51 protein-coding genes and 1 riboswitch (2 of these 52 only partly in view) are annotated in these 57,671 nt (G+C 62.0%); of the genes, 30 read left to right on the top strand and 21 right to left on the bottom strand.

The genetic code is table 11. From position 1 onward, the window contains the following. Positions 1-537, bottom strand: partial view of a chromate resistance protein ChrB domain-containing protein gene (locus tag GR183_RS10115; protein ID WP_160775456.1) — the 5' portion only. 273 nt of this gene lie to the left of the window's left edge; 537 of the gene's 810 nt are visible here — the first part of the coding sequence; it begins with the start codon at positions 535-537; its stop codon lies beyond the left edge, outside the window. 210 nt (positions 538-747) lie between these two features. On the opposite strand from GR183_RS10115, the gene GR183_RS10110 reads away from it, so the two are divergent. The 4 genes from GR183_RS10110 to GR183_RS10095 all read left to right on the top strand — a co-directional run bounded on the left by GR183_RS10110 (position 748) and on the right by GR183_RS10095 (position 4,394). Next, the gene (locus tag GR183_RS10110) at positions 748-1,260 is read left to right on the top strand and encodes a c-type cytochrome (protein WP_160775455.1); all 513 of its coding nucleotides are present in this window, start codon (positions 748-750) and stop codon (positions 1,258-1,260) included. 104 nt (positions 1,261-1,364) lie between these two features. Beyond that, a complete protein-coding gene (locus tag GR183_RS10105; protein ID WP_160775454.1) occupies positions 1,365-2,279 on the top strand; it encodes a DMT family transporter in 915 nt (304 codons plus the stop codon). A gap of 94 nt (positions 2,280-2,373) precedes the next feature. Next, entirely contained in the window at positions 2,374-3,387 is a 1,014-nt protein-coding gene (locus tag GR183_RS10100) for a LacI family DNA-binding transcriptional regulator (RefSeq protein ID WP_160775453.1), read from the top strand. Positions 3,388-3,431: 44 nt separating this feature from the next. Further along, positions 3,432-4,394: a 2-hydroxyacid dehydrogenase gene (locus tag GR183_RS10095; RefSeq protein WP_160775452.1), complete on the top strand. Its 963-nt coding sequence runs from the start codon at positions 3,432-3,434 to the stop codon at positions 4,392-4,394. A 34-nt stretch (positions 4,395-4,428) separates the two neighbouring features. Here the strand turns inward: GR183_RS10095 and serA are convergent, their stop codons facing one another. Together serA and GR183_RS10085 are read right to left on the bottom strand one after the other, a co-directional pair. Further along, the gene (gene serA / locus GR183_RS10090; protein WP_160775451.1) at positions 4,429-5,673 is read right to left on the bottom strand and encodes a phosphoglycerate dehydrogenase; all 1,245 of its coding nucleotides are present in this window, start codon (positions 5,671-5,673) and stop codon (positions 4,429-4,431) included. 138 nt (positions 5,674-5,811) lie between these two features. Further along, positions 5,812-6,177 (bottom strand): ArsC family reductase, encoded by a 366-nt coding sequence (locus GR183_RS10085; RefSeq protein ID WP_160775450.1) that lies wholly within the window; start codon positions 6,175-6,177, stop codon positions 5,812-5,814. Between the two features lie 152 nt (positions 6,178-6,329). On the opposite strand from GR183_RS10085, the gene GR183_RS10080 reads away from it, so the two are divergent. The 10 genes from GR183_RS10080 to GR183_RS10035 all read left to right on the top strand — a co-directional run bounded on the left by GR183_RS10080 (position 6,330) and on the right by GR183_RS10035 (position 18,572). Next, complete coding sequence (locus GR183_RS10080) at positions 6,330-8,066, top strand: adenylate/guanylate cyclase domain-containing protein (protein ID WP_160775449.1); 1,737 nt, start codon at positions 6,330-6,332, stop codon at positions 8,064-8,066. 101 nt (positions 8,067-8,167) lie between these two features. Beyond that, on the top strand, positions 8,168-9,328 hold the full coding sequence (argE, locus tag GR183_RS10075) for an acetylornithine deacetylase (protein WP_244313663.1): 1,161 nt from the start codon (positions 8,168-8,170) through the stop codon (positions 9,326-9,328). A 166-nt stretch (positions 9,329-9,494) separates the two neighbouring features. After that, complete coding sequence (locus tag GR183_RS10070; protein WP_160775447.1) at positions 9,495-11,078, top strand: ABC transporter substrate-binding protein; 1,584 nt, start codon at positions 9,495-9,497, stop codon at positions 11,076-11,078. A gap of 81 nt (positions 11,079-11,159) precedes the next feature. Beyond that, on the top strand, positions 11,160-12,137 hold the full coding sequence (locus GR183_RS10065; RefSeq protein ID WP_160775446.1) for an ABC transporter permease: 978 nt from the start codon (positions 11,160-11,162) through the stop codon (positions 12,135-12,137). Positions 12,138-12,149: 12 nt separating this feature from the next. Continuing rightward, complete coding sequence (locus GR183_RS10060; protein ID WP_160775445.1) at positions 12,150-13,094, top strand: ABC transporter permease; 945 nt, start codon at positions 12,150-12,152, stop codon at positions 13,092-13,094. Between the two features lie 9 nt (positions 13,095-13,103). Beyond that, positions 13,104-14,108, top strand: a complete 1,005-nt coding sequence (locus GR183_RS10055; protein ID WP_160775444.1) for an ABC transporter ATP-binding protein — start codon at positions 13,104-13,106, stop codon at positions 14,106-14,108. Further along, complete coding sequence (locus tag GR183_RS10050) at positions 14,108-15,118, top strand: ABC transporter ATP-binding protein (protein ID WP_160775443.1); 1,011 nt, start codon at positions 14,108-14,110, stop codon at positions 15,116-15,118. Before GR183_RS10055 ends, GR183_RS10050 begins: the two co-directional genes overlap by 1 nt. Positions 15,119-15,397: 279 nt before the next feature. Further along, entirely contained in the window at positions 15,398-16,399 is a 1,002-nt protein-coding gene (locus tag GR183_RS10045) for a DctP family TRAP transporter solute-binding subunit (protein ID WP_160775442.1), read from the top strand. Positions 16,400-16,524: 125 nt separating this feature from the next. Beyond that, positions 16,525-17,160 (top strand): TRAP transporter small permease, encoded by a 636-nt coding sequence (locus tag GR183_RS10040; protein ID WP_160775441.1) that lies wholly within the window; start codon positions 16,525-16,527, stop codon positions 17,158-17,160. 8 nt (positions 17,161-17,168) lie between these two features. Further along, positions 17,169-18,572 carry a TRAP transporter large permease gene (locus tag GR183_RS10035; RefSeq protein ID WP_160775440.1) on the top strand — a complete coding sequence of 468 codons (1,404 nt, stop codon included), beginning with the start codon at positions 17,169-17,171 and terminating at the stop codon, positions 18,570-18,572. 61 nt (positions 18,573-18,633) lie between these two features. Here GR183_RS10035 and GR183_RS10030 read toward each other — a convergent pair whose 3' ends face one another. Then, a complete protein-coding gene (locus GR183_RS10030) occupies positions 18,634-19,740 on the bottom strand; it encodes a citrate synthase/methylcitrate synthase (protein WP_160775439.1) in 1,107 nt (368 codons plus the stop codon). 83 nt (positions 19,741-19,823) lie between these two features. Between GR183_RS10030 and GR183_RS10025 the strand changes: the two genes are divergently transcribed. From GR183_RS10025 to GR183_RS09980, 10 genes are all read left to right on the top strand, one after another. Next, the gene (locus GR183_RS10025) at positions 19,824-20,999 is read left to right on the top strand and encodes a citrate/2-methylcitrate synthase (RefSeq protein WP_160775438.1); all 1,176 of its coding nucleotides are present in this window, start codon (positions 19,824-19,826) and stop codon (positions 20,997-20,999) included. Positions 21,000-21,136: 137 nt separating this feature from the next. After that, the gene (locus GR183_RS10020) at positions 21,137-23,371 is read left to right on the top strand and encodes a heavy metal translocating P-type ATPase (RefSeq protein WP_160775437.1); all 2,235 of its coding nucleotides are present in this window, start codon (positions 21,137-21,139) and stop codon (positions 23,369-23,371) included. Between the two features lie 146 nt (positions 23,372-23,517). Next, positions 23,518-25,317 carry an IlvD/Edd family dehydratase gene (locus GR183_RS10015; protein WP_160775436.1) on the top strand — a complete coding sequence of 600 codons (1,800 nt, stop codon included), beginning with the start codon at positions 23,518-23,520 and terminating at the stop codon, positions 25,315-25,317. A 116-nt stretch (positions 25,318-25,433) separates the two neighbouring features. Next, positions 25,434-27,047, top strand: coding sequence for a GMC family oxidoreductase (locus GR183_RS10010; RefSeq protein WP_160775435.1), 1,614 nt, complete (start codon positions 25,434-25,436; stop codon positions 27,045-27,047). Continuing rightward, a complete protein-coding gene (locus tag GR183_RS10005; protein WP_312846809.1) occupies positions 27,037-27,438 on the top strand; it encodes a winged helix-turn-helix domain-containing protein in 402 nt (133 codons plus the stop codon). The genes GR183_RS10010 and GR183_RS10005 overlap by 11 nt, the downstream gene beginning before the upstream one ends. A gap of 42 nt (positions 27,439-27,480) precedes the next feature. Then, a complete protein-coding gene (gene modA, locus GR183_RS10000; RefSeq protein ID WP_160775434.1) occupies positions 27,481-28,245 on the top strand; it encodes a molybdate ABC transporter substrate-binding protein in 765 nt (254 codons plus the stop codon). Then, positions 28,205-28,951 (top strand): molybdate ABC transporter permease subunit, encoded by a 747-nt coding sequence (modB, locus tag GR183_RS09995; protein WP_376765760.1) that lies wholly within the window; start codon positions 28,205-28,207, stop codon positions 28,949-28,951. Before modA ends, modB begins: the two co-directional genes overlap by 41 nt. Continuing rightward, positions 28,948-30,042 (top strand): molybdenum ABC transporter ATP-binding protein, encoded by a 1,095-nt coding sequence (gene modC / locus GR183_RS09990; protein WP_160775433.1) that lies wholly within the window; start codon positions 28,948-28,950, stop codon positions 30,040-30,042. Before modB ends, modC begins: the two co-directional genes overlap by 4 nt. A 74-nt stretch (positions 30,043-30,116) precedes the next feature. Then, the gene (locus GR183_RS09985; protein WP_160775432.1) at positions 30,117-31,940 is read left to right on the top strand and encodes a sensor histidine kinase; all 1,824 of its coding nucleotides are present in this window, start codon (positions 30,117-30,119) and stop codon (positions 31,938-31,940) included. 15 nt (positions 31,941-31,955) lie between these two features. Continuing rightward, positions 31,956-33,299: a sigma-54-dependent transcriptional regulator gene (locus tag GR183_RS09980; protein ID WP_160775431.1), complete on the top strand. Its 1,344-nt coding sequence runs from the start codon at positions 31,956-31,958 to the stop codon at positions 33,297-33,299. A gap of 25 nt (positions 33,300-33,324) precedes the next feature. Here the strand turns inward: GR183_RS09980 and denD are convergent, their stop codons facing one another. The 5 genes from denD to GR183_RS09955 all read right to left on the bottom strand — a co-directional run bounded on the left by denD (position 33,325) and on the right by GR183_RS09955 (position 36,663). Further along, complete coding sequence (gene denD, locus GR183_RS09975) at positions 33,325-34,302, bottom strand: D-erythronate dehydrogenase (RefSeq protein WP_160775430.1); 978 nt, start codon at positions 34,300-34,302, stop codon at positions 33,325-33,327. 76 nt (positions 34,303-34,378) lie between these two features. Further along, complete coding sequence (locus GR183_RS09970) at positions 34,379-34,837, bottom strand: GNAT family N-acetyltransferase (protein WP_160775429.1); 459 nt, start codon at positions 34,835-34,837, stop codon at positions 34,379-34,381. Continuing rightward, entirely contained in the window at positions 34,830-35,672 is an 843-nt protein-coding gene (locus GR183_RS09965) for an isocitrate lyase/PEP mutase family protein (protein ID WP_160775428.1), read from the bottom strand. The genes GR183_RS09970 and GR183_RS09965 overlap by 8 nt, the downstream gene beginning before the upstream one ends. A 135-nt stretch (positions 35,673-35,807) precedes the next feature. After that, positions 35,808-36,089, bottom strand: coding sequence for an SCP2 sterol-binding domain-containing protein (locus GR183_RS09960; RefSeq protein WP_160775427.1), 282 nt, complete (start codon positions 36,087-36,089; stop codon positions 35,808-35,810). Positions 36,090-36,192: 103 nt separating this feature from the next. Next, positions 36,193-36,663, bottom strand: a complete 471-nt coding sequence (locus GR183_RS09955; RefSeq protein ID WP_160775426.1) for an Lrp/AsnC family transcriptional regulator — start codon at positions 36,661-36,663, stop codon at positions 36,193-36,195. A 133-nt stretch (positions 36,664-36,796) separates the two neighbouring features. On the opposite strand from GR183_RS09955, the gene hppD reads away from it, so the two are divergent. Further along, positions 36,797-37,909, top strand: a complete 1,113-nt coding sequence (gene hppD, locus GR183_RS09950; protein ID WP_160775425.1) for a 4-hydroxyphenylpyruvate dioxygenase — start codon at positions 36,797-36,799, stop codon at positions 37,907-37,909. Positions 37,910-37,957: 48 nt separating this feature from the next. On the opposite strand, the gene GR183_RS09945 is transcribed toward hppD, so the two are convergent. The 6 genes from GR183_RS09945 to xylF all read right to left on the bottom strand — a co-directional run bounded on the left by GR183_RS09945 (position 37,958) and on the right by xylF (position 45,555). Beyond that, a complete protein-coding gene (locus GR183_RS09945) occupies positions 37,958-39,334 on the bottom strand; it encodes an alpha,alpha-trehalose-phosphate synthase (UDP-forming) (protein WP_160775424.1) in 1,377 nt (458 codons plus the stop codon). 84 nt (positions 39,335-39,418) lie between these two features. After that, on the bottom strand, positions 39,419-41,212 hold the full coding sequence (locus GR183_RS09940; RefSeq protein ID WP_160775423.1) for a glycoside hydrolase family 15 protein: 1,794 nt from the start codon (positions 41,210-41,212) through the stop codon (positions 39,419-39,421). 35 nt (positions 41,213-41,247) lie between these two features. Continuing rightward, entirely contained in the window at positions 41,248-41,952 is a 705-nt protein-coding gene (otsB, locus tag GR183_RS09935) for a trehalose-phosphatase (RefSeq protein ID WP_202395960.1), read from the bottom strand. Between the two features lie 158 nt (positions 41,953-42,110). After that, positions 42,111-42,938, bottom strand: a complete 828-nt coding sequence (locus GR183_RS09930) for an ATP-binding cassette domain-containing protein (RefSeq protein ID WP_160775421.1) — start codon at positions 42,936-42,938, stop codon at positions 42,111-42,113. An 11-nt stretch (positions 42,939-42,949) separates the two neighbouring features. Next, on the bottom strand, positions 42,950-44,257 hold the full coding sequence (locus tag GR183_RS09925) for a sugar ABC transporter permease (RefSeq protein WP_160775420.1): 1,308 nt from the start codon (positions 44,255-44,257) through the stop codon (positions 42,950-42,952). Between the two features lie 257 nt (positions 44,258-44,514). Continuing rightward, positions 44,515-45,555 carry a D-xylose ABC transporter substrate-binding protein gene (xylF, locus tag GR183_RS09920; RefSeq protein ID WP_160775419.1) on the bottom strand — a complete coding sequence of 347 codons (1,041 nt, stop codon included), beginning with the start codon at positions 45,553-45,555 and terminating at the stop codon, positions 44,515-44,517. A 247-nt stretch (positions 45,556-45,802) separates the two neighbouring features. On the opposite strand from xylF, the gene GR183_RS09915 reads away from it, so the two are divergent. The 4 genes from GR183_RS09915 (at position 45,803) to GR183_RS09900 (ending at position 50,739) form a co-directional block, all read left to right on the top strand. Beyond that, the gene (locus GR183_RS09915; RefSeq protein WP_208999806.1) at positions 45,803-47,068 is read left to right on the top strand and encodes an ROK family protein; all 1,266 of its coding nucleotides are present in this window, start codon (positions 45,803-45,805) and stop codon (positions 47,066-47,068) included. Further along, a complete protein-coding gene (locus GR183_RS09910) occupies positions 47,068-48,486 on the top strand; it encodes a cytochrome c family protein (protein ID WP_160775418.1) in 1,419 nt (472 codons plus the stop codon). Before GR183_RS09915 ends, GR183_RS09910 begins: the two co-directional genes overlap by 1 nt. Then, entirely contained in the window at positions 48,483-50,135 is a 1,653-nt protein-coding gene (locus GR183_RS09905; protein WP_244313662.1) for a CRTAC1 family protein, read from the top strand. The genes GR183_RS09910 and GR183_RS09905 overlap by 4 nt, the downstream gene beginning before the upstream one ends. Before the next feature lie 118 nt (positions 50,136-50,253). After that, positions 50,254-50,739, top strand: a complete 486-nt coding sequence (locus GR183_RS09900; RefSeq protein WP_202395953.1) for a GNAT family N-acetyltransferase — start codon at positions 50,254-50,256, stop codon at positions 50,737-50,739. A 31-nt stretch (positions 50,740-50,770) separates the two neighbouring features. On the opposite strand, the gene GR183_RS09895 is transcribed toward GR183_RS09900, so the two are convergent. Continuing rightward, positions 50,771-51,223 carry a GFA family protein gene (locus GR183_RS09895; RefSeq protein WP_160775417.1) on the bottom strand — a complete coding sequence of 151 codons (453 nt, stop codon included), beginning with the start codon at positions 51,221-51,223 and terminating at the stop codon, positions 50,771-50,773. Between the two features lie 159 nt (positions 51,224-51,382). Next, positions 51,383-51,526: riboswitch (FMN riboswitch) on the top strand. A gap of 187 nt (positions 51,527-51,713) precedes the next feature. Between GR183_RS09895 and GR183_RS09890 the strand changes: the two genes are divergently transcribed. Continuing rightward, complete coding sequence (locus tag GR183_RS09890; protein WP_160775416.1) at positions 51,714-52,148, top strand: 6,7-dimethyl-8-ribityllumazine synthase; 435 nt, start codon at positions 51,714-51,716, stop codon at positions 52,146-52,148. A 178-nt stretch (positions 52,149-52,326) separates the two neighbouring features. Here GR183_RS09890 and GR183_RS09885 read toward each other — a convergent pair whose 3' ends face one another. From GR183_RS09885 to GR183_RS09865, 5 genes are all read right to left on the bottom strand, one after another. Continuing rightward, on the bottom strand, positions 52,327-53,853 hold the full coding sequence (locus GR183_RS09885) for a M20 family peptidase (RefSeq protein WP_160775415.1): 1,527 nt from the start codon (positions 53,851-53,853) through the stop codon (positions 52,327-52,329). Between the two features lie 315 nt (positions 53,854-54,168). Then, positions 54,169-55,311 carry a thiolase family protein gene (locus GR183_RS09880; protein ID WP_160775414.1) on the bottom strand — a complete coding sequence of 381 codons (1,143 nt, stop codon included), beginning with the start codon at positions 55,309-55,311 and terminating at the stop codon, positions 54,169-54,171. Continuing rightward, entirely contained in the window at positions 55,308-56,720 is a 1,413-nt protein-coding gene (locus GR183_RS09875; RefSeq protein ID WP_160775413.1) for a class I adenylate-forming enzyme family protein, read from the bottom strand. The genes GR183_RS09880 and GR183_RS09875 overlap by 4 nt, the downstream gene beginning before the upstream one ends. After that, positions 56,717-57,274: a biotin transporter BioY gene (locus GR183_RS09870; protein WP_160775412.1), complete on the bottom strand. Its 558-nt coding sequence runs from the start codon at positions 57,272-57,274 to the stop codon at positions 56,717-56,719. Before GR183_RS09870 ends, GR183_RS09875 begins: the two co-directional genes overlap by 4 nt. After that, on the bottom strand, positions 57,271-57,671 hold the 3' portion of the coding sequence (locus GR183_RS09865) for an energy-coupling factor transporter transmembrane component T family protein (RefSeq protein WP_160775411.1). 241 nt of this gene lie beyond the right edge of the window; only the last 401 of its 642 coding nucleotides appear in the window; its start codon lies beyond the right edge, outside the window; the stop codon is at positions 57,271-57,273. The genes GR183_RS09870 and GR183_RS09865 overlap by 4 nt, the downstream gene beginning before the upstream one ends.

Here is a 57,671-nt window from a genome sequence, read left to right as displayed (position 1 = left end):
GCGATGACTCCAGTAAACATCAGGCATGTCGAACGGGGTGGCGTCGAATTTTTCCGCGACCGCGAGAACCTCTCCTTGATCGACATAGAGGAAGACGGCATCCGGATCGACGAACCGACGGATCAGCCAGGGGCAGGCAATCCGGTCGATCTTCGGTCGCGCCCGTGTTACCCAGACGGACGCTCCGCTTTCACCGGGAGGCGGAATTCGCGAGAAAGGAACGAGCGGCCCTCCGCCTTCGCGCCATGCCTCAAATCCGCCTTCAAGGGTTTCCGCCTCCAGTCCATGATGGCGCATCCAGGCCGCCGCGCCCTGGGACAGCTTTCGCCCTTTCTGGCAAATCACGACGACTTTTCGAGCGCCCGATGCATGCGCCATTGCCGCCGCCCTGGCGGGCGACGTTCGGCTGGCACCCGGGACAAGACGCGGGTCCGCGCAGAAGTCTTCATCATCACGCACATCGATGAGACGTGGCTGCTCCGGCGTGCCGATCAGTCGGGCGAGTTGGGATACGGTGATTTCGGTATTCGACGGCATGGCGTCCTCCTCCCTCGCAGAGGTGTCCCCTCGAATGCGAGTGATGGAACGCGAACCTTGGGCTGCCGCCTCACGGGGTGGTCGCGATTGACCCCTTGCGGATATCTTATGCGTCGAAACACCCGCAACGTCAACTTTCCGATAGCCGTGCGGTGCAGGTCAAAACGGCTAAAAATGGCATCACCTTGCCTTGAGCCCGGGGTAATCTCCATGTTTCGCGCAATCGTTCCCGTTTCCATGATAATTGCGGCAATTTCTGCGCCAGCGTTCTCGCAAGGCATCGATCCTCATGCACTTTATGAAGATAGATGCGCGGGTTGCCATGCTCCCCATGCTTCCGAGCTTGCAACCGAAAAGCTTGAGCTTCGTGGAGCGGACCTCATCACGAAGGATCGTGGACAGCCGCTCGACGCATTCTTGCAAAGCCACCGTCGCACCGGACTTTCACCGGAAGAGATCGATGCCCTCCTCGCGCATTTTTCGGCGATCCCCCTCTCGGGCGGCCTTTATCGCGACAAATGCACAACCTGCCATGAAAGAGCGAGAGAATTGGCGCGTCTCTTCCTGGTCGAAAGGGAAAATCGCATTGTCGGGCGATACTCCGGCCGCGACATCGAAGCCTTCCTCGCCGGTCACGGCCGCCTGGACCCGGAAGAGAAAAGAGCGATCGTCGAGATGTTCGCCCGGCAGATCGACAACCTCAAACAGTCCGGCAAGCCTTGAGATTCACGCTGGGCAGCTATGCGGGAAACCCACTAGGTAAAAGCGGCATGCTTCTATAGGGTGCTATTTGTCGGACAAATGGCACCGGCGCTTCAAGGACGCTCATGACGACCGACACCACGCATCTCAACGGACATTCCGGGCAGGCTTCGTCCGCCACGCGCGAGCGATTTATCGGCATCTCGCTTATCTGCCTCGCATTCCTGTGTTTTGCAGGATTGGATACGACCGCGAAATACCTCGTGCAGGATCTGCCTTCGGTGCAGGTCGTCTGGTTCCGTTTCGCGAGCCACGTCGTGCTTGCCTTCGTCCTGTTCCGCGTCTGGCAGAAGCCTGAGCTTTTCAGGAGCAAGCGCTGGGGACTGCAAATAGTCCGCGCATTCTGCCTGCTCGGATCCACCTTCTTCAATTTCATCGCCGTCAGATATCTCCAGCTCGCTGAGACCGTGTCGATCATGTTCGCGGCACCTTTCGTGGTGACGGCACTTGCAGGACCGCTCCTCAACGAATGGGCGGGACCGCGCCGCTGGGCGGCCATCGTCGTCGGCTTCCTGGGGGTGCTGGTCGTCGTGCGCCCCGGGCTCGGCGGCATGCATTGGGCCGCGATCTTTTCCGTTGCGGCCATGTTGTGCTTTTCGCTCTATTCGCTCCTGACGCGCAAGCTTGCCGAAACGGAATCGTCTGTCGGGATGCTGATCATTTCAGGCCTTGTCGCGGCGGTCGCGATGACGCCTTTCGCGATCGACGAATGGGTCGCCCCGCCCGATCTCTTCTCCTGGGCCCTCCTGATCTCGACCGGCTTTTACGGCGGACTCGGGCATTTCGTCCTCATAGTGGCTCACCGGCTTGCGCCCGCCCCCGCACTGGCGCCATTCCAGTATTCCCAGATCGTCTGGATGATCGCTTGCGGTTATTTCGTCTTCGCCGACGTGCCCGGCATCTGGACTGTCTTCGGCGCATCGATCATTGTCGCCTCCGGCCTCTACATCCTCTACCGCGAACGCAGCCTCGGCAGCTGATCCCGCTTGCCCGCTCTCTTGCGCCGGCGCTCGAAAGCGTCGAATGTTCGTTCGGCTGTTCGACTAACACGAATATACGGCGGGCGAAGAAAACATGAGCGACCGAGGGACGGGCAGAGGCCGACGGGTAAGACTCGGCGATATCGCCGCGGATCTCGGACTTTCGACGGCTACCGTTTCGCTCGCGTTGCGCGATTCGCCGCTCGTCGCCGAAGATACCCGCGTTCGCGTCAAGGCCCATGCAGAGGCACGCGGCTACATTTACAACCGCTATGCGGCCTCCCTCAGAACCGCGCGCACCGACATGATCGGAGTCGCGGTGCATGATATTCAAAACCCCTATTTCGCCGAGATATTCAGATCTCTGGAAGACGAACTGGGGCAGGAAAAGCAGGTCGTTCTGATCTGCAATCACCGCGACGACGTCGCTCGTCAGCGACAGTTCATCGACGCTTTGCTGCAGCACCGGGTGGACGGGATCGTGCTATGCGCATCCGTCGGCACGAAGGCCGACGAGATCGTCCGCCTCACACAGGCCGGCGTGCCGGTCACGCTGATTTGCCGTGAAGTGGAGGGCGTTCCGGCACCGGTCGTACGCGGGGACGATTACGCCGGCGGCTATGCGGCGACGAAGCACCTGATCGAAAGCGGCCACAGGCGTATCGCCATGGTCGGCGGACGCCGGCAAACCTCTGTGGGCCAGGACCGCAACAGAGGCTGGCGCGAGGCGCTGAGCGATGCCGGCATAGACCCGGATTCGCAGATCGACATTCCCGAACTCATGACGCGGGACGAGGGTTATGAGATCGTGCCGAAACTGCTTGAAGCCGATTCCGCGCCGTCAGCGGTGGTGGCCTTCAACGATCTGATCGCGCTCGGCCTTCTGGACGGATTGCGCCGGGCGGGCCGCACACTTGCGATTACCGGCTATGACGATATCAACGCCGCAGCGAAGCAGGCGCCATCGCTTACGAGCGTCAACAATTCCGCCGCGCAAATCGGCCGTATCGCCGCCGATCTGATCCTCAAGCAGATCGCAGGCGATACGACGGACGACCAACGCATCCTCATAGAACCGAAATTGATGATCCGTGAAAGTTCAATGTAGGGTCTGTCGAGGATCAGGCCGGGCAATACTCATCGGAGGAGCAAATGGACAAGCCTGACATTCTCGTACCGCGTCCGCTGATGCGCTCGATCCTTAAAGTACTCGACCGGGACTACACTGCCCACAAACTCTGGGAAATGGCCGATCCCGACGCTTATCTCGGTTCCGTCGCGCAAAGAATAAGGGGTATTGCGTCGGGCCCTTCGGCGAGGGTGGACGCCAGCCTGGTGGACAGGTTGCCGAACCTGCAGATCGTCGCCAATTTCGGCGTCGGCTACGACAGTGTCGACGCCAGACACTGCGGGAGACGGGGCATTGTCGTCACGAACACTCCCGATGTGCTGACCGAGGAAGTTGCCGATACCGCGCTCGGCCTTTTGATCATGACAGCGCGCGAACTTTCAGCGTCCGAACGATATTTGCGCGCCGGAAAATGGGAGAGCGACGGCCCCTACCCCCTTACGCCCGGCACGCTGCGCGGGCGCAAGCTCGGCATTTTCGGCCTGGGGCGGATCGGCAAGGCGATCGCGCGGCGCGCGGAAGCCTTCGGCCTTGAAATTCACTATCACGGCCGCAGGCGCCAGGAAGGCGTCGCCTATCCCTACCACGAAAGCCTGACAGAGCTGGCCGGCGCCTGCGACACGCTGATGATCGTTGCTCCCGGCGGCGCGGATACCCGCCATACCGTGGACAGGGATGTGATGGAGGCACTCGGGCCGAACGGCATCCTGGTCAATATCGGCAGAGGCTCGGTCATCGATGAACAGGCGCTGATCATGGCCCTGAAGGAAGGCGTCATCCTGGCGGCGGGGCTCGACGTCTTCGAGGACGAGCCGCATGTGCCGGCGGAACTGATCGCGCTCGACAACGTCGTCCTCCTGCCGCACGTGGGGTCCGCGTCGATCCACACGCGCGAGGCGATGGGCAATCTCATGCTCGACAATCTCGCCACGTGGTTCGAGGAAGGCCGCGCGATCACGCCGGTGCCGGAAACGCCGGCGGGCTGACCGGCCCGCAGCGGATCAAATTGGCGCGCGGATATCAAACGCGATTAAGCAGCCTTGCGCGGATCGTGCCGGGTAGCTTTCGGATCGCCTCGAGTATTTCAACGGAATTCTCCACCTGGCCCTCGGCATCGAGGACGACATAGCCGATTTCTCCGGCGGTCTGGTAGAACTGTGCGGATATGTTGATCTCGTAGCTGGCAAACAGGTCGTTGAGCCGGCCAAGTTCACCGGGCGCGTTGTTCTGCACCTGGATGAAGCGGGTGTTTTCCGTACCCTTGGGCAATTGCACCTGCGGGAAGTTCACCGCTCCGACCGTCGAGCCGACGTCGGAATATTCGACGAGCTTGCGCGCCACCTCTTCGCCGATTCGCTCCTGCGCCTCTTCCGTCGACCCGCCGACATGGGGAGTGAGGATCACATTGTCCAGCCCGCGAAGCGCGCTCACGAATTCTTCGGAATTCGATTTCGGTTCGGACGGGAACACGTCCACCGCCGCTCCGGCGAGATGCCCATCCTGAAGCGCTCTTGCCAGTGCTTCCACGTCGAGGACGGAGCCGCGCGCGTTATTGATCAGGAATGCGCCCGGTTTCATGGCGCGGATTTGCGCCTCGCCGATCATGTCCTTCGTTTCCGGCGTCTGAGGCAGGTGAAGGGAAACGACGTCGGAGAGCGCGAGCAACCCGTTTAGCGACGACATCGGCTCCGCATTGCCATGGGTAAGCTTGTCCGTGCGATCGTAATAGAGAACGCGCATGCCCATCGCTTCGGCGATCACGGCAAGCTGCGAGCCGATGTTGCCGTAGCCGACGATGCCGAGCGTCTTGCCGCGTATCTCGCGGCTGCCGGCTGCGCTCTTCATCCAGCGGCCGGCGTGCGCGGCGCTCGATTTCGTGAATGTTCCGCGCATCAGCATGACGATTTCGGCGATCGTCAGTTCCGCGACGCTGCGCGTGTTCGAAAACGGCGCGTTGAAAACGGGAATGCCGAGCCTGGTCGCCTCGGGCAGCGCAACCTGATTGGTGCCGACGGAAAAACATCCGACGGCGACAAGCGTATTCGCCGCGTTCAGAACCTCCGGCGCAAGCTGCGTACGCGAGCGGATGCCCAGCATATGAACGCCTTTCAGCGCCTCGATCAGCGCATCCTTGTCGAGCGCGGTCGCCAGGTGCTCGACGTTCGCATAACCGTTATCGCTTAAAATTGCGCGCGCGGATGGCGAAATGCCCTCCAGCAACAGCCAGCGGATTTGGTTCTTCGGCCGGGAGAGCCCCTTGATCATTGCCACACCTTCTGGATGGCCGCCTGCGCTCCGCCCGCTGCGTTCGGGCCGATTACGATCCGGCGGTAATGAGAATTCGCCGGACTCTTACCGCCTTCCGCGGCGCAAAATCAACGGCGCCGCCAAACATCACGAGGATCAGCGCAATTCGCCCATTTCAAGCGCAAGTTCCCAGGACGTCTCGTCATAGCCGATAAAATTGCGCCTGGCCGCCTCGACGATAGGGCGCTTTATGATGGACGGATTCTCAAGCATCAGCGCGATCGCGGCGTCCGCATCCGTCGTCGCTTCCTTCACCTCGTCGTCGAGCTTGCGCCAGGTGGTACCGCGCGTGTTCAGCACCTTCTGCCAGCCGAATTCGCCGACGAAAGATTCAAGTTTTTCGCGGGTCACGCCCGCTTTCTTGTAGTCGTGAAAAGCGTAAGGCACACCCGCCGCATCCAGAAAGCGGCGTGCCTTTTTCACCGTATCGCAGTTGGCAATGCCGTAGACCGTAACCGTCATGTCCCCTCGCATGCGTTTGAAACAAGGCACTTGATGTCGTGTCGGCGACGGATTGTCCACGGTTTCGTGACGATGAGTTTAATCATCTGAAGGTAGATGGGGATGTAAGCAGCCTTATTTTAAAGGCTCAGGCCTCTACCGGGGGAATATCGATGCTGGCGAAGGTCGCGGCCAGACGACGGGAAAGAAAAGGTCCGGCAGGGTCCGGTTCGCTGGAGCAGCGCTTGCGCCTTGCAAGCGGTCTGGTCCTCGTTGCCTTCGTGCTTCTTCATTTCCTAAACCATGCGCTCGGCAACATTTCCTTCGGCGCCATGCAAGCCGGCCAGGATTTTCGCTACATGATCTGGCATTCGACCGCCGGCACGGGCCTGCTTTATGGCGCGCTGGCAATTCATGCCGGGCTCGCGCTCTGGAAAACGGCCAGGCGCGGCACGCTGATCATGCCGAAATGGGAAGCCCTGCAGCTTTTCCTTGGGCTTTCGATACCTTTCCTTCTTATCCGCCACATCATGAACACGCGCGGTGCGGAAGTCGCCTTCGCAACCTATGTGGACTACCGCCATGTACTGTCCGGATTGTGGCCGGACAATGCGCTGCTTCAATCGGTGCTGCTTCTCATCGTCTGGATCCACGGCATGATCGGGCTGCATTATTGGCTGCGGCTATACGACTGGTATCGTTCGTGGCAGCCGGCTTTTCTCGTGCTTGCGGGCGCGATACCCCTGCTCGCCCTGACCGGATGGATTTCTGCGGCAAGACGACTTCACCTCGTGGACGAGGACAAAAGCAACTTCAAACCGGGCGAACAAGAGGCGCTGGCCGAATTCGCAAGCGTTGCCAACGGCATCGTCTACGGCCTGATAGGGCTTTGCCTGGCTTTCATCGCCGGACGAAAACTCTGGAAACGCTATGGCGGGCGGATATCCATCGCCTTTGCCGGCGAGCGGGCGGTCAGATCTCCGCCGGGCCCCACGCTTCTGGAAATCGGCCGCATGAACCGGGTGCCGATGATGTCGGTCTGCGGCGGGCGCGGACGCTGTTCCACCTGCCGCACCATGATCCTTGAGGGTGGGGAAACCCTCGACCCGCCAAGTGCCGCCGAGCAGAGCGTGCTAAAGCGCATCCACGCCGGCGAGAACGTGCGCCTCGCCTGCCAGGTGAGACCCAGGGCGGACCTTCTCGTGCGTCCCCTGATTCTGCCCGGAAAGCCCCTGCCCGCAGCCGCATTCCACGACCGATACCGCTGGGGTGTGGAACGGCAGATCGGGGTCATGTTCATCGACATGCGCGGTTTCACGCGGCTGACCGAAAGCCGTCTCGCCTTCGACGTCGTTTTTATCCTCAACCGCTATATCGACGGCGTGGTCAAGGCGATCCGGGCGGACGGCGGCATGGTCGACAAGGTCATGGGTGACGGCGTCATGGCGCTATACGGCGTGAACACGAACTACCGGTCCGGATTGCGGCAGGCTTTATCAACCATCGTCAGGCTTGCGAAGGAAATCGAAGCGATCAACCAGGAACTCGAGGGTCATTTGGGCGAGCCGCTGAGGATAGGCATCGGCCTGCACGGCGGTCCTTCCATCCTCGGGCGGATCGGCCTTGACGGACGAGGCGGCGTCGAATCAGGCCTTACGGCGCTTGGCGACGTTGTGAACGTGGCAAGCCGGCTGGAAAACGCCACGAAGGACAATGAAGCGCTGGCGATCGTTTCCAATGAAGTCCTCGAAGCGGCAGGCATCGCCGCCGAAGAGATCGGTGAGGTTCGTGAATTGGCGGTACGCGGTCGCAGCGCTCCGCTGAAAGTCTTCGCCATTCATGATGTGGCCGGCCTTGAAACCTCGCTGGGTTCAGCCAGGCGCGAACGGTCGGGCGGATCCGCTGCATAATGCTTTTCCACAGTGATTGACGAGCGGCGCAATCCGGGCCAGCCTTACGTAAAATCCCTGCCATGGGTCATGGCACCCGCCTTCCTGCTTTGGAATACGACTTGGACGCCACGCGCTATTCGACAGAAGAAATGCTTGCCCGGCTCGTCGGCTTTCCGACGGTTTCGGACCGCAGCAATCTCGATCTCATCGACTTCGTTCGTGCCTATCTCGGCGGGTTCGGAATCGCGTCGGAGCTGACGTTCGACGAAACCGGCGAAAAGGCTAACCTCCACGCTGTTATTGGGCCGCGGGTCGATGGCGGCGTCGTGCTTTCCGGGCATACGGATGTCGTGCCCGTCGCAGGACAGAACTGGTCGGGCGATCCATTCGAACTCACGGAGCGCGACGGAAAGCTCTTCGGGCGCGGCACCGCGGACATGAAGAGCTTCGCCGCGATCGCGCTTTCGCATGTTCCCCGGATGATGGCCGCGAACCTGAAGCGGCCGATCCACATCGCGCTTTCCTATGATGAGGAAACCGGCTGCCTCGGTGCACCGCGCATGATCGAGGCGATGATGCGCGAGGGGCCACGCCCGGCGGCCGTCATCGTCGGCGAGCCCACGTCGATGAAGGTGGTCGATTCGCACAAGGGCACGATGCTCCTGCGCACGACGGTCACCGGAAAGTCCGTGCATTCCAGCCAGTTGAACCGGGGCGTGTCGGCGATCACGGCCGCTGCGCGCATCGTTGCATGGCTTGACGGGCGCACGCGAGCCAACATCGCGGAAACGCCGAAGGACTCGCCCTTCGATCCGCCTTATACGACGCTGCATTGCGGCGTGCTCGAAGGCGGTACCGCGCATAATATCGTGGCCAGGAGCGCGTGGTTCTACACAGACGTACGCTCGTTGCCGCATGAGTCCCAGGACGAGTGGCAAGAGCGGTATGAAACCTTCGTGCGCAGCGAGATCGAACCTGAGATGAAGGCCCGCGCGGCGGAAGCGGAAATCAGGATCGAACGCGTATCCGCGGTGCCCGGCCTGCAGCCCGAGGAAAACGGCGCCGCGGAGGAGCTTGCGCGCCGCCTGACCGGTGACAATTCCCGCAACGTCGTCGTCTATGGCACCGAAGCGGGCCAGTTCCAGGCAGCCGGGCTTTCCACCATCGTCTGCGGCCCGGGGTCGATCGATCAGGCACACCAGCCAGACGAATTTATCGAAAAAGCGCAACTGCTTGCCGGCGAAGCGTTCATTCGCCGTCTCATCGGCGAGTTGACATAATAGTGGGCAAGCAAGCGCTTTACGCAGGCTGACCGGCCTGTTTACAGTTCATCCAGCGGATCGGCGCAATCAAGAGCAAAAGCCAAAGCGACCGATCGGCCAACCCACCACAGGATAGAGGCCCAAAAAGGCCCGATGTCCATTCCACGAGGGGAGTAGAGGGGAAATGAAAAGACTGAAACCGTTTGCGGCTGCCGCCGTAATTGCCGCGTTGACGAGCGGTGGCGCGTCTGCCGCGGAGCTCAACTATGCCTTCCAGGGCACGCTCAACGCGCTCGATCCCTACAGCCTGAACGAAACCTTCACGCTCGGCTCGCTCGGCAACACCTACGAAGGGCTGACCCGGCGCGGGCCGGACCTCGCGATCCAGCCGGCACTGGCCGAGAGCTGGGAAGTCGTCGAGCCTAACCGCTGGCGCTTCCATCTGCGCAAGGGCGTGAAATTCCATAACGGGAACGACTTCACGGCCGAGGATGTAGCCTTTTCCGCCGACCGCGTTCGCGCGGAGGGTTCGGATCTGACCACGCGCATCGGCCCCGACGTCAAGGTCGAGATCGTCGACGAATATACCGTCGATTTCGTTCTTCCCGGCCCAAATCCGATCCTGCACTACGAGTGGGATACCTGGTACATCATGGACAAGGAGTGGACCGAGGCGAACAGCGCCGTCAAGGTCACCTCCGCCTCCGACACCAACCCGAATTATGCCGCCCTTCATGCGAACGGTACGGGCCCGTTCAAGATCGAAAGCCACGAAGCTGGCGTGCGTACGGTCTACACGAAGAACGACGGTTGGTGGGACAAGGCCGAGCACAACCTCGACCGGGTCGTCTTCACGCCGATCTCGTCGGACGCGACGCGCATCGCAGCGCTTCTTTCGGGCGAGCTGGACATGGTCTATCCGGTGCCCGTGCAGGACATCAAGCGCGTGAACGACAACAGCGGCACCCGCGCGCTCACGGGTCCCGAGCTTCGCACGATCTTCCTTGGGATGGACCAGAAGCGCGATGAGCTTCTTTATTCCGACGTGAAGGGCAAAAATCCCTTCAAGGACATTCGCGTGCGCAAGGCGTTCTATCAGGCTATCGACATCGAGGCGATCAAGGACAAGGTCATGCGCGGCCTGTCGACGCCCTCGGCACTGATGATCTCGCCGCTTCTGTTCTCCCGCTCCGACGAGTTCGAGCGTTTCCCCTACGACCCGGAGGCCGCGAAGGCGCTCCTGGCGGAGGCGGGATATCCGGACGGGTTCTCGGTCGGCATGGACTGCCCGAACGACCGTTACGTAAACGACGAATCGATCTGTCAGACGGTCGCCGCCTTCCTCGCGCGCATCGGCGTGAAGGTTGACCTGAACGCCCAGCCCAAGGCGAAATATTTCGCCAAGGTGCTGGCGTCGGGCGGCTATGACACCTCGTTCTACCTGCTTGGCTGGACTCCCGGCTCCTTCGACAGCTGGAACGTGCTGACCAATCTGCACGGCTGCCGCGACGATTCCGGGGCAGGCGGACCGTTCAACCTCGGTGGCTACTGCAACCCGAAGGTGGACGAGCTTTCCGCACAGATCCTTTCGGAAAACGATCCGGAAAAGCGCGATCAGCTGATCTACGACGCCTTCAAGATGACGACAGAGGAAGTGTCGCACATTCCGCTGCATCAGCAGGGGCTTGCCTGGGGCGTTTCGGACAAGCTCGAACTCGTCCAGCGTGCGGACAATCAGTTCCACTTCCGCTGGGTGACCAAGAAGTAGGATCCTGATTGCGGACCTTCGGCCCGGCGGCAATACCTTGCCGCCGGGCTTGATTTCAGAAATTCTTCCGATCGAGGCAATATGCTCGCCTTCAGTATCCGCCGCCTGTTTCAGGCGCTTTTGGTCATGATCGTGGTGGCGTTGATAGCCTTCACCCTGTTCCGCTTCGTCGGCGATCCCGTCAACCAGATGGTCGGCGTGGAAACGACGCCGGAACAGCGCGAAGCGCTCCGCGAACGGCTTGGCCTGAATGATCCCGTCATCATCCAGTTCGCACGCTTCATCCTCAATGCGGCGCAGTTCAATTTCGGAACGTCCTACCAGTTCAAACAGCCCGTCGCGGAGATGATCGGCAAGCGACTGCCGGCGACACTCGAACTCTCCATCGTCTCGGCGATCCTTGCCGTCCTCGTCGGCATTCCAATGGGCGTCTACACCGGACTCAATCGCGATGGCGTCCTGTCCAAATTCCTGCTTTCGGCCTCGCTCATCGGGATATCGCTGCCGACTTTCTTCATCGGCATTCTGCTCATCTTCATTTTTTCCGTGAACCTGCAATGGCTGCCCAGTTTCGGGCGCGGCGAGGTGGTGCAGATCGGCTGGTGGTCGACCGGGCTTTTGACATGGAGCGGCATAAAGGCGCTCATCCTGCCCGCAATCACGCTGGGCCTGTTCCAGATGACGCTGATCATGCGCCTTGTGCGCGCCGAAATGCTTGAGGTAATTCGCACCGACTACATCAAGTTCGCGCGTGCCCGCGGTCTGCCGAACCGTGCGGTGAACTATCGTCATGCGCTCAAGAACACGCTCGTCCCCGTGATCACCATCACCGGCCTGCAACTTGGCACCATCATCGCCTTCGCGATCATTACCGAGACCGTCTTCCAGTGGCCGGGCATGGGCCTCTTGTTCCTGCAATCGGTGCAGAATGTCGATATTCCGATCATGGCGGCCTACCTGATGCTGATCGCCTTCCTGTTCGTGCTGATCAATTTCGTGGTCGACCTTCTCTACTTCTATGTCGACCCGCGGCTGCGCGCCGAACGCGCGATCAAATAGGGGCTCAAAGACATGTCCGACGAACCCCTTAAACAGGATGCACCGCGCGGAGCGCTCAAGCGTGCGCTCGACAGCGATATCCTTCATTCCTTCCTGCGATCCAAGATCACCGTGATCGCGGCCGTGATTACCGCGCTCTATTTCATCGGAGCGCTCTTCGCGCCGTGGATCGCGCCGCATGACCCCTTCGATCTGGCCGGTATATCGATCCTGGATGCCCGCGTGCCACCGCTTTGGATGGATGGCAGCGACCCGCGGTTTCTTCTCGGAACCGACGATCAGGGCCGCGACGTCTTTTCGGCGATCCTCTACGGGTCGCGCATTTCGCTTGCCGTCGGCTTTCTGTCGGTCATTCTCGCGGCCATCGTCGGCGTTCTGCTCGGCCTTGTTGCCGGTTACGTGGGCGGCAGGACGGATGCCATCATCATGCGCATCGCCGAGGTGCAGCTCACCTTCCCGGCGATCCTTATCGCGCTTTTGATCGATGGTGCGGCGCGCGGGGTATTCGGCAATCTCGACCGCGAGAAATACGTCTTCTGGATCCTCGTCTTCTCCATCGCCCTGTCCTTGTGGGTGCAATACGCGCGTACCGTGCGCGGCTCCACGCTGGTTGAAAAGAACAAGGAATACGTTCAGGCCGCGCGCCTGATCGGCATTCCTCCGTTCCTGATCATGATCCGCCACGTGCTGCCCAACGTGATCGGCCCCGTGCTGGTGATCGCGACGATCAACCTTGCGATCGCCATCGTGACCGAAGCGACGCTTTCCTTCCTCGGGGTCGGCGTGCCGCCAACTCAGCCTTCGCTCGGAACGCTCATCCGCATCGGCAACGACTTCCTGTTTTCCGGCGAATGGTGGATCGCGATTTTCCCGGGCGTCGCGCTCGCGCTTCTCGTGCTCGCGGTGAACCTGCTCGGCGACTGGCTGCGCGACGCGCTCAACCCGAAGCTTCGATAGGAGAGCGAAATGACCGAAACACCTCTCCTTTCCGTACGCGATCTCAAGGTGGAATTTCCCACGCGCCGTGCCACGCTGACCGCCATCGACGGCGTCTCCTTCGACCTGAAAAAGGGCGAGGTGCTCGGCGTCGTCGGAGAATCCGGCGCCGGCAAGTCGATCACCGGTTCGGCGATCATCGGCCTTCTGGAACCGCCTGGCCGTATTGCGGGTGGCGAAATCCGCCTGAAGGGCGAGCGGATCGACAATCTGTCCCAGGCAGCCATGCGCAAGGTGCGCGGAAAGCGCATCGGCATGATCTTCCAGGATCCACTGACGAGCCTCAATCCGCTCTTCACGATCGGCGAGCAGATCACCGAGACGATCATGACGCATCTGCCGGTCTCGGAAGCGGAGGCGCGCAAACGTGCGATCGGCCTGCTCGAAGAGGTCGGCATTCCCGCGGCGGGCGACCGGCTGGACGCCTATCCGCATCAGTTTTCGGGCGGCATGCGCCAGCGCGTCGTCATCGCGCTTGCCCTTTGCGCGGAGCCGGAACTCGTCATTGCCGACGAACCGACGACGGCGCTGGATGTTTCGGTGCAAGCGCAGATCATCGGATTGCTCAAGCGCATCTGCAACGACCACGGCGCGTCCGTCATGCTGATCACCCACGATATGGGCGTGATCGCGGAGACATGCGACCGTGTTGCGGTCATGTATTCGGGCCGTGTTGCGGAAATCGGGCCGGTTCGCGATGTGGTGAAAAGCCCGCACCATCCTTATACCGTCGGCCTGATGGGGGCCATCCCCACGCTCATTGGCGAACATGACCGCCTCACCCAGATCCCCGGCTCCATGCCGCGGCTCGACGCTATCCCGAAGGGCTGTCCGTTCAACCCGCGCTGCGCCCATGTCTTCGACCGGTGCCGCGCGGAGCGCCCCGATCCTATCGATGTCGGCGCAAGCCGCGTTGCCTGCTGGCTGGTGGAGGAAGGGCGAAACGGCCACGCGAACGAAGTGGAGCAAGCCTGATGGGCGTTGACGAATTGGACCGGCAGACGGTCAGGGTTTCCGGGCTTTCGCGCACCTTCGACGTTTCCAAACCCTGGTTGAACCGCGTTATCGAGCGTTCGCCCAAGGCGTTCCTGAAGGCTGCCCAGGACATTACCTTCTCGATCTCCCGGGGTGAGACTTTCGCGCTTGTCGGCGAATCCGGCTCCGGCAAGTCGACGGTTGCGAAGATGGTCGTCGGCCTGCTCGAGGCATCCGCCGGCGAGATTACGGTCGACGGCGTCGACATGCGCGGCTCGCAAAGCGGAAAGGCGATGCGGGATCTGCGCCGGCGCATGCAGATGATCTTCCAGGACCCTTACGCGAGCCTCAATCCGCGTTGGAGGGTGGATCGGATCATCGCCGAACCGATCCGCGCATTCGGGCTGGAAAACGACAAGAAAGCGATTTCGAAGCGCGTCGGCGAGTTGCTTGAACTCGTGCGCCTCGATCCGCGCGACGGTGCGAAATATCCGCATGAATTCTCCGGCGGCCAGCGCCAACGCATCTGTATCGCCCGCGCGCTCGCCTCGAAGCCAGAATTTCTCGTCTGCGACGAACCGACCTCCGCGCTGGACGTTTCCGTCCAGGCTCAGATCCTGAACCTCATGAAGGATCTGCAGGACGAATTCGGCCTCACCTACCTCTTCATCAGCCATGACCTCGCCGTCGTGCGGCACATGGCGAAGCGTATCGGCGTCATGTACCTCGGCCGACTCGTTGAAGTCGCCGACGGAAAGGAACTCTTCCGAAATCCGCGCCACCCCTATACGCGAATGCTTCTGGAGGCCATCCCGGATCTCGAGATGTCCGGGCGTCCGCGCAAGGCGGTTGAAGGAGAAATCCCGAACCCGATCACCCCGCCTCCAGGCTGCGCCTTCCATCCGCGCTGCCCCCTCGCCAACGAGCGCTGCAAGCGCGAACTGCCGCTCTTCATGGGCGCCGGGGAAACGGGCGTCGCCTGCCACGCGGTCGAGGAAGGCCGGGCATAGCCGCAAGGTGGCGGCGGGCTTCGGCTTTACAAAACGTTACCTCAAGCACCCATCGGAATGCCTGCATGTGTCGATTTCGACACATGCAGCGCCTCCCATGCTGCCAGCAAAAGGCAGATTTGCCGTATTTTTCGCCATGATGCATTCTGGCACGGCAGTTGCTAACGTTTCGGCACGGCTGAATTCCTTCAGCCCTTCGGAGCGTCTCCCATCGACCGTCCGGCCTGTTTGCGGACCGTGGGCGCTTCGAACTTGCAGAAAATGTCTGGGAGGACATCCATGAATAAGTTCGTCGTGGCCGCAGCAGCGGCCGTCTCGTTTGCCTTTGCCGCTCCGGCCGTTGCCAGCGAAGGCTGCGACGACGGCGAAATGGTCATCAAGTTCAGCCACGTCGTGGCGGCGACCGGCCACCCGAAGGGCGATGCGGCAACCATGCTCGCCGAGCGCGTCAACAAGGAGATGGATGGCAAGGCCTGCATGCAGGTTTTCCCGAATTCTCAGCTGTTCGACGACGACAAGGTGATGGAAGCCCTGCTTCTCGGCGACGTGCAGCTTGCTGCGCCGTCCCTTTCGAAGTTCGAGGCCTACACCCTCAAGTATCGTCTTTTCGATCTGCCGTTCCTGTTCCAGGACCTGAACGCCGTCGGCAACTTCACCGATTCCGACGCCGGCAAGGGCCTCTTGGACGTCATGCAGGATGTCGGCTACCAGGGTCTCGGCTACTGGCTTTCCGGCCTCAAGCAGTTTTCGGCCAACAAGCCGTTGATCGAGCCTTCCGACGCCAACGGCCTCAAGTTCCGTGTGCAGACCTCCGACGTGGCGGTCGCCATGATCGAGGCGATCGGCGGCAACGCCCAGAAGCTCGCCTTCAAGGAAGTCTACGGCGCGCTGCAGACCGGCGTTGTCGACGGACAGGAAAACACCTGGTCGAACATCTACACCCAGAAGTTCTTCGAGGTTCAGGACGGCATCACCGAGACCAACCACCAGGTGCTCGCCTATCTGCTCGTGACCTCGACCGAATGGCTCGACAGCCTTGATGACGAGACGCGCACGCAGTTCCTGACCATCGTCGACGAGGTGACGAAGGCCGGTAACGACGCGGTGGCCAAGAAGGAAGCCGGCAACCGCGAGAAGATCATCGAGGCCGGTTCCGTTGTCCGCGAGCTCACGCCCGAACAGCGTGCCAAATGGGTTGAGGCGATGAAGCCGGTCTGGACCCAGTTCGAAGGCGACATCGGAAAGGATCTGATCGACGCCGCTGCCGGCTCCAACAGCTGAGCGGTTTCCAACCGAACGACGACTGACCAAGAAAGGCCCCGTATGAGACGGGGCCTTTCGCAAACGTCGCGGATGCGCTTCACTGGCAATGGATGCCGGTTTTCGGTCCGCACGGGGGGAAACGCATGCAAAGGGTGGACAACTGGGTCACCCGCTTCGAGGAGACGTTCCTGGCGCTCCTCCTGGCGGCGATGACGATCATTTCCTTCACTCAGGTGGTGGCCCGATACGGCTTCAACACGGGCTGGGGCGGCGCGCTGGAACTTACCCGCATCCTCTTCGCCTGGCTGATCCTTTTCGGCATGAGCTACGGCGTGAAGATCGGTTCGCATCTCGGTGTCGATGCCTTCATCCGCCTCCTGCCGCAAAAGGCATTCCGCGTCGTTGCCGTTTTCGGCGCATTCTGCGGCGTACTGTACGCTCTCATCCTGCTCTACGCCGGATGGCTCAGCTGGCTTGGCATCGATGTCAATACGAGCTTTCGCCAGACCGGCGCGCTCGGCTACTGGCACTTCATGTTTCAGCGCGGCTTCGGCCTCGATGACTTGCGCTATCCCGAGCTCATCCAGGAAATCTTCGGCACGCAGGATCGCGTTCAGCGCTGGATCGCCTACATCATGCTGCCGATCGGCCTTGCGCTTTTCGGCTTCCGCTGCCTGCAGGCGATGATCGCCATCATCAAGGGCGAGCGGGAGACGATGATCGCCGCGCATGAGGCCGAAGAGCTCGTCGCAGAACACAAAGACGAATTGAAGGACTGAGAAGACCCATGGAAGCCGCAGTCCTTTTCATCCTCGTGCTCGGGCTTTTGTTCCTGGGCGTCCCGATCGCCATTTCGCTTGGCCTGTCGAGCATTCTGGCGATAGCGCTTTTCTCGCAGGACAGCATGTCCTCCGTCGCGCTGCAACTCTTCACCGCCTCGCAGAACTATACTCTGCTCGCGATCCCCTTCTTCATCCTTGCGTCCGCCTTCATGTCGACGGGCGGCGTTGCGCGGCGCATCATCCGCTTCGCGATCTCGACCGTCGGTCACCTGCGCGGCGGCCTTGCCATCGCGGCCGTTTTTTCCTGCATGCTTTTCGCCGCCCTTTCCGGCTCATCGCCGGCGACGGTGGTTGCCATCGGCACGATCGCCATCGCCGGAATGCGCCAGGTCGGCTACACGAAGGAGTTCGCCGCCGGCGTCATCGCCAATGCCGGCACGCTCGGCATCCTCATCCCGCCGTCGATCGTGATGGTCGTCTATTCGGCGGCGACCGACGTGTCGGTCGGGCGCATGTTCCTGGCAGGCGTGATTCCGGGCATCGTCGCGGGCCTTATGCTGATGGTCGCGATCTACATAAACGCCCGCATGCGCAACATGCCCAAGCAGCCTTTCGCCGGTGCCTCCGAAATCGCCACTGCGGCGCGCGAGGCAGGCTGGGGGCTGTTCCTCATCATCATCATTCTCGGCGGCATCTACGGCGGCGTCTTCACGCCGACGGAGGCCGCCGCCGTTGCAGCCGTTTACGCCTTCTTCATCGCAATCTTCATTTATCGCGACATGGGGCCGCTCAAGGGCGTGCCATGGCGTCAACCGGGCGAAGGTTTCGGCCAGAGCCTTGTCCGCAATCTCGCCCTGATCGCGTGGAAGTTCCTGCCCGGCTGCTTCCACGCCGACACGAAGAAGGTGCTGGTCGAAAGCTCCAAGACGACGATCATGCTGATGTTCATCATCGTCAACGCGCTGCTTTTCGCCCATGTGCTGACATCGGAACGCATTCCGCAGGCCATCACGGACTGGATGGTCGGGGCCGGCTTCAACTGGTTCACCTTCCTCATCGCGGTCAACCTGCTGCTCCTGCTCGGCGGGCAGTTCATGGAGCCGTCGGGGCTTCTCCTCATCGTCGCCCCGGTCGTCTTCCCGATCGCCATCGAGCTTGGCGTCGATCCGGTCCACCTCGGCATCGTCATGGTCGTCAACATGGAAATCGGCATGATAACGCCGCCGATCGGGCTGAACCTCTTCGTGACTTCCGGCATCACGGGCATGAGCCTGGTTCAGGTCGTGAAGGCGGCACTTCCCTTCGTCGCGATCCTGTTCCTGTTCCTGATACTCGTGACCTATCTGCCGTTCCTGTCCACATCGCTGCCTTACGCCTTGATGGGTCCGGAAATCATCACGAACCGATAAAATAACAATAATTACAATCACCAGACTGCCGGCGTCAGCCTCTGACGCCGGCATTTTCGTTTCATGCGGCCTTTGGCACGTAGCGCGACATCGGCCGGATCAGCTTGCCGGTTGCGCGCTGCTCCAGCACATGCGCGCACCAGCCGACCGTCCGCCCGACCGCAAAAAGCGGCGTGAACAGTTCCCGGTCGATACTCACGGCATCGAGAAGGACGGCCGTATAGAACTCGACGTTCGTCTGGAGTTTCCTTTCCGGGCGATGCCGGGCAAGTGCGGCCAGCGCCGCCGCTTCTATTTTTTCCGCTTTTCGCAGGTTTTCCGAGGTGCCGCGCAACGGGGCAAGGCCCTCCCGCAGCACATCCGCACGCGGATCCCGTGCCCTGTAGATTCGGTGGCCGAAGCCCATCAGCCGGCGTCCTGCAGCCAGTTCCCCGGCAATCCAGCGATCGACGTTTTCCGGCTCGCCGATCGCGTCCAGCATATCAAGCACCGGACCAGGGGCACCGCCGTGCAGCGGACCTTTCAACGCCCCGAAAGCGCCGATAACGCTCGACCTCATGTCTGATCCTGTGGAAGCAATGACCCTCGCCGTGAAGGTCGACGCATTGAGGCCGTGGTCAAGGATCGTCACCAGATAGCGGTCAGCCGCGGCGACCTTGTCCGCAGACGGTATTTTACCCGTAAGGAGGCGGAGCATGTCTTCAGCCGAAGAAAGCGTAGGATCGGGAGCGGAAACCTGCCTGCCCGCCGCAATAGCGCTCGCCGCGGCGAAAAGGTAAGGCAATGCGCCGGAGATCGTCACCGCTTCGTCGCAACCGCAGTCTAGCGGCAAGGCTTCGAGGCCAAGCCGCATCAGTTCATAGGCGGATAGTCCTGCCGGAGACGATTGCATCGTCGCAACGGCCTGCGTCGCCGCCTGTCTTGCTTGCGAGAAAAGTTCGGGAAGCCGTATGAGATATTCATCAGGCACGAAGCCTTGCCACAGTAGGGCGGCCGCTTCTTCGAAAGTCATATGACCTGCGATCTCCTCGATCGGCCTGCCGCGCAACGTCAGCCTCCCCCCTTCGCCATCGACGTCGCTCAGTACCGTCTCGGCGGCGATGATCCCTTCAAGTCCCGGGGCATAGAGGGGCAGTTCGTTCCCGCCGGATTTGAAAACTTCGGTCATGGCTTTCCCTTCCCGTTTCGTTTCATTGCGGAAAAATCGGGAAGAGTGTTGATATCGTCAATATTGATAAATACAATCAATGCATGTCGTCACCGATCTACCTTTCCGCCCGCGAGGCCGCGACCGAACTCGGCGTTCGCCCGGCCACACTTTATGCCTACGTCAGCCGCGGCCTCATACGTTCCATCCCCGGCCCCGGCCGGCAGCGCCGCTATCACGCGGAGGACGTCAGGGCGCTGCGCGACAGGCGCGACACCGGCGATACCGCGGCTGAAAAACCCGTCATGCCCGGCCCGACCCTTGAAACGCAGCTTACGCTGATCGCCGATGACGGCCCGATTTATCGCGGCCAGCCGGCGGTGCAGCTTGCCCGCTCTTCCAGCCTTGAATCCGTCGCCACACTGCTTTGGGGTTGCACGGACGATCCCTTCGTAAACCCGCCGCCGGCCGCGTCCGAACTGCCTTTGCCGGATCTTCGTCCGATAGAACGCGTAATGATCGCCTTCGCCGCTTGGCCGTCGGTGGATCGCGCCGCCTATACGCTCTCGCACCGCCTGCTGACCGCCAAGGGGGCCGCGCTGCTGCGCTGCGGCGTTGCCGCTCTCACTGGCGGCGCGCTGGCCTCGGCGCCGGCGCATCTGCAGATCGCGGACGCGTGGGGCATCCGGCGCAGCGCATCCATCGACCTTCTTCGCGCGGCCCTCGTTCTGTCCGCGGACCATGAATTCAACACCAGCGCATTTGCGGTCCGCTGTGCGGCCTCCACGCGCGCTCCGCTGCATGCGGCTCTCATAGCCGGTCTTGGCGCTTTTTCCGGGCCGCGTCACGGTTCCGCGTCCGAGCGAGTGGGGGGCTGGCTCGATGCGATCCAGTCCGCATCCGACATTGAGCCTGCGATGCAGGAACGCCTCATACGCGGCGAGGCGCTGCCGGGTTTCGGCAACCGGATCTATCCGCTGAAGGACCCCCGCGCCGCCTGCCTGATCGACATGATCGGGGAAGCCGATATCGACCACCCGCTGGCGCGTCTCCTGCCGCAGGTTCTGGAAACGGCCGATGCGCTTTTCGGCCACGGCCCGAATATCGATTTCGCCTTCGCGGTTATCCAGCGCATTCTTTCACTTCCCGACCATGCCGGTGTTTCGATCTTCTGCGCAGGGCGCCTCGTCGGCTGGATCGCCCATGCGCTTGAACAATACCAGCGGCCGGACCAGATACGCCCCCGTGCCATCTATACCGGCGAGCGCCCGCGCAATTGACGGGCTTTCGCGCTCTTCGCTCGAAGTTCGCCTCGCTTTTGCTTCAAGCCGGCGCTAAACGATCTTCGATCAGCCTTGACCTTCCAGTGACTGGAAGACCTACCAAGCACCGAAATGGTGTTGTTGGAGATTTCACAATGGATGCGGCAGTAACGCCGGACGAAGCCCTCAAGACCGTCCGCCTCGACGTTTTCGGCATGACGTGTGCGGCCTGCTCCGCGCGCGTGGAAAAGGTGCTTTCGCGCGTGCCGGGCGTCACCCATGCCTCGGTGAACCTGCCGCTTGAGACCGCCGAGATCGGCGCTGCCGAAAGCACGGACACCAATGCCCTCATAAAGGCGATAGAAAAGGCCGGTTACGAGGCGAAAATCCACGAAGACAGCGCGAAGTCCCGTCGCGCGGGCGCAGAAGAGGCCGACGATCGCGCGAGCGCCTATGAGCGGCGCACATTCCTGCTGCTTGTCTTTTCGGCGCTTCTTGCATTGCCGCTGGTAGCGCCGATGGTGGCCATGCTCTTCGGTATCCACATCACAATCCCGCCGCTCGTGCAGCTTGCGCTCGCGACGCCCGTGCAGATTTTCGCGGGCTCCCGCTTTTATACTGGCGCTTTCAAGGCGCTTCGCGGCGGCGGCGCGAATATGGACGTGCTGGTGGCACTCGGCACGAGCGCGGCTTACGGCTACAGCCTCTACCGGATTATCGCCAATGGTCCCGCCCATGCCGGCCACCTCTATTTCGAGGCTTCCGCCGTCATCCTGACGCTGATCCTTTTCGGCAAGCTTCTGGAGCTTCGCGCCAAGCGCACGACGACATCGGCGATCCGCTCGCTGATGGCGCTGAGGCCCGATGTGGCGCATCGCATCACGGATAGCGGCCTCGAGACCGTATCCGTCGACGACTTGCGCGAAGGCGACCGCATCCTCGTCAAGCCCGGAGAACGCGTTCCCGCCGACGGAAAGATCCTGGAAGGTGTAAGCGAACTCGACGAATCGCTCATTACCGGCGAGAGCCTGCCCGTCTCCAAGGAACCGGGCGCTGAAGTGATCGCCGGCACGATCAACGGCTCCGGAGCGCTTGACGTACGCACGACCGCGCTCGATGAGAATACCAAGCTTGCGCGCATCATCCGTCTTGTGGAAGCCGCGCAGACGGGCAAGGCCCCGGTGCAGCACCTGGTCGACCGGGTATCGGCCATCTTCGTTCCGGTAATCGTCGCGATCGCGCTCGCCACCTTCGCCGGCTGGCTCGTTTTCGGCTTTGCGTTGGACGAGGCCGTAGGTGCAGCCGTTGCCGTGCTCGTCATCGCCTGCCCTTGTGCGCTCGGGCTCGCCACGCCGACAGCGCTCGTCGCGGGAACGGGCGCGGCGGCGCGCGCCGGCATCCTCATCCGCGATATCGAAGCGCTTGAGGTGGCTCACAAGATCGACACCATCGTCTTCGACAAGACCGGCACGCTGACGGAAGGAAAACCCGCCGTCACCGATATCCGCGCCTTCGACCGCAATGAGGATCGCCTCATCAGGATCGCGGCTTGCGCGCAATTGCCGAGCGAACATCCGCTGGCCAGGACGATGATCGCGGAAGCCGAAAAGCGGGGCCTTCCCCTTGCCCAGCCTTCTTCATTCAAATCCGTGCCGGGCCGGGGCCTGATCGCCACGATAGCCGAACAAAGCGTCGTGATCGGCAACGCGCGGCTGATGGACGATCAGGGGATCGACCGCTTCATGGCGGATCAGATCGCGCGGGGTTTCGAAGCGGAAGGAAAGACCTGCGCGACGGTCGCCGTCGCCGGGCGTGTCGTCGGGGTGATCGCCATGGCAGACCGTATCCGCGAAGAAACCCCGAACGCTCTCGATCGCCTTCGCTCGCTTCACCTGACGCCGGTCATGCTCACCGGCGACACGCAAGTGGTCGCGCAAACGGTCGCGTCCAGGATCGGTATCGATAAAATCACCGCCGGCGTCCCGCCCGAAGGCAAGGCGGATGCGATCGCGTCCTTGCGCATGGGTGGATCGACGGTCGCCATGGTCGGCGACGGCGTGAACGATGCCCCTGCACTTGCGGCCGCTGACGTGGGCATCGCCATGGGCGAAGGCTCGGATGTCGCGATGGAAACCGCCGGAATCACATTGATGCGGTCGCGTCCGGGCCTTGTGGCCGATGCGATCGCCGTTTCACGCGCGACCGTGTCCAAGATCCGGCAGAATCTTTTCTGGGCGTTCATCTACAACGTCATCGGCATCCCGCTTGCGGCATTCGGGCTTCTGACCCCGGCGGTCGCGGGCGCGGCCATGGCGCTTTCGTCCGTGTCGGTCGTCACGAATGCGGGCCTGCTTGCCCGGTGGAGGCCGAAATCAGACGCGAATAAATAGTACTTAATCGCTCGCGATCCTGCGCCGAAGGCCCTATTATTGGGTATGAGTTCACTATTCCGCCGCTGCTCGCTTTCTGGCGCGCGCGGCAAGGGATATCACAATGAACGAAAGCGGCACTATACCGCTTCACGCGGAGGGTAATTATGACAGCCAAGGACAAGCGCCCGCTTCGCTCGCAAGCATGGTTCGACAATCCCGAAAATCCCGGCATGTCGGCACTCTATCTCGAGCGTTATCTGAACTATGGGCTGACGCGCGAAGAACTGCAGTCGGGCAAACCGATCATCGGCATCGCCCAAACGGGCTCGGATCTGTCTCCCTGCAACCGGCATCACATCGAACTTGCCAAACGCGTGCGCGACGGCATTACCTCCGCCGGCGGCATCTGCTTGGAGTTTCCCGTTCATCCGATCCAGGAAACCGGAAAACGTCCGACGGCCGCGCTTGACCGCAACCTTGCCTATCTCGGCCTCGTGGAAGTCCTTTATGGCTATCCGCTGGACGGCGTGGTGCTGATGATCGGCTGCGACAAGACCACGCCTGCCTGTCTCATGGCGGCGGCAACGGTCAACATTCCCGCGATCGCTCTTTCCGTCGGGCCGATGCTGAATGGCTGGCACCGGGGCGAGCGTACCGGTTCAGGCACGATCGTTTGGAAAGCGAGAGAGCTTCAGGCGTCGGGCAAAATCGATTCCGACGAGTTTGTGGAGCTTGTGTCGTCCGCCGCGCCATCCGTTGGTTACTGCAATACCATGGGCACGGCGACGACCATGAATTCGCTTGCCGAGGCCCTCGGCATGCAATTGCCGGGCTCAGCGGCCATCCCCGCGCCCTATCGCGAACGAGGGCAGGTCGCTTATCGTACCGGACGTCGCATCGTCGAAATGGTGGAAGAGGACAAGAAACCCTCGGACATTATGACCCGGGAGGCTTTCGAGAATGCGATCGTGGTGAATTCGGCGATCGGCGGGTCGACGAATGCGCCGATCCATCTCAACGGCGTTGCACGTCATCTGGGCGTGGAAATCGACAATGACGACTGGCAGCGCCTCGGCCATAAAATCCCGCTTCTCGTGAACATTCAGCCGGCCGGCGAATACCTGGGCGAGGATTATCACCGCGCGGGCGGCGTACCGGCGGTCGTGGCGGAACTCATTAAGGCCGGCCTGCTGCCCCACCCGGATGCCGTGACGGCCAATGGCGCAAGCATCGGCGAGAACTGCAGGAATGCCGAAAATCTGAATCCGGACGTTATTCGCCCGGTGTCGGACCCGCTGGTAAAGAATGCCGGCTTCGTCAATCTGAAGGGCAATCTCTTCGACAGCGCGATCATGAAGACAAGCGTTATCTCGAAGGAGTTCCGCAAGAGGTATCTCTCGAACCCCGACGATCCGGATGCGTTCGAGGGCCGCGCCATAGTCTTCGAAGGGCCGGAGGATTATCATCACCGGATCGAGGATCCGTCGCTTGAGATCGACGAGAACTGCATGCTCTTCATTCGCGGCACCGGGCCGATCGGCTATCCGGGCGGCGCGGAAGTCGTCAACATGCAGCCGCCGGCCGCGCTTCTGAAGCGCGGCATTCATTCGCTGCCCTGCATCGGCGACGGACGGCAATCCGGCACTTCCGGATCGCCGTCGATCCTGAACGCCGCTCCCGAAGCTGCGGCCATGGGCGGGCTTGCGCTCATCCGCACCGGGGACCGCGTGCGCATAGACTTGCGCAAGGGCACGGCGAATATTCTGATTTCGGACGAAGAACTTGCCAAACGCCGGGCGGACCTCGAAGCGAAGGGCGGTTTCCCCTATCCCGAAAGTCAGACGCCGTGGCAGGAGATCCAGCGTTCGCTGGTCGACCAGTTCGACAAGGGAATGGTGCTGAAGCCTGCGGTAAAATATCGCGACGTGGCCCACACGAAAGGGATCCCGCGCGACAATCACTGACCGCTACATTCGGCCGCCTTGCCATTCGTGCTGCCCGGCAGCATCCTGTCTCTCCAGAAAATCAAAACGGCTGCTCCGCAATCGCGGGGCAAGGGGAAGGGGCGCCCGGACAGGACATGCGGCATCTTGGAAGCTTCGACTATATCATCGTCGGCGCGGGATCGGCGGGTTGCGTGCTTGCCAACCGGCTGAGCGAAGACCCGGACGTGAGCATCCTCGTGCTGGAGGCCGGCGGCAAGGACGATTACATCTGGATCCACATCCCGGTCGGCTATCTTTATTGCATGGGCAACCCCAGGACGGACTGGGGCTATTCCACTGCGCCGGAAGCCGGCCTTAACGGGCGTACGCTCGCCTATCCGCGCGGCAGGGTGCTCGGCGGATGCTCGGCCATCAACGGCATGATCTACATGCGCGGGCAGGCGAGCGATTACGACCATTGGCGTCAGCTCGGCCTGGCCGGCTGGGGATGGGACGATATCCTGCCCTATTTCAAACGGGGCGAGGATCATTACGCCTGGGAGGATGAGTTTCACGGTCGAGGTGGCGGCTGCCGGGTGGAGGAACAGCGCCTTTCCTGGGAAATTCTCGACGCTTTTCGCGATGCATGCGAGGAGGTCGGAATTCCGAAAACGAAAGACTTCAACCGCGGCGACAATTTCGGCTCCGGCTATTTCCAGGTCACCCAGCGCGGCGGGGTGCGCTGGACGGCGGCAAAGGGCTTCCTGAAGCCGGCCATGAAGCGGGCGAACGTCGAGGTGCTTACGAAAGCCCAGGTTTCGCGCATCCGCATGGAAGATGGACGGGCGGTCGGGCTCGACCTGAAGCTCGGCGGCGAAGACGCGAGCGTCGATGCCGCCGGCGAAATCCTGCTTTCTTCAGGCTCCATAGGGTCGCCGCAACTCCTGGAGCTTTCCGGCATCGGCAATCCGCAGGTCCTGTCGAAACACGGCATAGAGGTTGCGGTGGAAAATACGTCGGTGGGCGAGAACCTGCAGGACCATCTGCAGATTCGCACGATCTTCAAGGTGAAGAATACGAGGACGCTCAACCAGCTTGCGTCAAATATCTTCGGCAAGGCGAAGATCGCGCTCGAATATGCGGCAAAGCGTTCGGGCCCGATGTCGATGGCGCCGAGCCAACTCGGCGTATTTGCCAAATCCGATCCGGCTTTCGAAACGGCTAACGTCGAGTATCACGTTCAGCCGCTCTCGCTCGACCGTTTCGGCGAACCGCTGCACTCCTTCCCGGCGATCACGGCAAGCGTCTGCAATCTGCGCCCCGAAAGTCGCGGCCACATCCACATCACCTCGGCCGATGCGGCGGATCATCCGGAAATCAAGCCGAACTATCTTTCCACCGAGAATGACCGAAGGGTCGCGGCGGATTCAATTCGCCTTACCCGCAAGATCATGAGCGCGGAAGCGCTTTCGAAGTACGAGCCCGTCGAATATCTGCCCGGCTCGCGGGTCCACACGGACGATGATCTTGCCAAGGCCGCCGGCGATATCGGCACGACGATCTTCCACCCGGTCGGCACCTGCCGGATGGGGGCCGACGATGGTTCGGTCGTCGACGAACGTTTGCGGGTTCGCGGTGTCGCGGGCCTGCGGGTCGTCGACGCCTCGGTGATGCCGACGATCACTTCGGGCAACACGGCCGCACCTACGATGATGATCGCCGAGAAAGCCGCCAGCATGATCCGCGAAGACCGTCGGGTTGGCGGTTGAGCATCGCGCGATGGCCGGCGATTTTCCCAAGGTCAGGCTGCGCATCGTGCTGGCACCGGGCGTCGCGCTTGGTCCCGGCAAGGCAGACCTTTTGCAGGGCATCGCCGAAACCGGCTCGATTCGCGCTGCCGGGCGCCGCCTTTCCATGAGCTACAAGCGGGCCTGGAACCTCGTGGGAGAGTTGAATCGCGGCTTCGAAGAACCGCTGATCGAAACCGGCAAGGGCGGCGCCGGGGGCGGCGGCGGCGCGCAGTTGACCATGCTCGGCAAGGAAGTGCTTGCCCGTTTTCGTGCGGTAGAGGCTGCGCTTGCCTCCTCCGCCGGGAAGGATCTGGATGCACTCGTCGCGCAGGCGAAAATGGATATTGAACCGGGAGGGGACAGTGGCTAGCATTCGATGTGTATCATCATACATATCGAAGGATTGCACTTGATGCGCCGCCTTCACATCGCAATCGCCGCCGTGTTTGCGCTCGCGCTCGCGCTGGCGTCCCCGGCGGACGCGGCGGAGCGGCTGACGATCTTTGCCGCCGCAAGCCTGAAGGACGCTCTCGAGGCGGCGGGCAAAGCCTACGCGCGGGAGACGGGAACGGAAGTGGTCTACTCCTTCGCCGGAACGGCGTCGATCGCGCGCCAGGTGGAGGCCGGGGCACCCGCCGATCTCTTCTTTTCCGCCGATGAGCTGTGGATGGATCATGTCCGCCATGCGGGCGCGGTCGTTCCTGAAACGATAATCACCGTCGCCACCAACACGCTCGTCGTCGTCGCGCCGAAAACGAACCCGGAGCCTCTTGAACTGACGACGGAAGGCTTCCTCTCGCGCCTTGGGGACCGTCGCCTCGCCGTAGCCGACACCGAAACGATCCCTGCCGGACGCTATGCAAAGGCGGCGTTGAGCGACCTGAACCTTTATGAAGATCTCGCCGGCAGGCTCGCGCCGATGGAAAACGTGCGCATAGCGCTGGCCACCGTCGCCCGTGGCGAAACCCCGCTTGGCATCGTCTATGCCTCCGACGCCATCGCCGAGAAGGACGTGGCCGTCGTTGCCGAGATCCCGGAAGACAGCCATCCGGCCATTGTCTACCCCGCCGCTGTCACGACGATCGCAAGACAGGGTGCGAAGGAATTTCTCGCCTTCCTGAAAACTCCGCAAGCCCGTGAAGCGTTTCGCGCCGCAGGCTTGCGGCCTGTCGATTGAGGCCGCGGTGATCACGCTCACCTCGGCCGAATGGCAGGCACTGACGCTGACGCTCAAGGTCGCGGCAACCGCGCTTGCCGTAGCCCTGCCAGTCGCGGTCTTCGCGGGATACGCCCTTGCCCGCTGGCGCTTTCCCGGTCACGGCCTCGTCAACGGCGTCATTCACATGCCGCTCGTCCTCCCGCCCGTCGTCACCGGTTACGTGCTGTTGATCCTTTTCGGTCGATCGGGTCCGGTCGGCTCCTTCCTGGAAAGCACCTTCGGACTGACCTTCGCGTTCAGGTGGACAGGTGCGGCCCTTGCCGCCGGCATCATGGCCTTTCCGCTGATGGTCAGGCCGATCAGGCTTGCCATAGAAGCCGTCGACCCGAAACTTGAGGAAGCGGCGGCGACGCTCGGTCTCCATAGAAGCATCGTGCTTGCCATCGTCACGCTGCCACTGGCGCTTCCCGGCATTCTCGCCGCCGGCATCCTGGGCTTCGCCAAGGCAATGGGCGAATTCGGCGCGACCATCACCTTCGTTTCCAACATCCCCGGCGAAACCCGCACGCTGGCGCTCGCCGTCTACACCGCGGCACAAACGCCCGACGGAGAGGTCGCGGCATTTCGGCTCACCATCATTTCCGTCGTCGTGGCCTTCGGGGCGCTGATTGCCTCGGAAGCCGTCGCGCGCCGCCTTGCCCGCCGCATAGGGGGTGCTGCGTGATAGAGGTCGATATCGAAGGCAGCGCCGGCGATTTGCCGATCAAGGCCAACTTCCGCTCGGATGCGGGCGTCACGGCGCTGTTCGGCCATTCGGGCGCCGGCAAATCGACCATTACCAAGATGATCGCCGGGCTTTTGAGACCGGAGCGGGGCCGCATCGCCATCAACGGCGAAACGCTCTTCGATTCCGGCGAGGGCATCGACCTGCCGGCAAGGCGCAGGCGCATCGGCCATGTCTTTCAGGAAGCGCGCCTCTTCCCGCATCTGACGGTGAGAGCGAACCTCGCCTTCGCGCGATGGGCTGGCCGCACGATCGACAAGACGCGTTTTAAAGAGGTTGTGGAACTGCTGGGCATCCAAAGCCTGCTTTCACGCCGGCCCGGCACCCTGTCCGGTGGCGAGCGCCAGAGGGTGGCGATCGGCCGCGCGCTCCTCTCCTCCCCCCGTGCGCTCGTGATGGACGAGCCGCTCGCCTCGCTCGATCAGGGCCGTAAATCGGAAATCCTGCCCTTCCTCGACCGGCTTTGCCACGAAGCGAAGATCCCGATCCTCTACGTCAGCCACGCGCTGGAGGAGGTCGCCCGCCTTGCCGACACGCTGGTCGTCATCTCCAAGGGCGAGACGGTCGCCTGCGGATCTACGGCGGACATCATGACGCGGCTCGACCTTGGCGTCGCGACCGGCCGTCACGAAGCGGGCTCCGTTCTCATCGGCCGCGTCACCGGGACGGACAGCCGCTGGAGCCTGTCGACGATCGGCGTCGAAGGATATGAGCTTCAGGTTCCGGTAACTGGCATTGAGCCCGGTACGGAAGTCAGGCTTCGGGTGCGAGCGCGCGACGTATCGCTTGCTGTGGGCGAAGTTTCCGGCCTCAGCATCCGCAACCGCCTGCCGGTCATGGTCGAGGCGATTACGAGCGAAACGGGCCCCTACGCCGAAATTCTCTGTCGCATCGGCGAACAGCCGCTTCGCGTTCGCCTGACCCGGGCATCGGTGGAAGAGCTTGGCCTCGCGCCGGGCGGCGAAGCGCTCGCGCTCATCAAGACGATCGCCATCGACCGGCGCGAGATCATCGGCTCGGGAAACGTGTGACCTTCGGCTGGACGACACCGTACATTCGCATGGAAGCGGATGAACTTCGCGGATTTCGGCTGTAGAGTGCCTCCATGTACCGCTTGACGAGAAAACGCCGGGAGATATTTTCGACAGCGCTCGCGCTCATCGCCGCCGCCTGCCTGACCGTTGTCGTCGCTTTCGTCACGTCGCGGATCAGCGAGCGCCTGTTCCTGGACGAAATCCGTACCCGCGCCGATGCCTCGCTCGCCGTTCAGGCGGCGACGCTTGAACGCCAGCTCGACAAGTTCCGCCTTCTGCCTCCGCTTCTCGCCCAGCGCCCGGACGTGCGCGCCCTCATCTCGAGAGGCAGCCGGGTGGACGGAGAGCGCGTCGCCTCCGTCGTGGCGGCGATGTCGGGTGCACAGGAGGTTGTCTTCCTCGACATGTCGGGGCGCACGATCGCGTCCAGCGCATGGCCGTCGCAGGGGCCGCATTCGGCGGGCATGCAGACTTTCGACACAGCGTTCAGCGAGGCGATGGAGGGCCGGCTCGGCCGCCAGCTTCTGCGCGGCGATGCGCTGCGGGCGGGAAGCTACGTCTTCGCCTCCGCCGTGCGTTCCGGGGGGGAAACCGTTGGCGCGGTCGCGGTGCGGGTCGACCTTGCATCGGTCGAACAGGCCTGGGCCCTTTCAAAGGATCCGCTTGTCGCGCTCGACGATGGCGGCGTGGTCGTCGTGACGAACCGCCCCTCCTGGCGGGGCCGCAGGATGGTGGAGACAACGCGCGGGGTGGAATATGCGGATGCCACGAGCGGTTCGCCATCTTCCATCTTTCTGGATGCACGTCTTCGCTCGGGATTTGACATCGTACAGCTTGACGACGGCGCGATCCGCCTCGACGCGCTGCGGCTGACCAAACCGCTCACCGTGCTCGGCTGGGAAGTCTCGACGCTGGCAAACACCCAGATCGCCCGCTCGCAGACCTCGAAGGCCTGGATCATCGCGGCGCTCGTCTGCATTCTCCTGGCGGGAACGGGATGGGCCGCGCTTGAAAGACGCAAGGCGACAATCCGCAAGATGCGCGACGATCGCGCCGCCGCCCTTCGCCTGGAGCGGCGGGTTCGCGAAAGGACGCAGGATCTTTCCGAAGCCAACAAGCTGCTTGCGCGCGAGGTGGAGGAGCGCGAGGCTGCGGAAGCCGAGCTTCGCCTTGCCCAGGCCGAACTTGTCCAGGCCGCGAAGCTCGCCACGCTGGGGCGCATGTCGGCAGCCCTCAGTCACGAATTCAACCAGCCGCTCGCCGCCATCCGTTCGAACGCGGAAAATGCCCAGCTACTGCTTGAGCGCAAGATGCAGGACAAGGCCGCCGGAAACCTGGAAAAAATCATCGCCATGGTCGAGCGCATGGCGGAGATCTCGCGCACGCTGAAAGGCTTCACCCGCCGGGCGGGGACGGAACTCAAGCCCGTGCGGCTCATCACGGTGATCGACGAGGCGCTGATGCTCCTCTCCCCGCGTATCAAGCGCAGCGACGTGGAAATCATCGTCGACAAGGACGCTGGCGATCCTGTTGTCCTGGGCGGCCGCGTCCGTCTCGAGCAGGTCGTGCTCAATCTCATATCCAATGCGCTTGACGCCGTCGGCGGCAGGACGAGCGCCAAAGTCGGCATTTCGTTGAAAGTCGAGGGTGGTTTCGCCCTCATCGAAGTCGCCGACAATGGACCCGGCGTATCGGAGGAACTGCGTTCGCAGGTGTTCGACCCGTTTTTTACGACGAAAGATGTCGGCGAGGGGCTGGGGCTCGGCCTTTCGATCGCCTACAAGATCGTCCATGACTTTTCCGGCAATCTGAGTGTCACGACATCGCAGGACGGTGGCGCACTCTTCACGGTGCGCCTGCCGCTTGAGGGCGAAAGCCGGGCGGCTGCGGAATGAACTCACAGGACCACGATGGATCACGCCACCGTTCTTCTCGTCGACGATGAAGCCGAATTGCGGGAAGCCCTGACACAGGGGCTCGAACTGCACGGCCATGCAGTTCGCGCCTTCGACAGCGCTACGGCTGTGAAAGACCACCTCGGACGCGATTTCTACGGCGTGCTCGTGACCGACATTCGCATGCCGAAGGTCGACGGGCTTGAGCTCATGCGCAACGCCTTCGAGGTCGATCCGGCGGTTCCCGTGGTGCTGATCACCGGCCATGGCGATGTGCCGATGGCCGTCGAGGCGATGCGCGCCGGCGCCTATGACTTCATCGAAAAGCCTTTCCCCGTCGGCATGCTTGCGACAGTTGTCGAACGCGCGCTGGAAAAGCGCCGCCTGGTGCTGGAAAACCGGGCGCTCAGAGAAGAGCTTGGCGAGCGCGGCGGCCTTGAAGCCCGCCTTGTCGGCCGTTCGCCGGCGATGGAGCGGCTGCGCGCGATGGTCTCCTCGCTCGCTTCCACCGATGCGGATATCCTCATCATCGGCGAAACGGGATCGGGCAAGGAGGTGGTCGCCCGCGCCCTGCATGAGGAGGGCACGCGCAGCGGCGGCCCGTTCGTGGCGCTCAATTGCGGCGGCCTGCCCGCGGAGATCATCGAATCTGAACTTTTCGGCCACGAGCAAGGCGCTTTTACCGGCGCAAGCAAGCAGCGAATAGGCAAGCTGGAGCATGCGCACGGCGGCACGGTTTTCCTCGACGAGATCGAATCGATGCCGCTCGATCTCCAGGTGAAACTCCTTCGCGTCATCGAAACGCGCTCCATAGAAAGGCTCGGCTCCAACAAGTCGATACCGCTCGACGTGCGCTTTATCGCTGCGACGAAGGACGATCTGGAGCGCGCAGGCAAGGAAGGCCGCTTCCGGAAGGACCTTTTCTACCGCCTCAACGTCGTGACGCTCGAAATTCCCCCGCTCAGCCAGAGGCGGGAGGACATTCCCCTGCTGTTCCATCACCTTGCTCGCGAAGCGCGCGCGCGTTATCGCCGCGAAATCCCGGATGTGTCGCCGGATTATCTCGCCAGGCTGATGGCCAAGTCCTGGCCCGGCAACGTGCGGGAGTTGCGCAATGTCGCCGACCGTTTTGTCCTCGGCCTGGAAAACCTTGGCTCGGACGGTGCCCAGGATGACGCGTCGAGCCTCGCCGAGCGCGTCGCAGCCTACGAACGCTCGCTGATAGCGTCCGAAATCGCCCGCAACGCCGGCAGCCTGAAGGCGACCTACGAGGCGCTCGGAATTTCGCGAAAGGCGCTTTACGAGAAGATGAAGAAATACGACCTCGACAAGGACGAGGCCTTGTCCGACGCCGACTGACGGTTGCCGGAGAATCGCCTGCCTGTCAGACCTCGATGTTTTCTTCCTCGATGTAGAGACGCACGATTTCCTCAAAACTCGCATCGGCCTTGAAACCGAGCGACAGCGCGCGTCCCGCGTCAAAGCTTCGCGGCCAGCCGGCAATGATCTTTGCAATCGCCGCGTCGGGCTCCTGGCGGATGAGGTTCGTTTTCGCGGGGCCCGCCACCTTCGCAAGCGTTGCGATTTCCTCCGCGATGGTGACGGCAAGGCCCGGCATGGTGAGCGCGCGGTCGTGGCCGATACTTTCGCCGTCGAGTTCGGCGGCATGCATCAGGAAACCGACCGCCGCGCGCGGGCTCGCCATCCAGTGCACCACGTCCGTGCCGACGGGCAGCACCGCTTCCTCGCCGTTCAGCGGTTCGCGGATTATGCCGGAGAAGAAGCCGGAGGCCGCCTTGTTCGGCTTGCCCGGACGGACCACGATCGTCGGCAGGCGGATGCTCACCCCGTCGAGAAAGCCCTTGCGCGTGTAGTCGTTCACCAGCAGTTCGCTGATGGCCTTCTGCGTCCCGTAGGACGTCAGCGGCGTGCGCTGGAAAGTATCCGCGATACGCTCCGGCAGAGGAGCGCCGAAGACTGCGATCGAAGAGGCGAACACGAGGCGCGGATGATAGTCGCCACCGAAATTCCGGATCGCTTCCAGAAGCGCGCGCGTGGCGTCGAGGTTGATCCGATAGCCTTTGTCGAAGTCGGTTTCCGCTTCGCCGGAGACGATGGCGGCAAGATGGAAGATCACATCGGGCGCGTGGGCGACAAGGCGCTCGGCTTCGCCGGGGGCGGAGATATCGGCGGCGTGCGTGTCGACGGGCAGCGCCAGTCCGGGCGGATGGGTCGGCTCGACAACGTCGGCAAGCGTCAACCGGGTTATCTCGTGGCCCGCGACCTTGCCGTCCTCGACCAGTCGCTCCACCAGCTTGCGGCCGATCATTCCGGCCGCTCCCAACACCAGAACGTGGCTCATTCGTTTCACACCCCTGTTTGCATGTTTTGGCGAAGCTTACGGCAGGCGGGGCGGGTGCGAAAGCAGCAAAGGTTGATCATCCAAGGCGTTTGACGAAATGGACGATCCGCTTGTCCCCGATTTGCTCCTCTCCCGTCTCTACGAAACCCTGTCTGCGATACCAGGCCTGGTTTTCCCTCATGAAGACATTGGTAAAGAGCCTGATTTCGCTCAAGCCCTTTCCGCGCGCAAGGGCTTCGCAATGCGACATCAGCTTGCCGCCAAGGCCTTTTCCCTGTGCCTTCGGGCAAACGGCGATGCTCCAGATGTAAAGGTGGTCGCTTCGTTCCATGAGCACGAGCGATGCATCGAGGCCATCGCCGCCATCGAGCACGAGAACGGTATCATCCGCGATATGGGCGGAATAATCCGCGCTCATCGGCAATGGAATCGCGTTCATGACAGGGACATATCGCTCGTAAGCCGCCTTTGCGAGGTTGGAAATCGCCTGTGCATCCTCCGGCATTGCAAGCCTCAAGCCCGTCAGGTCAGTCATCATCGCGCCCACGCATGAAGGACAGAGCCTCGCCAAGGTTCTGCGCTTCGCTGAAGACGCTGAAATCCGCGTCGTCCTTCAACCGTTTGGCCGCATTATAGAATGCCGCGAAGGCGGCTTGCGACAGCCCCGCGCCGATCGAGACCCTCGTGACGCCAAGGTCCGACAGTTCCTTGAACGTCGGCTTGAAGCCGGGTCTGCCCGCCAGCACGTTCAGCTTCGCGGGTACCCGGCGGCGGACTTCGGCGATCGTGTCCACCGAAACGAGTGCTGGCGCATAGACAAGATCGGCACCGGCATCCGCATAGGCGTTCAGGCGCTCGATCGCAGCATCGAGGTCTTCGCCCGAGCGGATGGGCGCTTCGGAGCGCGCCGCCAGCACGAAGTCCGGCGCGAGTTCCTTTTTCGCGGCAATGCCTGCCTTGATGCGCTCCACCGCAAAATCGAGCGGATAGTACTCTTTCGTACCGCTTGCCTGAGACAGGTCTTCGATAGAGCATCCGCAAAGCCCTGCCTCGATGGCGCCGCGGATCGTTGCCGCCACGTCTTCCGGCGCATCGCCGAAGCCGTTTTCAAGGTCGCCATTCACCGGCAATGAGGTTGCCTCCGCGATCTTGCGGGCGTGCCCGAGCGCCATTTCGCGCGTGATCAGGCCCTGAACGTCAGCACAGCCTTCCGTCCAGGCATAACCCGCACTTGTGGTCGCCATCGCCTCAAAGCCGAGCCCTTCGAGGATGCGGGCGGTTCCGGCATCGTGTGGATTGGGCATGAGAAACGCCCCGTCTCGCTCGTGCAGTGCACGAAACGTAGCCAGTTTTTGGGCATATGAAGGCATGGGCCTCTCCTCTTCGCCACCTTTTCGAGAAGGCTATGCGATCGTTTTCGCGGAAAAAGGACCGGTTGAACGAAAAAGCGCCGGACCATTGCGGCCCAGCGCTCAATTCGGCGTGAAATTCGGCTTTGCGCCGGATCAGACGATGCTTGAAAGCTTCATGGCGACACTCATGTCGCCTTCCACCTTGAGCTTGCCGGACATGAAGGCGCTCGTCGGATCGAGGTCGCCCGCCAGCATTTCCTGGAGGTTTTCGAGCGACATGATCACCGTGCAGTCGGCATCCTTGTTCTCGTTCGACACGTCCGCTCCGTCGACGAAGACAACGCCATCGCCGCCGAGGTCGAATTTCACCGTATCGTCGATACCGCCACCCGATACCTTGGACTTGATGGTTTCTGTTACTTCCGCCAGCGACATTGCGTTCTCCCTGTCTCACTGTGCCCGAACGTATCCGGCCCTGGAAAATTCGTCGCACCTTCGCTTACGCTTACGTAATCGTCAAGTGTCGAATTCGATACCCTCATGGGCTTTCGAACGGAAGCTGATTGTCGTCGCGAAGCGTTTCCATCGCAATGAAGGATTTGACGTTCTGCACCGCCTCATGCGGCAGAAGGTCGTCGCTGATCAGGCTGCTCAGCGCCTTCAGGTCCGGCACCGCTACCTTCAGCAGATAGTCCATGTCGCCGGTTAGCATATGCGCTTCCTGCACTTCCGGCAGCGCCTTGATGAGCTTCTGGAAGCGGCTTGCGTTCTGCGGGCTGTGGGTTGCAAGCGATACGCCGACGAAGGCGATCACATCGAGGCCGACTGCCGCCGGGTCTATATCGGCCCGGTAGCGGCGGATGACGCCGGCGGCCTCCAGCCGCTGGCGGCGGCGCGAGACCTGCGATGCGGAAAGGCCGATCCTGTCGCCGACCTCCTGGTTGGTGGCGGAAGCGTCGGCCTGGACGCTTGCAAGCAACTTACGGTCGAAACCATCCAGTTCGATCATTTCGTGCACCGATTTCCCATTGATGCAAGAAATCCGCAATCCGATCACGCACGCAAGCGATTTCTCACACCCGTTGCATACCGTTTGCTTCAGACTCGCGATCACTTAGGTTTTTGCGAGGAGGAGGTTCGCCATGGGTCCGTTTCCGCACGATGCGCCCCCCGCCAGAATTACCAAGGACAACCCCGCGGGCACGGACGGTTTCGAATTCGTCGAATTCGCCCATCCCGAGCCCGAAAAGCTCGATGCGCTTTTCCGCCGTATGGGTTACGTCCCGGTCGCGCGCCACAGGACGAAGGCGGTCACCGTCTACCGTCAGGGCGACATCAACTACGTGCTGAATGCCGAACCGGGTTCCTTCGCCTCACGCTTCGTGGAAAAGCACGGCCCTTGCGCGCCGTCGATGGCCTGGCGCGTGGTGGATGCCGGGCATGCGCTCGAACATGCCTTGAAGAACGGTGCCGAGGAATATACCGGCCAGGACAAGACGCTCGATGCGCCCGCGATCAAGGGCATCGGCGGTTCGCTTCTTTATTTCGTGGATCGCTACGGCGACAAGGGATCGGCCTATGACGCCGAGTTCGAGTGGCTCGGCGAGCGGGATCCGAAGCCGGAAGGCGTGGGCTTTTACTACCTCGACCACCTGACCCATAACGTCTATCGCGGCAATATGGACAAGTGGTGGGATTTCTACCGCACGCTCTTCAACTTCAAGCAGATCCACTTCTTCAACATCGAAGGCAAGGCGTCGGGCCTCCTCTCGCGCGCGATCACATCGCCCTGCGGCAAGATCCGCATTCCGCTGAACGAGTCCAAGGACGACAGCAGCCAGATCGAGGAATATCTGCGCAAGTACAAGGGCGAGGGCATCCAGCACATCGCTGTCGGCACGGACGCGATCTATGACGCGACAGACAGGCTCGCCGACAACGGCCTGAGGTTCATGCCCAGCCCGCCGGAGGTCTACTACGAGCTGTCGCACGAGCGCGTCAAAGGCCATGAAGAGCCCATCGATCGCATGAAGAAGCACGGCATCCTGATCGACGGCGAAGGTGTCGTCGACGGCGGCATGACGAAGATATTGCTGCAGATCTTCTCGAAGACCGTGATCGGGCCGATCTTCTTCGAATTCATCCAGCGAAAGGGCGATGAAGGCTTCGGCGAAGGCAACTTCCGCGCGCTCTTCGAATCGATCGAGGAAGACCAGATCCGCCGCGGCGTGCTGAAGGTGGACGCTGCGGAATAATCACCCCACGCCCGAATGAGCGAAGGGCCGGCCCGCCGCCGGCCCTTTTCATTTGCTGTACGCGTCCAGATCGCGGAGAATTTCCCGCGCCCAGGCGGAGGCGTCCTGCGCGCAGATGCGATCGAACATCGCCTGCCAGCGGTCGCGGCGCTCTTCCAGCGGCATGGTGAGTGCCGTCTGCAGCGCGGCCGCCACTCCTTCCGTCGAATGCGGATTGACGATCAGCGCCTCCGGCATGCCCTCGGCGGCGCCCGCGAAACGCGAAAGCACCAGCACGCCCGGATCCTCCGCCCTTTGGGCCGCGACATATTCCTTGGCAACGAGGTTCATGCCGTCTCTGAGCGGCGTCACCAGACCGACGCGGCTTGCGCGATAGATACCGGCAAGCGCGCGGCGGGTGAAGGAGCGCGCCATGAAGCGGATCGGCGTCCAGTCCAGGTCGGCGAAGCGGCCGTTGATGTGTCCGGTCAGTTCTTCCAGTTCGCGGCGGATTTCGGCGTAGGCGTCGAGTTCGGAGCGCGAGGGAGGAGCCACCTGCATGAGGCTGACGCCGCCCCGGTTTTCCGGATAGTCCTCAAGGAGCCGCTCGAAAGCGCGGAAACGTTCGGGAAGGCCCTTGGAATAATCGATCCGGTCGACGCCGATAATCTGCGGACGCCCGCCGACGAGCTTTTCTATCCGTGCCGTGTGGCGCCTGGCATCCGGCGTCGTGGCAAGCTTGGCGAAGCCCGCCGCGTCGATGCCGATCGGATATCCGCGCACCAGCACTTCGCGCCCGCCGGCGGAGACCACGCCGTTGCCCTTGTCTTTCCCGCCGATTTCGCTGACGACGAAACGGCGGAAATTTTCGGCGTCGCGCGACGTCTGGAAACCGATGAGATCATAGGCAAGCATGCGGCGCACAAGCTGATCCGCATTCGGCAACCCGGCCAGGATTTCGGGGGCGGGAAACGGGATGTGCAAGAAGAAGGCGATCTTGTTGGTAACGCCCATCGCCCTCAGTTCGGCGGCGAAATTGAAGAAGTGATAGTCCTGCACCCAGATCACGTCGTCGGCCTTGAGCATGGGCCTCAGGCGCGTGGCGAAGCGTTCGTTCACACGCCGATAGCCTTCCTCGTAGCGGCGGCTGAAGTCGGCAAGGTCCAGCCGGTAGTGCAGCACGGGCCAAAGGGTACGGTTCGCATAGCCGGCGTAGAAATCGTCGTAGTCGGCCTGCGTCATGTCGATTTGCGCAAGCGTGACGGTGTCGACGGCTTCCGTCTGCAAGGGGCCGAAGGAACCCTCGTCGGAGGTCGTCCCGGTCCATCCGAACCACAGCCCCCCCATTTCCTGGAGGACGTCCACCAGGGCCACCGCGAGACCGCCCGCCTTGCCCGTGTCCTTGAGTGGCCCTACGCGGTTCGAGACGACGACGAGGCGCGACATGCCCGCTTCCTACCCCCTTTTGTATTATTGGCAGCGCCTATCTTCGCGTAACCCTCCCCGCTCGGCAAATTCCCGCCCTGGACGTCAGACCGCGCTGCCCCAATTGGCGCTGAGCCGCATTGCACCGTTGATGATGCCGACCATGGAATAGGTCTGCGGGAAATTGCCCCAAAGCTCGCCGGTCGAGGGCGTAGTGTCCTCGGACAGAAGCCCGACGTGGTTACGGCAGGAAAGCATGGTCTCGTAGATTTCGCGCGCTTCCTCCTTGCGGCCCATTCTGGCAAGCGCGTCGATGTACCAGAAAGTGCAGATGTTGAAGGCGTTTTCCGGTGCGCCGAAATCGTCCGGCGCATGATATCGGAAGAGATGGTTTCCCTTCCTCAGCGTCTCGCCGATCTTGTCGACCGTCTTGACGAAGCGCGGGTCGTTCGCGGGCAGGAAGCCGACCTCCGCCATCAAGAGCAGGCCTGCATCAAGATCGTTTCCGCCGAAGCTTTCGACGAACGCGCCGACCTTCTCGCTCCAGCCCTTCTCGCAGATGACGGCGTGGATCCGGTCGGCCCGCTCCCGCCAGAACGTCTCGCGCTGGTCGAGGCCGAAGTTTTTCGCGATCTTGGCAAGCCGGTCGCAGGCCGCCCAGCACATGAGCGACGAGGAGGTGTGGATGCGCGCTCGCGTCCTCAGTTCCCACATGCCGGCATCCGGCTGGTCGTGCATGCGGTAGGCCTGCTCGCCGATCTTCTCCAGCCGCTCGAAATCGTCGATGCCGGGCTGGTGCAGAAGGCGCCGGTCGAAGAAGGCCTGCGAAGCGCCGAGCACGATATTGCCGTAGACGTCGTGCTGGAAATGCTCATAGGCCTGATTGCCCACGCGCACCGGCCCCATGCCGCGGTAGCCCGGAAGATCGACGATCTTCTCCTCAAGCTTGGCTTCCAGGCCGATGCCGTAAAGCGGCTGAACGTGCTCGCCGTCGGTCACGAGCGCGATATTGTTCAGATACCGCAGATAGTTCTCCATCGTCTCCATCTCGGAGAGCGAGTTGAGCGCGCGCACGACGAAAAACGCATCCCGAAGCCAGCAGTAGCGATAGTCCCAGTTGCGTTCTGTTCCCGCGGCTTCCGGAATGGAGGTGGTCGCGGCGGCGATGATCGCGCCGGTTTCCTCGTAGGTACAAAGCTTCAGCGTGATCGCGGCCCGGATCACCGCTTGCTGGTATTCAAGAGGAAGGCCGAGCCGCCGCGTCCACAGTTTCCAGTAACGGATCGTCTCTTCCTCGAATTCCCGGCAGAGCTTTTCCGGGTGGTCGGTCAGGCTCTCGTCCGGTCCCAGATGGAACGACATCGGCCCGTCCAGGAAGAACGGCGTTTCGTTACGCACATATGTGACCGAGGCATTGGTCGTCATGCGCACGGTCGTGCCGTTTCCGACATAGCGGATATGGTTCGACCCGAAGGTGATGTCGGGCACGCGCTCGCCGTGGGCCATGCGCGGGCGGCAGCGCACGCGAATGCGCGGATGGCCGGAAATCGGCCTGACGCGCCTGACGATGGCCGTTGGCCGGAACATGCGCCCTGCCCGCTCGAAACGCGGCGCGAAGTCGGTGATTTCGATGGCGTTGCCCGCCTCGTCGTACAGGCGCGTACGCACGACCGCGGTGTTTTCGATGTATTGCTGCTCGCAGCGCACGGTGCCTGGAAGCTCTATCGCGAATGAGCCGTCGCCCTCCTCGCCGCGCGTTCCAAGCAGCGAGTGGAAAACGGGATCGCCGTCGAAGCGCGGCAGGCACCACCAGACGATCCGGGCAGCCTTGTCGATCAGCGCCGCGCAGGAGCAATTGCCGATAATCGCGAGATCGAGCGAGGGCTCAACAGATAGCATGGGCAATAAAACCTCTTGGATCGTGGTGACGCGCTTCAAAGATTATCGTTTCGGCCCGCGGCAAGCCAATCGTGCACCGCGGCAACATCCTTCAGGCGGAAATCGGCGATGCTTTCGCCCGCCCCCACCTTCACTCCGAATCCTCCGAGCTGGCGGGCGGCGCGCATTCCGTCCTCGTCCGTCGTGTCGTCGCCGATGAAGACCGGAATGCGCCCCTGAAACGGCCGCTCTTCCATGAAGGCCTCCACGATACTGCCCTTGTCGGAGAAATCCGGTTTGGCCTCGACGACCATCTTGCCGGAAACCAGATGCAGGTCCTCCAGGTCGGCGATCGCGTCTTTCATGAATGCGAGAATATCGGGGCCGGATTGCGGCACGGCACGATAGTGCACGGCGAGGGCCGAGCCCTTGTCCTCCACGAAAACACCGTCGCGGATGATTTTCGCGCAGGCGAGCCTTTCGCGCAGTACGTCGATTTCCGTTCCGATTTCCGCCGCAACGACCGGGTCTTCGGCCTTCAGGCGGTATTCGAGCCCGTGCAGCCCGGCTGCGGGAAGGCGCAGGGGAGAAAGGAACCAGTCCAGTTCCTGGATCGGACGCCCGCTGACGACGGCAACCGCACCACCGAGAAACGACAGGCAGCCGCTCAGCGTTGTTTTCAGCCCGTCCGCCGGATCGACATCTTCCGGCTTGTCGGCGATTTCAACCAGAGTGCCGTCGAAATCGAGGAAGACGGACATGTCCGGGGATAGCTCGGGAAGCGCACGCATGCGGTCGAGACTAGCGAATAGTGCACCGCAGGAAAAGCCGGCCCGGCTTATTTGCGATGCACCATTCGTAGCAACGGCATGATGCCGCTTGGATAGATCCAGCGCCTAAGTCCGACGAAGATTTGTACTCAGGCGGCTTCTTCGCTCGCCATCGCGCCGGGGCCGGGTTTTGCGCCCTTCGGGCATTTGCCGAGGATGATCATGCCCAGCACTTCGTCCTTGGTGACGTCGGACGTGCGGGCGGTGCCGACGAGCTGGCCGTTTTTCATCACCGCCACACGGTCGGCGAGATCGAAGACATCGTGGATGTCGTGGCTGATGAGGAAGATGCCGATGCCTTCGTCCTTCAGCTTCTTCGTCAGGTCCGCCACCTGCTGCGTTTCCTGGGGCCCGAGAGCCGCCGTCGGCTCGTCCATGATGATGATGCGGGCGTTGAAGTAGATGGCGCGGGCGATCGCGACCGACTGGCGCTGGCCGCCGGAAAGCGCGCGCACCGGGTCCTTGAACTTCCTGAAGTTCGGGTTGAGCCTGTGCATCACCTCACGCGCCGCCGCTTCCATGGCGACATCGTCGAGCGTACCCCAGGCGGTACGCAATTCACGGCCGAGGAAGAGATTGGCCGCCGCATCGACGTTGTCCGCAAGCGCCAGCGTCTGGTAGATCGTCTCGATGCCGTAGCGCTTGGCATCGCGCGGGTTGTTGATGTCCGCCTTCTGTCCGTCGATGTGGATGTCGCCCGCATCGCGCCGGTAGGCACCCGAAAGGATCTTGATCAAGGTGGACTTGCCGGCGCCATTGTGGCCGAGCAGGCCGACGACCTCGCCGGGATAGAGGTCGACGGAGACATGATCAACCGCCTTGACGCCGCCGAAGGAGATCGACATGTCCCGCATTTCCACGAGCGGGGTGCCGCTTACCGTCGAGGAGCCGGGTTCGTGTCCCAGATTTTCTGCCATTGTTTCCTCCCTCAGCCCGCGCGCTTGCGGTAGAGCGTGTCGACGAAGACGGCCAGCACCAGCACGATGCCGACGACGATGTTCTGCAGCGGTGAATCGAGGCCCATCAGCACCATGCCCGTTTGCAGCGATTGCATGACTAGCGCACCCAGCATCGCGCCGGCGATCGTTCCCGCACCGCCGGCAAGCGAGGTTCCGCCGATCACCGCCGCGGCGATGGTGTAAAGCTCGTCGAGCGTACCTTGCGCGTTGGTGGCCGAAGTCAGGCGCGCGGTGGAGATCGCGGCGGCAATGGCCGCGAGCATGCCCATCAGCGCGAAGACGTAGACGGTGATCTTGCGGGTATCGACACCGGCAAGTGCGGCGGCCTCCGGGTTGCCGCCGATGGCGAAGACGTAGCGGCCGAAGCGCGTGCGCTTGGCAAGGAACGTCATGACGATGCCCACGCCTATGGCGACCAGGACCGGCACGGCGTAGCCGAAACTGATATCGAGGCCGCCTTCCGGTATGGTGATGCCCTGTTCCTTGGCGAAACGACGGGCGAGCGCGGGCGGCAGCGTGTAGGCATTGACGACCCAGGTCGCGGCGATGATGGCGCCGGAGGCAAGTCCCACCGTGACGATTTCAGCCCACATCGGCTTGAGCGGGAATTCGAAGCGCTTGCGCTGCCGGCGGGCGTTGACGGTCGCAAGCACCACCAGAGCGACCGCGATCGCGGCGAGGATCCAGCTCCATGTCTCGCCGATGGCGCCATTCGCGCCCCCGCCGATGAGCTTGAAGTTGTCGTCGGTGAGCGGGATCGTCTTTCCTTGCGCCACCCACCAGGCGGCGCCGCGCCAGACAAGCAGGCCGCCCAGCGTCACGATGAAGGCCGGAACGCCCATGAAGGCGACGATATAGCCCTGCAATGCACCGATCACGAGGCCGATGGACATGCCGGCCAGAAGCGTCACGATCCAGACGAGTGGGTGGTTGAAGCCCAGCGCCGGGGTCAGATAGCTCGCCTGGAAGACGGCCATGATCATGCCCGTCACGCCAAGGACGGAGCCCACCGACAGGTCGATGTTGCGCGTAACGATGATGAGAACCATGCCTGTCGACATGACGGCGACGGATGCCGTCTGGACCGAGAGGTTCCACAGGTTTCGCGGCGTCAGGAAGTTGCCGCCGGAAAAGATGTCGAATCCGACCCAGATCACGAGAAGGGCCGCGATCATGCCGATCATCCGGGTGTCGATTTCAAGCGCCTGGATGACCGAGCGCGGCTGCGTCGCAGGCTGCGCCGACGATGCCGGCTTGATGTCAGAACTCGTCGACATGGGAACTCCATGGGAAATTGTGAGCGGTACGTCCGGCCCATTTCAGGCGGGCCGGGAAACCGCTCAAGCTTCGTAGCATATATGCTTGGAACCTGGGTTCGCAGCGGACCGCCGCCTCGCGGCCGGCATCCGGGTACTTTCGCCTGCGGGGATCGAACGCCGCATTCCGGCGTTCATCCTTAAATTGTTGCGGCAGTCGGCCCGGTCTGCCGGGCCGGCCGGACGCGCCGGCCGGCCCGATACGTTGGGACTTTGCCTCAGTTACAGGCGGCGACCGAACCCGCTGCCACGCCTTGGCAGACGGTGTCCTTGGACACCCATCCGGCGTCGATCACCACGTCGAGGTTGTCCTTGGTGATCGCAATCGGCGCCAGGAACGTCGCGGACATTTCAACGCCGCTCGGACCGCCGGACCACTTCTGGGAACCGTCGACCTCTTCGAGCGCCTTGCCCTTGGCAAGTTCGACCGCGATGTCGGCGGCCGCCTTGCCGAGTTCGCGTGCGTCCTTCCAGACGGAAACCGTCTGCGTGCCGAGTGCGACGCGATTGAGGGCGGCATGGTCGCCGTCCTGGCCGGAGACCGGAACGCTTCCGTCGAGGCCCTGTGCGGCAAGAGCTGCCACCACACCACCGGCGGTGCCGTCGTTGGAGGCGACGACAGCGTCGACCTCGTTGTTGTTGGCGGTCAGGAACTGTTCCATGTTCCGCTGGGCGTTCGCCGGCAGCCAGCCGTCGGTATAGGCTTCGCCGACGACCTTGATCTTGCCGCCGTCAATCGCTTCCTGCAGCACTTCGAGCTGGCCGGAGTGCAGGAAATCGGCGTTCGGATCGGAGGACGAGCCCTTGATGAAGACATAGTTGCCTTCAGGCTGGACCTTGAAGACTTCGCGCGCCTGAATGCGGCCGACTTCCTTGTTGTCGAAAGTCAGGTAGTAGGCTTCAGGGATTTCGATCAGGCGGTCGTAGCCGACGACCGGGATGCCCTCGCTCACGGCCTTTTCCACGGCCGGGCGGATCGCTTCGGAATCCTGGGCCAGGATGATAAGGGCGGTGGCGCCGCGCGAAATCAGGCTTTCCACGTCGGAAAGCTGCTTGGCGGCCGAGGACTGCGCGTCAGCGGAGATATATTCCGCGCCAAGCTTTTCCAGCTCCGCCTTGATCGCCGCTTCGTCCGTCTTCCAGCGCTCTTCCTGGAAATTCGACCAGCTCACGCCGACGGTGATGTCCTGCGCGTTGGCCGCGGTCAAGGCGGTGGCGGACAGAAGCGCGCCCGCGACGATTGGAATGAGTTTCTTCATCTTGGTGTTTCCTCCTGACACACCGTCCCTCCCATGCGGAACGGAAATTCTTCTTCAACGCCGCGCATTTCGTGCGGGCACCGGTGGTGAACCCCTGCACGGTAATTTTTTTGGCGTCCGAAAAAAAGTTGCTCCAATCCGTTCCTGCTGTCAACATGGTTTCGTAAAACAGATCGGCGTACCAAAAAATAACGAGGGATGAGCGCCGGCGAAATCATGGGTGGAAACGTGAGGCTAGTCGAAAAAAATGACGGAAAAGGCTGACCGCGATCAGATACGCCGGCAGAACCGGTCGATCGTGCTTCAGGCCTTGCGCAGGGATGGCCCGCAGGCGCGGATCGATCTTGGGCGCGCTACGCAGCTGAGCCCGGCGACCGTCACCTCGATCACCTCCGATCTAATCCAGGAAGGCTTGATCGCAGGCGTAGAGGACAGCGCGCAGAAAGCGCCCCAGAAGGTGCCGATGGCGCGCGGGCGGCCGCGCACGCTCCTCGCGCTCAACCCGACGGCGGCGAGCGTCGTCGCCATCAAGATCTCCGTGAATACGATCGATCTCGTGCTTGCCGATTATGCCGGGCGCATCGTCGCGCGGGAGCGCCGCTCCTTCGACAGCTCGAATATCTCGGGTGACGCATTTGCCGAAACGCTTGTCCGCGCGGCGAAAGCGTTTTGCGACGCCAACGAGCTTTCGGACACGAAACTCCTGGAGATATCGATCGCCGCCCAGGGCGTGGTCGATTCAAGCGCCGGCACGATCGTCTGGAGCCCGGCCCTGCCCGCTCGCAACGTGCCCGTGGTCGAGCCGCTGAGCCGTGCGATAGGCGCGCATTGCATGCTCTCCAACGACACAAACATGATCGCGGAAGCCCTTCACTGGTCGAAGCCGGGTCATTACCGCGGCACCTTTGCGGTGATCTTCATCGACTATGGCGTCGGCATGGGGCTTTACGTCGACAACAAGCTTTTCGTGGGAGAAACGGGGGCCGCGGCGGAGATCGGCCACACCAGTCACATTCCCGGCGGGGCGCTTTGCCGGTGCGGGCGACACGGCTGCCTTGAAGCCTATCTCGGCGACTATGCGATCGTTCGCATGGCTCGCGACCTGCCGCCTTCCACGCCGCCGGAGGAAATTCCGGTTTCCGCCAGAACCTTCTCCGACCTTGTCAATGCGGCGGCGGGCGGCGACGAGGCCGTGCTCGACGCGTTCCACAGGGCAGGCGTCGCGCTCGGCTACGGCGTGGCGAGGCTCGCCGCGATCCTCAGCCCCTCGCCGATCATCCTGACGGGTGCCGGCATCATCGCCTATCGCTACATGGAAGCGGGCCTGCGCCAGGGGCTGGAGGAGGCGCTGGTGGAGGATCTTCGCAAGACCGTTCAAATCGAATCCGTCGATTGGGAGGAGGATCTCATCGTGCACGGCACGCTCGCGCAGGCCATGCGCAGGTTCGACTTCGAGATGTTCAACGAGGCGCGGCCCGGCCTTCAGGCCGGATTGCGGGAGGAGACGATCTGATGGGCAAACCGCTGGCCGCTTTACTGGCCGGTGCGGCAATCGCCATGGCGCCGGCCCATGCCCTTGCGGCCGAAAGGCCGTGGTCGGAAGAGGTAATCGGTTCCCATGCGCCGTTCGATCCTGGCGCGGCGGATACCGCGGAGAAATCGCAAGCCCTTGTCGAAAGGGGCGAGGCGCTGTTCAAGGGAAAATTCGTCGGGAAGGACGGCGCCGGCAGGCCCGATGCCACGCAGGCGATCATACCGACGAAGCGCCGCCGACCCGCGCTTGAGGCTTATCAGCGCCTCGCCGGGCCGGATGCCAATTCCTGCGCCGATTGTCATTTCGACCCGGTGCTTGGCGCGGGCGCGCCTTTTTCAGGCAGTGCCTTCGTGTCCGAAGGCTTTGAAAGCGCGGATTTCGACACGGTCGATCCGCAGTTTTCCAACCAGCGCAATTCCATCGCGCTTCAGGGCGTGGGGCTTGTCGAACTTCTCGCGCGCGAAATGACGGCGGAGCTTCACCGCCAGCGCAAGGCGGCCCTTGCCGAGGCTCGCGAGACGGGCGAAGCGGTGGCCCGCCCGCTTTCCTCCAAGGGGGTTTCCTTCGGCGCGATCACGGCACGGCCGGACGGTATCGTCGATTTCGCGAAGCTTGAGGGCGTTGACCAGGATCTTGTCATCCGCCCGCTATCGCACAAGGGCGTCATCGTTTCGCTGCGCCAGTTCACGGTCAACGCGCTCAATGCCCATCACGGCATTCAGGCGGCGGAGCGTTTCGGCGCGCGCTGGACCGGCACCGACGATTTCGATGGAGACGGGATCGGCGACGAGATCGGCGAAGGCGACGTTTCCGCACTTGTCGCCTGGCTGGCGACGCGCGAAGCGCCTGGGCGAAAGACCGATCTTCCCGATATCTGGCGCGAAGCGGCGGCGGAGGGCGAAAAGCGCTTTTCAGAAATCGGCTGCGCCGAATGCCATATCCCCGCCCTCCCTCTGGAAGCCGCCGTCTTTACCGATCCCGGCCCGCTCGACACCGCCGGCACGCTTCGCCAGGCGGAGGTCGACCGCCCGATCCAGCTCGATCTTGAGGCCCTTTCCTGGGTCAAGGCGCTTCCGCGCGACGATCAGGGGCGCATTCTCGTGCCGTTGTTCGGCGATCTGAAGCGCCACAAGGTATCGGACCAGCGCCGCGAACGGCTTGGCAACGAACTGCTTGCCCAGCGCTTCGTGGAGCGCGACGTCTTCATGACTGCCGAGCTTTGGGGCGTCGGCTCCACCGCGCCCTATGGCCATCGCGGCGATCTCACGACGCTTGACGAGGTCATCCGCGCCCATGCGGGCGAAGCTACAGAGATACGCAAGCGCTACGAGGACCTTGGCGAGGAGGATCGCCAGTCGATCGTCGCCTTCCTTCGCAGCCTGGAGATTTCGCAATGACGGGCCGCATGTTTACCCGGACATCATTTCTCGCCGGCGCGGCATTCCTGGCGCTGACGCCCCTTTCGGCAAAGGCGGATGGTGCCACGCTGACGCCCTTGCCGCATTTTTCCGAAGAGGCTTCCAACGCTGGTATCGACCACAAATACACCGGCCCGTGGGAGTTTTTCGTCGGCGGCGGGGCTGCGGTCTTCGATTGCAGCGGCGACCGCAAGCCCGATCTTTTCGTCGCGGGCGGCACCACGCGGGCAAAGCTTTACCGCAACCTGTCGTCCGCCGGCGGCGCGCTCCATTTCGAGGAGGTCCGGCTGGACCTGCCCGAGCGGCTGATGGAAAAGGTCACCGGCGCCTATCCCATCGATATCGACAATGACGGGATCAAGGATCTCGCCGTCATGAGGGTCGGCGAAAACCTGCTCCTGAAAGGCAAGGGGGATTGCCGTTTCGAGGAGGCGAACCGCGCCTGGGCCTTCGATGGCGGGCGCGCATGGTCGACGGGCTTTGCCGCCACGTTCGAGCCGGACAAGGCCTTTCCGACGCTCGCCTTCGGAAACTATGTCGACCGTAGCGCGCCGGGCTCTCCCTGGGGCACCTGCCACGACAACATGCTATACCGGCCGCGCGGCGAGGGAGCGCCGGACTATAGCGACGCCTTCGCGCTTTCGCCCGGCTATTGCAGCCTGTCGATGCTTTTCACCGACTGGAACCGGTCGGGCAAGCCCGCCTTGAGGATCTCCAACGACCGTCAGTATTATCGCGGCGGAGAGGAGCAGCTTTGGGCCGTGCCGCCGGGCCGCCCGCCACGTCCCTACCGCAAGGCCGACGGCTGGCAGCACGTCAAGATCTGGGGCATGGGGATCGCCAGTACGGATCTCGACGGCGACGGCTTTCCCGAATATGCGCTCACCAGCATGGGCGACACCAAGCTGCAGACGCTCGACAAGGAAAGCGAGCAGGAGTTTCCGATCTACCGGGACATCGCATTCGATCTCGGCGTTACCGCCCACCGGCCCTATGCGGGCGACGATTCAAAACCGTCGACCGGCTGGCATGCCCAGTTCGAGGACGTGAACAACGATACGCTCGCCGATCTCTTCATCGCCAAGGGCAATGTGGAGGCCATGCCGGATTTCGCGAGCTACGATCCCGACAATCTCCTTGTTCAGGAGTGGGACGGCACCTTCACCGAACGCGGCATGGAAGCGGGCGTAGCGCTCAACCGCAAAGGGCGCGGCGGCGGCGTTGTCGATCTCAACATGGATGGCCTGCCCGACATTCTGGTGGTCAACCGCGAAGGCCCGGTCAGCCTTTTCCGCAATCTCGGCGGCGGCACGAAGGCAAACCCGGTCCCACTCGGCAACTGGATCGGTGTGGAACTTTTTCAGAACGGGCCGAACCGGGATGCGATCGGCGCGCAGCTCAGCGTGAAGATCGGCAACCGGACCATCACGAAGGATCTTCAGGTCGGCGGCGGCCATGCATCTGGCCAGATCGGCTTCGTGCATGTGGGCGTGGGTGTCGCGGAACGCGCGCAGATCCGCGTGCGCTGGCCGGATGGCGACTGGAGCCACCCCTATCGCGTGTTCACCAACAACTTCGTGCGGATCGAACGCGGCCAGGCTGACGCTCAATACTGGTATCCGGAATAAGCGTACCCACCGATCAAATGACGTTGAGATAGACATTCAACGCTTCCGGCGCGTCCTTCCCGGTGGTAGCTCCTTGCCCTGCCAACCGGCCCCTCACCCCTGCACGGACCTAACCCCTTTGACGATCGCTTCACCACAGGAAATCACTTTCGCAAGGCTGCCGGAAATCTCGCCTGAGGAAATCCTCGCGCATATGAACGACCCCCGCGTCGCAGAGCATATGCCCCTCCTCACCGGGCGCTGGGACCGGCAAATTTGCGATGATTTCGTCAAGGCGAAGGAAGATTGCTGGCGCCGTGACGGTCTCGGCCATTGGGCGATTCTGTGTGGCGGTGCCTACGCCGGATGGGGCGGGTTTCAGAAAGAGGGCGACGAATGGGATTTCGGCCTGGTGCTGAAACCCGAAAGCTTCGGCCTTGGTACGCGGATCGCCCGCAAGGCCCTCGCTTTCGCGAAGTCGGACGAGCGCATTCCTTTCGTGACGTTCCTCCTGCCGCCATCGCGAAAGCATCTGCGCTGGCTTGAGCGTCTCGGTGCCGCATTCGTCGGCGAGGTGGACTACGCCGGCAGCACATTCCTGAAGTATCGCCTGGACACCGAGTAGCCGCCCGCCGAACCACGCCCACAGGCGATCGTCACCGCTCGGCGAACTCCCGCATGAGCCTTTGAAAATCTTCCATCGGCGGAAATGCCTTGTAGCTGTGCCGGGCAGGCGTTTCCACCCAGGGCAGCTTTTCGGCCGTCATCGTCTCGATGAAGGGCCGCGTCCATTCCGGCTCGTCGAACATCGTCGGGCGCACGTTGACGAAATCGTCGATGCCCGTGATCCGCGTGAACATCCAGCTCATGCAGGACGGGCAGAAGAAATGGTCGAGCTCCGGCCCCTTTATCCCGCCCTTCACAGGCTTGCCCTTCGTGACGCGCAAGGCTTGCGCCGGAAACATCGCGGTCAGGGAATAGGCGCTGGAACTCATCTTCCGGCAGCCCTCGCAGTGGCAGGCCGCGGTCATGAAAGGGGGTGCGGTGACTTCTATTTCAATTTTCCCGCATCGACACGTGCCTAGGAGCGGGAAACGGTTGCCATTCATTACTTCAGTCCTCCATGGATCGACATATTGATTCTTGAAACCGCCCGGTATGCAGGACGTTTCGCCTTCCGCCGGCAGATTCAACCCCGGACGCCGCCCCAAGACGTAAGCCTTCCTGCACTACCACTTGCAAACCCGGCTGCTTTGCGAGAATAGTCCTTCCGTTCTCAGGGCGGGGTGAAAGTCCCCACCGGCGGTGAGCAGTCATGCTGCGAGCCCGCGAGCGCCTTCCTTATGGAAGGGTCAGCAGACCAGGTGCAACTCCTGGGCCGACGGTTACAGTCCGGATGGAAGAGAACGTGCGTACGGCTGAAGCATATCCCGTCAAATCCGGATCGGAATTGGCGGCAGTGATATGCCCAAGGCGTTGATCCTGGAGCGAGCTCTGATCCCGAAAGCGGTCCCGCTTTCAGGACAAGCGCTCCGGAGCCTTGTCGGCCGTTGTGCATGTGATCGCCTTGGGTGACGTGTCGTTACAAAGGAGATCTCTATGACACACACCCGATACGCATTCATCAAGGCGAGCTGGCACGCCGATATTGTCGATCAGGCTTTGGCCGGGTTTTGCCAGGTAATCCCGTCGGAACAGGTCGATGTCTTCAATGTGCCCGGCGCCTTCGAAATGCCCCTGCTGGCGCGGGAACTGGCAAAGACAGGCCGATATGCGGCCGTAGCCGCGGCCGCGCTGGTCGTTGACGGCGGCATCTACCGGCATGATTTCGTAGCGCAAGCGGTCGTGAACGGCCTGATGCAGGCCGGCATGGAATCCGGCGTTCCCGTGCTTTCGGTATCCCTGACACCACATCAGTTTCAGGAAACGGAGCACCACATAGATATTTTCAAGCGGCACTTCGTCCAGAAAGGGCGCGAAGCAGCGAATGCTGCGCAAGCCATGACGAAATTACGGGCCGATCTTGCCGCTTAAATCTCCCGGAGCACATCCCGCCAGATCAAATCCGGATTTGGCGGGACATACTCCCACTCATGCAGGATGGGTAGAAGAAATGGCCAGGCTGCGGTCCCTTTATCCCGGCCTTCGCGGGCTTGCCGTTGGTGGCAGGGAGGACGCGAACGGGATCGCCGAACGGAAGTTCGTCGCCGTTCTACAGATCTTCCAGATTGTCCATTAGCCGATAAAAGAACCCGATTGTCTTTCCATACTCATCCACTTTGATGCGTTCATTGACGCCATGAAAACCGGCAAACTCCTTCATTGATTCAAGCTGGATTCCCGTGATGGTGTAAACATCGGGAGCGAAATCACGCGCTTGGAAATGCTTGGAATCCGAGCCGCCAATCACAAAGAATGGCGCCACGATAAGATCATTGCCCCATATCTGGCGTATGGTTTTTTCAAGCGCCTTGTACCCGTCGCCGTCCGGATTGGCCACGTTGGTGGCGGGAGTGGACGCGGAAATGTCCCTGACGGTGATGCGATCATCGTCAATGGCCTTTTTGACATGCTCGATTATCACCTCGGGCGTATCGCCGGGCATTGGCCTGAAATTGACCACTGCGGTCGCCGAGGGCGGCAGCACATTGTCCTTGATGCCGGCGTTGAACATGGTAACGGCTATCGTGGTGTGCAGCATGGCTCTCGTGACTTGATCGGAAGCCATTTCCTCGATGAATTGCTTTTCGAGGTCGGTCATTTCACCGTCTTTCCCAAAGGCAACCGCGGCATACATCGGCTGTTTGGCTTCATCCAACTCAGGGCCCATGTAGCGGTACTGATGGCGAACAGCCTCATGAATCCGATAGGGGAATTGAGCATCTTCGAGTTTTGTGACGGCCTTCGCCAATATCCCGATGTTTGATTCTTCAGGAGGTTGCGAGGAGTGTCCGCCAACGCCATGCACGGCCAGCTCAAGGCTGATATAGCCTTTTTGCGCGATGCCGATGAGCGCTGTGTTATCCGGAATACCAGGAAATACGCCCGGTATCAGCGGTGCCGATTCATCGAGAACAAAGGCAAATCTTTTGATTCCACGCTGTTCCAGGACATCGGCAATGTACCTGGCGCCTTCCGGCCCGCCCACTTCTTCATCCTGACCAAAGACGAAATACAATGTCCGGGAAGGCTGCCAGCCTTCCTTGATCTTCATTTCGGCCGCTTCGAGAATGCCGTGGATCTGGTTCTTGTCGTCCAGCACGCCCCGGCCCCAGATATAGCCATCTGCAACCGCTCCGGAAAAAGGCTCCTGCATCCACTGATCACGGGAATCATCCGGCACCGGCACTACATCCTGATGCGCATAAAACAGCGCAGGCGGCAGGTCAGGGTTCTTGCCTTCCCACGTGTAAAGCAAGCTGTATGGACGAGGGTCCCCCAGGACTTCCCTTTTCAGGGTCTTGTGAACATTGGGATAAGCTTCCACGAGGAATTGGTGATAGTCGTCAAACGCCTTGGTATCGAAATCGTTTCGATCCTGGTTCGAAATAGTCGGAAATTGAACGGCCCTGGACAGCCGCTCTACAGCGCCATCGAGATCGACATCAATCGTTACTTGCTCAACGCCCTGCATCTGCAACGACGAAAAGTCCTGCTTTTCATCCGCCCACGCAGGAACGTTGATACCGAATGATACCGCGAGCGAAATGCTGGCTACATATTTGGCGCATGGTTTCACAGTCGATCTCCCCAGCTGGCGGCATCTTTCGCAATTTCCCGAAAGAAGCGTCGGTTTGCGATTTTCCAGGAAGGATGCCGCACCCTCACAGGAAAAAAGCCTCGCTGGTATGTTAGTACGATGATCTCATCTGTGAAGATTGGTACTAACTCGACGTTAGCCCAAGGGGCGTAAACTTCTTTGATACTTCAGGATATTGCGGTCAGGCCAGGACTGGAATCGCGAACGTGGAATGCGCGGCGGGCCGGTCAACAATTCGACGGCGCAAACGCAGATTCTTATCGACTGGATGATCCCATCCGGTCGGAAAGCGCTCTAGACACGGGCGAGCAGGACCGATGTGGCCAGTCCGCCGGCGGCTGCTATGGTTGCAAGTCCTTTCGCATCCTCGTCTTCCCGGCGCAATTCCTCGAAAAGCCTCACGGCCAGCACCGCGCCGGAAGCGCCGATAGGGTGTCCGCGAGCAAGTGCCCCTCCGCCCCGATTGACGATTTCGGGATCGAGCTCAAGCGCATCGACGCAGGCGATCGCCTGGGCCGCATAGGCTTCCATGACCTCCGCGACGACGATGTGGGCAGCGCCGATGCCGCACCTCTCAAAAAGCCGCCTCGTCGCGCCGATGGGGGCAAGGCCGGGAAGACTCGGGTCTCCTCCCGAGGTCGTGATTCCCAGCACTCGAACGGCGTGATCGGCTGAGATTTTGCCGGCCAACCTTTCCGAAACGACGATGACGAATGCCGCCGCGTCGGCTTCAACCGCCGTCGTTGCCGCCAGGACACCGGTCTCCTCATCACCCGCAAGTCGCTTCGAGCGCCGGCACACCGCCGCCGACAGTTTGCGCGTATAAGCATCTTCGGTCGTGTCGTTGAGCGGGACGATTTCCCCCGCCAGTGTGCCTGCCTCTTGCGCCCTTAGCGCCTTGCGGTGGCTGTCGCATGTCCAATCGATCTGCCGTTCCGTCGAAATTCTCCAAGCCTTCGCAAGATTGGCCGCAGCTTCGGCCATATCCGGGTCCCGCTCCGGCCATGGAGAAAAGGGGGGCCTGTCATAGGGTTCCGGAGCCTCGCCGGTATGAAGCGGCCTCTTCAACCTCAGTGGCGACCGGGAAAAGCTTTCCACGCCGCCGGCCAGCACGCACTCCGCTTCACCTGTCGCGATCAGTCGCGCCGCATGCGCAAGCGCGTCAAGGCCGGAACAACACTGCCGGTCGAGCGTGGTTGCCGAAACGCTTTCCGGAATGCCTGCGAGAAGCGCGACCCGTCTTGCCGGGTTGCCGCCGGCGTAGAGCCCATTGCCGACGATCACCTCATCGATCAAGTCCGGAATTATTCCGGCTGAACTCAGGCAACGTTCGATCACCGGCGCGGCGAGTTCATCGACCTCAATCGCCTTGAACGCCCCGCCGCGCGGGACGACCGCACTGCGCTTGCCCGCGACAACGAAGGCAGGCCGGGTCAAGGTGCCGCGTCCCGCTCGGTCGCCATTACTTTGAGTTGCAGAAGATCGGACTTTCCGCCAGGCGTCAGCGGCCAGTCCTTCACGCAGAAAATCCGTCGTGGCACCTTGATCGAGGGAAGTTGCTGCAGGCAGGCACGGCGCAGCTCCGCCTCGCTGATATCCGATTTGGTCGAGACCACCGCCACGATCCGCGTACCCCGCAATTCGTCGTCGATGCCGAAGGCCGCCGCCGCTTCGATATCGGGCAGGCTTTCGAGCACCCGCTCGATCTCCTCGGCGAAGACGTTCACGCCCGCGCTCACCAGCATGCGCTTGCGCCGCCCGCTGACGAAGAGGTTGCCTTCCGCGTCGAACCAGCCGCAGTCGCCAACCGTCAGCCAGCCATCCTCGAAACGGGTTTCGCTGTCCTCTCCGAATTCATAGCCATCGAAAACCTGGTCGCTCTTCACCCAGATCACATCCGTTTCGCCCGGCCGGCATATCGTGCCGTCTTCGCGGCGCACCTCCACCTCGACGCCCGGCATTATCCGCCCTGCGGAGCCGGCGGGGATAACTTCTTGCGATGTTCTGCAGGCGACGAAGCTGGTTTCCGACGTTCCGTAGAACTCGAAAACCTGCACGGAACGAAAGGCGTCGAGAATGACGCCTCTGGATTTCTCAGTCACCTTTGATCCGCTGATCAGAATTCTCCTCAGCGATGGAAATTCGAGGCCTTCGGCAAGCGCGGCGCGGCACAGAAGCTGCATCTGCGTTGGCGTCGCGTAAAGCGTCGTGCATTTTCGCTCGATCATGGTCGTCAATACGCTGCGCGGGGAAAACTTTTTGACGAGGTGAACCGTCGCGCCAAGGTGAAGGCCATGAACCGCTGCGAAAAGGTGGAGGGAATGCGACAGGCCGCCCGGAACCATGATCCGGTCGTCCGGGGATAAGCCGAAGGCCTCTTCCGCCGCCTTGAAGCTCGCGAGCCAGGAACGGTGCGAACGCCGGAAGGCCTTGGGATACCCGGTCGAGCCAGAGGTGAAGCCTATATAAAAAGCGTCTTCCGGTTTGGGAGCGGGATGCAGCTTGTTCTCGGATTTATCTGCATTTTCAATATCTTGCGGAGCAAGAGAAGCTTCGGCCACGCGCTTCAGGGCGTTCATCAGCCCTTCGCTCCAGTTCGGATCCGGGATGATCGCGACCTGCCCCGTCCGCATCGTCGCGATCATTGACACCAGGAGATCGCTCGGGTCCTTGAGGTCCAGAACCACGCGCGCCCCGGCAGGCGCGCTACCCGCCGCTTGCCGCGCTATCGCATTGACGATTGCCTCGAGGTCCGCCCAGGTCAGGCTGTCATTCCCGGCGACGAGCGCTATCTCGTCTGCACACCGGCGCGCGTGATCCGCAATCGGCGCGCCGACATAACTCATGCCCGCGACACCAATGCGCCTGGAAGGCCACGTGCGACCGATTCGGCAATCACCGCCGTCAACGCCACTTTTATAAGATCGCCAGGGATGTAGACCAAACTGCCAAGCGCCGCTTGCCCGAATGACAGATCAGCCAGGACCACAAGCCCCGGAATACCAAATAGATAGACAACGCCAATGCCACCAATCGCTGCCGAAATTGCCGCCGAGACGATAACCGAACGTCGCCTCATGCCCCTCATTAGAGCTCCGGCGACAAAAGCACCAACAGGCCACCCGATCAAGAACCCCGCCGAGGGACCAGCGAACACGCCAAGTCCGCCGCGCCCGCCGGCAAGTAGCGGCGCACCGATCGCCACAAGAAACAGGAAAAGGACTACCGCAAACGCTCCACGCATCGGCCCGAGCATAACGCCTGCCAACATGACACCCAATGTTTGCGCAGTGATCGGAACGCCGCCCAGAAATGGTATGTGAAACAAGGGAAAGAGACCCAACGCCGCAATGAGCGCTGCGTATAGGGAAACATAGACGAGCGTCCTGTCATTGCTCATTTTTTCGGCAATCCTCCGTCGAATTCAGCTGTATCTTCGAAGCCATCCGCACCGCCGCGAGCGGCGAGCGCTTCTGATACATGATCGGCGGTACGCAATGCCAGTACGGCAAAAGGCGCAGTCAACCGAGGTCCGGCGCGCTTTCCCGTGCGCGCCCTGTAGGCCGCACCCAATTCTTCCGCCAATCCAATCAAGACCGGAGTGAAGCGTATCACCAATGCAATCGCCAAAGCGATCCTTCGGCTCGATATACCTATGAAATTCAATGGTGTCAGGACAGGATTTAACGCATCGAGCATATCCTCCATGCGCGTGGTAAAGGTTACGAGTGTCGCCAACAGGATCATGGTAAACAGCCGGAATACCGTCACTAAGCCCGATACGAATGTTCCCGTTA

The sequence above is a fragment of the Stappia sediminis genome (assembly GCF_009826895.1).
GTDB classification, from domain to species: domain Bacteria; phylum Pseudomonadota; class Alphaproteobacteria; order Rhizobiales; family Stappiaceae; genus Hongsoonwoonella; species Hongsoonwoonella sediminis.
Note: the sequence above shows the minus strand (reverse complement) of the source record. Positions and strands in the feature narration are given on the sequence as shown.

What these genes read in the sequence shown, in the direction of transcription:
- GR183_RS10110 (WP_160775455.1), top strand. Translation starts at nt 748, where the DNA reads ATGTTTCGCGCAATCGTTCCCGTTTCCATGATAATTGCGGCAATTTCT.
- GR183_RS10080 (WP_160775449.1), top strand. Translation starts at nt 6,330, where the DNA reads ATGCTGGCGAAGGTCGCGGCCAGACGACGGGAAAGAAAAGGTCCGGCA.
- GR183_RS10010 (WP_160775435.1), top strand. Translation starts at nt 25,434, where the DNA reads ATGCGGCATCTTGGAAGCTTCGACTATATCATCGTCGGCGCGGGATCG.
- GR183_RS10065 (WP_160775446.1), top strand. Translation starts at nt 11,160, where the DNA reads ATGCTCGCCTTCAGTATCCGCCGCCTGTTTCAGGCGCTTTTGGTCATG.
- GR183_RS09905 (WP_244313662.1), top strand. Translation starts at nt 48,483, where the DNA reads ATGACGGGCCGCATGTTTACCCGGACATCATTTCTCGCCGGCGCGGCA.
- GR183_RS09960 (WP_160775427.1), bottom strand. Translation starts at nt 36,089, where the DNA reads ATGTCGCTGGCGGAAGTAACAGAAACCATCAAGTCCAAGGTATCGGGT.
- denD (WP_160775430.1), bottom strand. Translation starts at nt 34,302, where the DNA reads ATGAGCCACGTTCTGGTGTTGGGAGCGGCCGGAATGATCGGCCGCAAG.
- GR183_RS10085 (WP_160775450.1), bottom strand. Translation starts at nt 6,177, where the DNA reads ATGACGGTTACGGTCTACGGCATTGCCAACTGCGATACGGTGAAAAAG.
- GR183_RS09965 (WP_160775428.1), bottom strand. Translation starts at nt 35,672, where the DNA reads ATGCCTTCATATGCCCAAAAACTGGCTACGTTTCGTGCACTGCACGAG.
- GR183_RS09980 (WP_160775431.1), top strand. Translation starts at nt 31,956, where the DNA reads ATGGATCACGCCACCGTTCTTCTCGTCGACGATGAAGCCGAATTGCGG.
- GR183_RS09890 (WP_160775416.1), top strand. Translation starts at nt 51,714, where the DNA reads ATGACACACACCCGATACGCATTCATCAAGGCGAGCTGGCACGCCGAT.
- GR183_RS09930 (WP_160775421.1), bottom strand. Translation starts at nt 42,938, where the DNA reads ATGGCAGAAAATCTGGGACACGAACCCGGCTCCTCGACGGTAAGCGGC.
- GR183_RS09895 (WP_160775417.1), bottom strand. Translation starts at nt 51,223, where the DNA reads ATGAATGGCAACCGTTTCCCGCTCCTAGGCACGTGTCGATGCGGGAAA.
- GR183_RS09940 (WP_160775423.1), bottom strand. Translation starts at nt 41,212, where the DNA reads ATGCTATCTGTTGAGCCCTCGCTCGATCTCGCGATTATCGGCAATTGC.
- GR183_RS10055 (WP_160775444.1), top strand. Translation starts at nt 13,104, where the DNA reads ATGACCGAAACACCTCTCCTTTCCGTACGCGATCTCAAGGTGGAATTT.
- hppD (WP_160775425.1), top strand. Translation starts at nt 36,797, where the DNA reads ATGGGTCCGTTTCCGCACGATGCGCCCCCCGCCAGAATTACCAAGGAC.
- GR183_RS09945 (WP_160775424.1), bottom strand. Translation starts at nt 39,334, where the DNA reads ATGTCGCGCCTCGTCGTCGTCTCGAACCGCGTAGGGCCACTCAAGGAC.
- GR183_RS10050 (WP_160775443.1), top strand. Translation starts at nt 14,108, where the DNA reads ATGGGCGTTGACGAATTGGACCGGCAGACGGTCAGGGTTTCCGGGCTT.
- GR183_RS10070 (WP_160775447.1), top strand. Translation starts at nt 9,495, where the DNA reads ATGAAAAGACTGAAACCGTTTGCGGCTGCCGCCGTAATTGCCGCGTTG.
- GR183_RS10015 (WP_160775436.1), top strand. Translation starts at nt 23,518, where the DNA reads ATGACAGCCAAGGACAAGCGCCCGCTTCGCTCGCAAGCATGGTTCGAC.
- GR183_RS10045 (WP_160775442.1), top strand. Translation starts at nt 15,398, where the DNA reads ATGAATAAGTTCGTCGTGGCCGCAGCAGCGGCCGTCTCGTTTGCCTTT.
- GR183_RS10060 (WP_160775445.1), top strand. Translation starts at nt 12,150, where the DNA reads ATGTCCGACGAACCCCTTAAACAGGATGCACCGCGCGGAGCGCTCAAG.
- GR183_RS10100 (WP_160775453.1), top strand. Translation starts at nt 2,374, where the DNA reads ATGAGCGACCGAGGGACGGGCAGAGGCCGACGGGTAAGACTCGGCGAT.
- GR183_RS09925 (WP_160775420.1), bottom strand. Translation starts at nt 44,257, where the DNA reads ATGTCGACGAGTTCTGACATCAAGCCGGCATCGTCGGCGCAGCCTGCG.
- GR183_RS10030 (WP_160775439.1), bottom strand. Translation starts at nt 19,740, where the DNA reads ATGACCGAAGTTTTCAAATCCGGCGGGAACGAACTGCCCCTCTATGCC.
- GR183_RS09985 (WP_160775432.1), top strand. Translation starts at nt 30,117, where the DNA reads ATGTACCGCTTGACGAGAAAACGCCGGGAGATATTTTCGACAGCGCTC.
- GR183_RS10105 (WP_160775454.1), top strand. Translation starts at nt 1,365, where the DNA reads ATGACGACCGACACCACGCATCTCAACGGACATTCCGGGCAGGCTTCG.
- otsB (WP_202395960.1), bottom strand. Translation starts at nt 41,952, where the DNA reads ATGTCCGTCTTCCTCGATTTCGACGGCACTCTGGTTGAAATCGCCGAC.
- GR183_RS09870 (WP_160775412.1), bottom strand. Translation starts at nt 57,274, where the DNA reads ATGAGCAATGACAGGACGCTCGTCTATGTTTCCCTATACGCAGCGCTC.
- GR183_RS09875 (WP_160775413.1), bottom strand. Translation starts at nt 56,720, where the DNA reads ATGAGTTATGTCGGCGCGCCGATTGCGGATCACGCGCGCCGGTGTGCA.
- GR183_RS10095 (WP_160775452.1), top strand. Translation starts at nt 3,432, where the DNA reads ATGGACAAGCCTGACATTCTCGTACCGCGTCCGCTGATGCGCTCGATC.
- GR183_RS09915 (WP_208999806.1), top strand. Translation starts at nt 45,803, where the DNA reads ATGACGGAAAAGGCTGACCGCGATCAGATACGCCGGCAGAACCGGTCG.
- xylF (WP_160775419.1), bottom strand. Translation starts at nt 45,555, where the DNA reads ATGAAGAAACTCATTCCAATCGTCGCGGGCGCGCTTCTGTCCGCCACC.
- GR183_RS09970 (WP_160775429.1), bottom strand. Translation starts at nt 34,837, where the DNA reads ATGACTGACCTGACGGGCTTGAGGCTTGCAATGCCGGAGGATGCACAG.
- serA (WP_160775451.1), bottom strand. Translation starts at nt 5,673, where the DNA reads ATGATCAAGGGGCTCTCCCGGCCGAAGAACCAAATCCGCTGGCTGTTG.
- modA (WP_160775434.1), top strand. Translation starts at nt 27,481, where the DNA reads ATGCGCCGCCTTCACATCGCAATCGCCGCCGTGTTTGCGCTCGCGCTC.
- GR183_RS09955 (WP_160775426.1), bottom strand. Translation starts at nt 36,663, where the DNA reads ATGATCGAACTGGATGGTTTCGACCGTAAGTTGCTTGCAAGCGTCCAG.
- GR183_RS10025 (WP_160775438.1), top strand. Translation starts at nt 19,824, where the DNA reads ATGTCGTCACCGATCTACCTTTCCGCCCGCGAGGCCGCGACCGAACTC.
- GR183_RS10035 (WP_160775440.1), top strand. Translation starts at nt 17,169, where the DNA reads ATGGAAGCCGCAGTCCTTTTCATCCTCGTGCTCGGGCTTTTGTTCCTG.
- GR183_RS10020 (WP_160775437.1), top strand. Translation starts at nt 21,137, where the DNA reads ATGGATGCGGCAGTAACGCCGGACGAAGCCCTCAAGACCGTCCGCCTC.
- GR183_RS10040 (WP_160775441.1), top strand. Translation starts at nt 16,525, where the DNA reads ATGCAAAGGGTGGACAACTGGGTCACCCGCTTCGAGGAGACGTTCCTG.
- GR183_RS09910 (WP_160775418.1), top strand. Translation starts at nt 47,068, where the DNA reads ATGGGCAAACCGCTGGCCGCTTTACTGGCCGGTGCGGCAATCGCCATG.